59 protein-coding genes, 1 pseudogene and 1 riboswitch (2 of these 61 cut by a window edge) are annotated in these 52704 nt (G+C 71.4%); of the genes and pseudogenes, 30 read left to right on the top strand and 30 right to left on the bottom strand.

The features are described from left to right. Positions 1-196, top strand: partial view of a MarR family winged helix-turn-helix transcriptional regulator gene (locus tag ACZ3I4_RS43620; RefSeq protein WP_465388031.1) — the 3' portion only. It extends 359 nt beyond the left edge of the window; 196 of the gene's 555 nt are visible here — the last part of the coding sequence; its start codon lies off the left edge, out of view; the stop codon is at positions 194-196. A 2-nt stretch (positions 197-198) separates the two neighbouring features. Here ACZ3I4_RS43620 and ACZ3I4_RS43615 read toward each other — a convergent pair whose 3' ends face one another. The 3 genes from ACZ3I4_RS43615 to ACZ3I4_RS43605 are packed head-to-tail and all read right to left on the bottom strand — an operon-like array spanning position 199 to position 2764. After that, complete coding sequence (locus tag ACZ3I4_RS43615; protein ID WP_465388030.1) at positions 199-516, bottom strand: hypothetical protein; 318 nt, start codon at positions 514-516, stop codon at positions 199-201. Between the two features lie 47 nt (positions 517-563). Beyond that, positions 564-1367 carry an IclR family transcriptional regulator domain-containing protein gene (locus ACZ3I4_RS43610; protein ID WP_465388029.1) on the bottom strand — a complete coding sequence of 268 codons (804 nt, stop codon included), beginning with the start codon at positions 1365-1367 and terminating at the stop codon, positions 564-566. Positions 1368-1378: 11 nt separating this feature from the next. Further along, complete coding sequence (locus ACZ3I4_RS43605) at positions 1379-2764, bottom strand: amidohydrolase family protein (protein ID WP_465388028.1); 1386 nt, start codon at positions 2762-2764, stop codon at positions 1379-1381. 186 nt (positions 2765-2950) lie between these two features. On the opposite strand from ACZ3I4_RS43605, the gene ACZ3I4_RS43600 reads away from it, so the two are divergent. Genes ACZ3I4_RS43600 through ACZ3I4_RS43580 form a run of 5 tightly spaced genes read left to right on the top strand, consistent with a single transcriptional unit; the run spans position 2951 to position 7041 of the window. Further along, positions 2951-4081: a CaiB/BaiF CoA transferase family protein gene (locus ACZ3I4_RS43600; protein ID WP_465388049.1), complete on the top strand. Its 1131-nt coding sequence runs from the start codon at positions 2951-2953 to the stop codon at positions 4079-4081. Beyond that, on the top strand, positions 4066-4845 hold the full coding sequence (locus tag ACZ3I4_RS43595) for a citryl-CoA lyase (protein ID WP_465388027.1): 780 nt from the start codon (positions 4066-4068) through the stop codon (positions 4843-4845). Before ACZ3I4_RS43600 ends, ACZ3I4_RS43595 begins: the two co-directional genes overlap by 16 nt. A 2-nt stretch (positions 4846-4847) precedes the next feature. Continuing rightward, positions 4848-5726, top strand: coding sequence for a DODA-type extradiol aromatic ring-opening family dioxygenase (locus tag ACZ3I4_RS43590; protein WP_465388026.1), 879 nt, complete (start codon positions 4848-4850; stop codon positions 5724-5726). Next, a complete protein-coding gene (locus ACZ3I4_RS43585; RefSeq protein WP_465388025.1) occupies positions 5723-6085 on the top strand; it encodes a hypothetical protein in 363 nt (120 codons plus the stop codon). Before ACZ3I4_RS43590 ends, ACZ3I4_RS43585 begins: the two co-directional genes overlap by 4 nt. Next, the gene (locus ACZ3I4_RS43580; RefSeq protein WP_465388024.1) at positions 6082-7041 is read left to right on the top strand and encodes a quinone oxidoreductase family protein; all 960 of its coding nucleotides are present in this window, start codon (positions 6082-6084) and stop codon (positions 7039-7041) included. Before ACZ3I4_RS43585 ends, ACZ3I4_RS43580 begins: the two co-directional genes overlap by 4 nt. Before the next feature lie 23 nt (positions 7042-7064). Here the strand turns inward: ACZ3I4_RS43580 and ACZ3I4_RS43575 are convergent, their stop codons facing one another. After that, positions 7065-7526, bottom strand: a complete 462-nt coding sequence (locus tag ACZ3I4_RS43575) for a phage tail protein (protein WP_465388023.1) — start codon at positions 7524-7526, stop codon at positions 7065-7067. Between the two features lie 110 nt (positions 7527-7636). Further along, positions 7637-8461: a sigma-70 family RNA polymerase sigma factor gene (locus tag ACZ3I4_RS43570; RefSeq protein ID WP_465388022.1), complete on the bottom strand. Its 825-nt coding sequence runs from the start codon at positions 8459-8461 to the stop codon at positions 7637-7639. A 232-nt stretch (positions 8462-8693) separates the two neighbouring features. Between ACZ3I4_RS43570 and ACZ3I4_RS43565 the strand changes: the two genes are divergently transcribed. The 3 genes from ACZ3I4_RS43565 to ACZ3I4_RS43555 are packed head-to-tail and all read left to right on the top strand — an operon-like array spanning position 8694 to position 10616. Continuing rightward, positions 8694-9152, top strand: a complete 459-nt coding sequence (locus ACZ3I4_RS43565; protein ID WP_465388021.1) for a carboxymuconolactone decarboxylase family protein — start codon at positions 8694-8696, stop codon at positions 9150-9152. A gap of 33 nt (positions 9153-9185) precedes the next feature. Beyond that, positions 9186-9842 carry a hypothetical protein gene (locus ACZ3I4_RS43560; RefSeq protein WP_465388020.1) on the top strand — a complete coding sequence of 219 codons (657 nt, stop codon included), beginning with the start codon at positions 9186-9188 and terminating at the stop codon, positions 9840-9842. A 51-nt stretch (positions 9843-9893) separates the two neighbouring features. Next, positions 9894-10616: a 16S rRNA (uracil(1498)-N(3))-methyltransferase gene (locus tag ACZ3I4_RS43555; RefSeq protein WP_465388019.1), complete on the top strand. Its 723-nt coding sequence runs from the start codon at positions 9894-9896 to the stop codon at positions 10614-10616. Here ACZ3I4_RS43555 and ACZ3I4_RS43550 read toward each other — a convergent pair whose 3' ends face one another. Further along, positions 10617-11465, bottom strand: a complete 849-nt coding sequence (locus ACZ3I4_RS43550) for a hypothetical protein (protein ID WP_465388018.1) — start codon at positions 11463-11465, stop codon at positions 10617-10619. A gap of 3 nt (positions 11466-11468) precedes the next feature. Next, entirely contained in the window at positions 11469-11852 is a 384-nt protein-coding gene (locus tag ACZ3I4_RS43545) for an S-adenosylmethionine decarboxylase (RefSeq protein ID WP_465388017.1), read from the bottom strand. A gap of 165 nt (positions 11853-12017) precedes the next feature. Between ACZ3I4_RS43545 and ACZ3I4_RS43540 the strand changes: the two genes are divergently transcribed. Together ACZ3I4_RS43540 and ACZ3I4_RS43535 are read left to right on the top strand one after the other, a co-directional pair. Beyond that, positions 12018-13553, top strand: a complete 1536-nt coding sequence (locus tag ACZ3I4_RS43540; RefSeq protein ID WP_465388016.1) for an ABC transporter transmembrane domain-containing protein — start codon at positions 12018-12020, stop codon at positions 13551-13553. Further along, positions 13550-15280 (top strand): ABC transporter ATP-binding protein, encoded by a 1731-nt coding sequence (locus ACZ3I4_RS43535; RefSeq protein ID WP_465388015.1) that lies wholly within the window; start codon positions 13550-13552, stop codon positions 15278-15280. Before ACZ3I4_RS43540 ends, ACZ3I4_RS43535 begins: the two co-directional genes overlap by 4 nt. A 133-nt stretch (positions 15281-15413) precedes the next feature. On the opposite strand, the gene ACZ3I4_RS43530 is transcribed toward ACZ3I4_RS43535, so the two are convergent. After that, entirely contained in the window at positions 15414-17786 is a 2373-nt protein-coding gene (locus ACZ3I4_RS43530; RefSeq protein ID WP_465388014.1) for a beta-glucosidase H, read from the bottom strand. Between the two features lie 84 nt (positions 17787-17870). On the opposite strand from ACZ3I4_RS43530, the gene ACZ3I4_RS43525 reads away from it, so the two are divergent. From ACZ3I4_RS43525 to ACZ3I4_RS43495, 7 genes are all read left to right on the top strand, one after another. Then, positions 17871-19250: a serine hydrolase domain-containing protein gene (locus ACZ3I4_RS43525; protein ID WP_465388013.1), complete on the top strand. Its 1380-nt coding sequence runs from the start codon at positions 17871-17873 to the stop codon at positions 19248-19250. A 198-nt stretch (positions 19251-19448) separates the two neighbouring features. Next, the gene (locus tag ACZ3I4_RS43520; protein ID WP_465388012.1) at positions 19449-20525 is read left to right on the top strand and encodes a PhoH family protein; all 1077 of its coding nucleotides are present in this window, start codon (positions 19449-19451) and stop codon (positions 20523-20525) included. A 21-nt stretch (positions 20526-20546) separates the two neighbouring features. Continuing rightward, positions 20547-21014, top strand: coding sequence for an rRNA maturation RNase YbeY (gene ybeY / locus ACZ3I4_RS43515; protein ID WP_465388011.1), 468 nt, complete (start codon positions 20547-20549; stop codon positions 21012-21014). A gap of 2 nt (positions 21015-21016) precedes the next feature. Then, complete coding sequence (locus tag ACZ3I4_RS43510) at positions 21017-22396, top strand: hemolysin family protein (protein ID WP_465388010.1); 1380 nt, start codon at positions 21017-21019, stop codon at positions 22394-22396. Continuing rightward, positions 22389-22739, top strand: coding sequence for a cytidine deaminase (locus ACZ3I4_RS43505; RefSeq protein WP_465388009.1), 351 nt, complete (start codon positions 22389-22391; stop codon positions 22737-22739). The genes ACZ3I4_RS43510 and ACZ3I4_RS43505 overlap by 8 nt, the downstream gene beginning before the upstream one ends. A gap of 1110 nt (positions 22740-23849) precedes the next feature. Beyond that, positions 23850-24773, top strand: a complete 924-nt coding sequence (gene era, locus ACZ3I4_RS43500) for a GTPase Era (protein ID WP_465388008.1) — start codon at positions 23850-23852, stop codon at positions 24771-24773. Between the two features lie 107 nt (positions 24774-24880). Continuing rightward, a complete protein-coding gene (locus ACZ3I4_RS43495; RefSeq protein ID WP_465388007.1) occupies positions 24881-26122 on the top strand; it encodes an acyltransferase family protein in 1242 nt (413 codons plus the stop codon). Here the strand turns inward: ACZ3I4_RS43495 and ACZ3I4_RS43490 are convergent. Both ACZ3I4_RS43490 and ACZ3I4_RS43485 read right to left on the bottom strand, forming a co-directional pair. Further along, positions 26095-26850 (bottom strand): thioesterase family protein, encoded by a 756-nt coding sequence (locus tag ACZ3I4_RS43490; RefSeq protein WP_465388006.1) that lies wholly within the window; start codon positions 26848-26850, stop codon positions 26095-26097. The two genes, ACZ3I4_RS43495 and ACZ3I4_RS43490, sit on opposite strands and share 28 nt — an antisense overlap. A gap of 7 nt (positions 26851-26857) precedes the next feature. Further along, positions 26858-27643 carry a DUF4097 family beta strand repeat-containing protein gene (locus tag ACZ3I4_RS43485; RefSeq protein WP_465388005.1) on the bottom strand — a complete coding sequence of 262 codons (786 nt, stop codon included), beginning with the start codon at positions 27641-27643 and terminating at the stop codon, positions 26858-26860. 128 nt (positions 27644-27771) lie between these two features. Here ACZ3I4_RS43485 and recO point away from each other — a divergent pair, with 128 nt between their 5' ends. Genes recO through ACZ3I4_RS43470 form a run of 3 tightly spaced genes read left to right on the top strand, consistent with a single transcriptional unit; the run spans position 27772 to position 29836 of the window. After that, entirely contained in the window at positions 27772-28548 is a 777-nt protein-coding gene (gene recO / locus ACZ3I4_RS43480; protein WP_465388004.1) for a DNA repair protein RecO, read from the top strand. Next, positions 28545-29327, top strand: a complete 783-nt coding sequence (locus tag ACZ3I4_RS43475; protein ID WP_465388003.1) for an isoprenyl transferase — start codon at positions 28545-28547, stop codon at positions 29325-29327. Before recO ends, ACZ3I4_RS43475 begins: the two co-directional genes overlap by 4 nt. After that, complete coding sequence (locus tag ACZ3I4_RS43470; RefSeq protein WP_465388002.1) at positions 29324-29836, top strand: phosphoglycerate mutase family protein; 513 nt, start codon at positions 29324-29326, stop codon at positions 29834-29836. The genes ACZ3I4_RS43475 and ACZ3I4_RS43470 overlap by 4 nt, the downstream gene beginning before the upstream one ends. 313 nt (positions 29837-30149) lie before the next feature. On the opposite strand, the gene ACZ3I4_RS43465 is transcribed toward ACZ3I4_RS43470, so the two are convergent. The 3 genes from ACZ3I4_RS43465 to ACZ3I4_RS43455 form a co-directional block, all read right to left on the bottom strand. Continuing rightward, entirely contained in the window at positions 30150-30827 is a 678-nt protein-coding gene (locus tag ACZ3I4_RS43465) for an HAD family hydrolase (protein WP_465388001.1), read from the bottom strand. After that, positions 30824-31123: an MTH1187 family thiamine-binding protein gene (locus ACZ3I4_RS43460; protein WP_465388000.1), complete on the bottom strand. Its 300-nt coding sequence runs from the start codon at positions 31121-31123 to the stop codon at positions 30824-30826. Before ACZ3I4_RS43460 ends, ACZ3I4_RS43465 begins: the two co-directional genes overlap by 4 nt. Before the next feature lie 129 nt (positions 31124-31252). Next, positions 31253-31921: an NADPH-dependent F420 reductase gene (locus ACZ3I4_RS43455; protein ID WP_465387999.1), complete on the bottom strand. Its 669-nt coding sequence runs from the start codon at positions 31919-31921 to the stop codon at positions 31253-31255. Between the two features lie 125 nt (positions 31922-32046). Between ACZ3I4_RS43455 and ACZ3I4_RS43450 the strand changes: the two genes are divergently transcribed. After that, positions 32047-32922: an aldo/keto reductase gene (locus ACZ3I4_RS43450; RefSeq protein ID WP_465387998.1), complete on the top strand. Its 876-nt coding sequence runs from the start codon at positions 32047-32049 to the stop codon at positions 32920-32922. Position 32923: 1 nt separating this feature from the next. On the opposite strand, the gene ACZ3I4_RS43445 is transcribed toward ACZ3I4_RS43450, so the two are convergent. From ACZ3I4_RS43445 to ACZ3I4_RS43435, 3 genes are read right to left on the bottom strand one after another with little or no spacing between them, the layout of a single operon-like run. Then, entirely contained in the window at positions 32924-33859 is a 936-nt protein-coding gene (locus ACZ3I4_RS43445; RefSeq protein WP_465387997.1) for a 5,10-methylenetetrahydrofolate reductase, read from the bottom strand. 21 nt (positions 33860-33880) lie between these two features. Further along, positions 33881-34384 (bottom strand): hypothetical protein, encoded by a 504-nt coding sequence (locus ACZ3I4_RS43440; protein ID WP_465387996.1) that lies wholly within the window; start codon positions 34382-34384, stop codon positions 33881-33883. Further along, a complete protein-coding gene (locus ACZ3I4_RS43435; RefSeq protein WP_465387995.1) occupies positions 34381-36135 on the bottom strand; it encodes a CehA/McbA family metallohydrolase domain-containing protein in 1755 nt (584 codons plus the stop codon). The genes ACZ3I4_RS43440 and ACZ3I4_RS43435 overlap by 4 nt, the downstream gene beginning before the upstream one ends. A 118-nt stretch (positions 36136-36253) precedes the next feature. Here ACZ3I4_RS43435 and ACZ3I4_RS43430 point away from each other — a divergent pair. Both ACZ3I4_RS43430 and ACZ3I4_RS43425 read left to right on the top strand, forming a co-directional pair. Then, positions 36254-36895 (top strand): annotated as a pseudogene (locus ACZ3I4_RS43430) (ABC transporter ATP-binding protein); the annotation flags it as partial. Positions 36896-36951: 56 nt separating this feature from the next. Further along, positions 36952-37695 (top strand): ABC transporter permease, encoded by a 744-nt coding sequence (locus ACZ3I4_RS43425; RefSeq protein ID WP_465387994.1) that lies wholly within the window; start codon positions 36952-36954, stop codon positions 37693-37695. Here ACZ3I4_RS43425 and ACZ3I4_RS43420 read toward each other — a convergent pair. From ACZ3I4_RS43420 to ACZ3I4_RS43410, 3 genes are all read right to left on the bottom strand, one after another. Beyond that, complete coding sequence (locus tag ACZ3I4_RS43420) at positions 37692-38342, bottom strand: response regulator (RefSeq protein WP_465387993.1); 651 nt, start codon at positions 38340-38342, stop codon at positions 37692-37694. The two genes, ACZ3I4_RS43425 and ACZ3I4_RS43420, sit on opposite strands and share 4 nt — an antisense overlap. Then, positions 38339-39754 carry a sensor histidine kinase gene (locus tag ACZ3I4_RS43415; protein ID WP_465387992.1) on the bottom strand — a complete coding sequence of 472 codons (1416 nt, stop codon included), beginning with the start codon at positions 39752-39754 and terminating at the stop codon, positions 38339-38341. Before ACZ3I4_RS43415 ends, ACZ3I4_RS43420 begins: the two co-directional genes overlap by 4 nt. Before the next feature lie 191 nt (positions 39755-39945). Beyond that, a complete protein-coding gene (locus tag ACZ3I4_RS43410; protein ID WP_465387991.1) occupies positions 39946-40566 on the bottom strand; it encodes an SDR family NAD(P)-dependent oxidoreductase in 621 nt (206 codons plus the stop codon). Between ACZ3I4_RS43410 and ACZ3I4_RS43405 the strand changes: the two genes are divergently transcribed. Next, positions 40490-41185, top strand: coding sequence for a helix-turn-helix domain-containing protein (locus tag ACZ3I4_RS43405; protein WP_465387990.1), 696 nt, complete (start codon positions 40490-40492; stop codon positions 41183-41185). The two genes, ACZ3I4_RS43410 and ACZ3I4_RS43405, sit on opposite strands and share 77 nt — an antisense overlap. Before the next feature lie 15 nt (positions 41186-41200). On the opposite strand, the gene ACZ3I4_RS43400 is transcribed toward ACZ3I4_RS43405, so the two are convergent. The 3 genes from ACZ3I4_RS43400 to ACZ3I4_RS43390 are packed head-to-tail and all read right to left on the bottom strand — an operon-like array spanning position 41201 to position 44037. Beyond that, positions 41201-42001 (bottom strand): energy-coupling factor transporter transmembrane component T family protein, encoded by an 801-nt coding sequence (locus ACZ3I4_RS43400; RefSeq protein ID WP_465387989.1) that lies wholly within the window; start codon positions 41999-42001, stop codon positions 41201-41203. Then, positions 41998-43446, bottom strand: a complete 1449-nt coding sequence (locus ACZ3I4_RS43395) for an ABC transporter ATP-binding protein (protein ID WP_465387988.1) — start codon at positions 43444-43446, stop codon at positions 41998-42000. Before ACZ3I4_RS43395 ends, ACZ3I4_RS43400 begins: the two co-directional genes overlap by 4 nt. Positions 43447-43464: 18 nt before the next feature. After that, the gene (locus tag ACZ3I4_RS43390; protein ID WP_465387987.1) at positions 43465-44037 is read right to left on the bottom strand and encodes an ECF transporter S component; all 573 of its coding nucleotides are present in this window, start codon (positions 44035-44037) and stop codon (positions 43465-43467) included. 69 nt (positions 44038-44106) lie between these two features. Beyond that, a riboswitch (TPP riboswitch) is annotated at positions 44107-44209 on the bottom strand. A gap of 116 nt (positions 44210-44325) precedes the next feature. Between ACZ3I4_RS43390 and ACZ3I4_RS43385 the strand changes: the two genes are divergently transcribed. Further along, the gene (locus ACZ3I4_RS43385) at positions 44326-45147 is read left to right on the top strand and encodes an alpha/beta fold hydrolase (RefSeq protein ID WP_465387986.1); all 822 of its coding nucleotides are present in this window, start codon (positions 44326-44328) and stop codon (positions 45145-45147) included. Positions 45148-45178: 31 nt separating this feature from the next. Continuing rightward, a complete protein-coding gene (locus tag ACZ3I4_RS43380; protein WP_465387985.1) occupies positions 45179-45715 on the top strand; it encodes a DUF6328 family protein in 537 nt (178 codons plus the stop codon). Here the strand turns inward: ACZ3I4_RS43380 and ACZ3I4_RS43375 are convergent. From ACZ3I4_RS43375 to ACZ3I4_RS43345, 7 genes are read right to left on the bottom strand one after another with little or no spacing between them, the layout of a single operon-like run. After that, positions 45681-46289, bottom strand: a complete 609-nt coding sequence (locus tag ACZ3I4_RS43375) for a hypothetical protein (RefSeq protein ID WP_465387984.1) — start codon at positions 46287-46289, stop codon at positions 45681-45683. The two genes, ACZ3I4_RS43380 and ACZ3I4_RS43375, sit on opposite strands and share 35 nt — an antisense overlap. A gap of 28 nt (positions 46290-46317) precedes the next feature. Next, positions 46318-46728 (bottom strand): Fur family transcriptional regulator, encoded by a 411-nt coding sequence (locus ACZ3I4_RS43370; protein WP_465387983.1) that lies wholly within the window; start codon positions 46726-46728, stop codon positions 46318-46320. Beyond that, positions 46725-47027 carry an ArsR/SmtB family transcription factor gene (locus ACZ3I4_RS43365; protein WP_133872604.1) on the bottom strand — a complete coding sequence of 101 codons (303 nt, stop codon included), beginning with the start codon at positions 47025-47027 and terminating at the stop codon, positions 46725-46727. Before ACZ3I4_RS43365 ends, ACZ3I4_RS43370 begins: the two co-directional genes overlap by 4 nt. Further along, positions 47024-47902 (bottom strand): metal ABC transporter permease, encoded by an 879-nt coding sequence (locus ACZ3I4_RS43360; protein WP_465387982.1) that lies wholly within the window; start codon positions 47900-47902, stop codon positions 47024-47026. Before ACZ3I4_RS43360 ends, ACZ3I4_RS43365 begins: the two co-directional genes overlap by 4 nt. A gap of 2 nt (positions 47903-47904) precedes the next feature. Continuing rightward, positions 47905-48684, bottom strand: coding sequence for a metal ABC transporter ATP-binding protein (locus ACZ3I4_RS43355; RefSeq protein ID WP_465387981.1), 780 nt, complete (start codon positions 48682-48684; stop codon positions 47905-47907). Next, positions 48681-49607, bottom strand: a complete 927-nt coding sequence (locus tag ACZ3I4_RS43350; RefSeq protein WP_465387980.1) for a metal ABC transporter substrate-binding protein — start codon at positions 49605-49607, stop codon at positions 48681-48683. Before ACZ3I4_RS43350 ends, ACZ3I4_RS43355 begins: the two co-directional genes overlap by 4 nt. A 60-nt stretch (positions 49608-49667) precedes the next feature. Beyond that, complete coding sequence (locus tag ACZ3I4_RS43345) at positions 49668-49922, bottom strand: DUF6703 family protein (protein ID WP_465387979.1); 255 nt, start codon at positions 49920-49922, stop codon at positions 49668-49670. Positions 49923-49956: 34 nt separating this feature from the next. On the opposite strand from ACZ3I4_RS43345, the gene ACZ3I4_RS43340 reads away from it, so the two are divergent. The 3 genes from ACZ3I4_RS43340 (at position 49957) to ACZ3I4_RS43330 (ending at position 52269) form a co-directional block, all read left to right on the top strand. Beyond that, complete coding sequence (locus tag ACZ3I4_RS43340; RefSeq protein ID WP_465387978.1) at positions 49957-50298, top strand: antibiotic biosynthesis monooxygenase family protein; 342 nt, start codon at positions 49957-49959, stop codon at positions 50296-50298. A 17-nt stretch (positions 50299-50315) separates the two neighbouring features. Then, positions 50316-50810: a hypothetical protein gene (locus ACZ3I4_RS43335; protein WP_465387977.1), complete on the top strand. Its 495-nt coding sequence runs from the start codon at positions 50316-50318 to the stop codon at positions 50808-50810. 79 nt (positions 50811-50889) lie between these two features. Continuing rightward, positions 50890-52269, top strand: coding sequence for a glycine--tRNA ligase (locus ACZ3I4_RS43330; RefSeq protein WP_465387976.1), 1380 nt, complete (start codon positions 50890-50892; stop codon positions 52267-52269). A gap of 4 nt (positions 52270-52273) precedes the next feature. Here ACZ3I4_RS43330 and ACZ3I4_RS43325 read toward each other — a convergent pair whose 3' ends face one another. Continuing rightward, a protein-coding gene (locus tag ACZ3I4_RS43325) for an XdhC family protein (RefSeq protein WP_465387975.1) crosses the window boundary here: on the bottom strand, positions 52274-52704 show its 3' portion. 52 nt of this gene lie beyond the right edge of the window; only the last 431 of its 483 coding nucleotides appear in the window; its start codon lies off the right edge, out of view — the gene reads right to left on this strand; it ends in the stop codon at positions 52274-52276.

The following is a 52704-nucleotide window of genomic DNA, read 5'->3' as shown; positions in this document are numbered from 1 at the left end:
CGCGCTGGTGGCGGCCGCGCCGGGACACGTACGGGAAGCTCGTCGTCTGGTTTTCGACAATCTCACCCCGGCCCAGGTGCGTCAGCTCCAGCGGATCGCCCATGAGATCACCGCGGTGTCGTCACCCGGCACGATCAAGCACATCGACTCCGAGATCGACGCGGCCGACCGGGCCGAGCAGATCCCGGGTTGCTGAGCTCAGCCGTCGAGTTTGCCGCGCGCCCGGTCGACCAGGGTGGGCAGCAGTTCGGTGCGCCACATCTCCATGTGGACGCTGCCGCTGGACATGCCGCCGTGCGCGAACTCCTCGCGGAACACCCAGGGCGCGGCCTCGGTGGCCAGGTCGACGCCGACCACCCGGTCGAAGGTGGCCTTGAGCAGCCTCTCCACCTCGCCGGCGGACGGCGGCAGGGTCAGCCCGGTCAGCTGCTCGCACATGGCGCGCCAGACCCAAGGGTCGCCGCGCAGACCCCACCGTACGGGTTCGGGGTCGAAGAGATCGGTCACGAGCCTCACCGGATCAGCGTGGCACGACCGTACGGTAACCGCAGGGCGAGCGGTTCTCAGACCGTGACGGCGGGAACCGCTGCGGTCAGTGACCAGTCGTGACCGATGTCGGCCGCCGTACGCAGCAGTTTCGGCAGGTGGTCCTCGATCAGCGTCTCGAGCGACGTCTCGGCCGCGTGCACGGTCACGTTGATCGCGGCCACCACCCGGCCGTCCCCGCCCCGGACCCCGGTGGCGATCGACCTTATGCCGGGCGCGAGATCCTGATCGGCCAGCGCCCACCCCTTGGCCCGCACCTCGCGCAGCGACGCGTCCAGCTCCTCGGCCGAGGGCTGCCAGCGCGCCGTGATGCCCGAGCGGGACGGCTCGGCCAGCACGGCCTGCAGCTCGCCGGCGGGCAGCGCGGCCAGCAGCACCTTGCCCATCGAGGTGGCCGGGGCCGGGAACCGGGTGCCGATCGTGACCGCCAGCGTGACGATCTTGGGCACCGCCACCCGGGCCACGTAGACGATGTCGCTCCCGTCGAGCTGAGCCATCGAGGTGGACTCGTTGGTCAGGCCGACCAGCTTCTCCATGTGCGGCCGGGCCACGTCCCACATGTTCAGGGCGTTGACGTACGCCATCCCGAGCTCGAGCACCCGCGGCGTCAGCGTGTGCCCGCGGCCGTCGGACCGCACGTACCCGAGCGCCTCGAGCGTGATCAGGATGCGGCGCACGGTCGGCCGCGCGAGCCCGGTCCGACCGGCGATCTCGCTGAGCGTCATGGCCGGCGTGCCCGGACGGAAGGAGCGCAGGACGTCGAGGCCGCGTGCCAGCGCCTCGATGAAATCGGGCCCGGCGCCCCTCCCGGTGTCGGTCATGGAACGGGACCCTACTTGGTGTACTGATACGGGTTGTGCAGGATCCGGGCCTCGGGGATGTCCGGGTTCATGCCCTGCTTCCAGGCCTCTTCGCCCAGCGTCTCGCGCAGGTGGTCGATCGTCGCGGTCACCTTGGCCCGCGCGGTGGCCAGGTCGGCGTCCACCAGCTTGCCGTCGCGCTTGACTGTCCGGCCGCCCACCACGACGGTGTGCACGTCGCCCCGCGCCGCCTGGAAGGCCACATGCCCGTACGGGTTGAGCAGCGGGAACATCACCGGGGAAGCATCGTTTTTGATCAGCACGACGTCGGCCTGACGCCCCGGGGTGAGCGCGCCGATCGCCGAGTCCATGCCCAGCGCCTTCGCCCCGCCGCGGGTGGCCCAGTCGACGACCTGCTCGGCCCGCAGGTGGTGGTGGGTGACCGTCTCCTGCTTGCCGTGCGCCTCGAGGTGCTCGCGGGCCCGGTCGGCGCTCAGCGTGGTGCGCATCGCCGAGAACAGGTCGCCGCTCCACCACACGCTGGTGTCCATCGACAAGGACACCGGGATCCCGTGCCGGCGCAGCTGCCAGGTGGGCGGGTAGCCCTGTCCGGCGCTCTGCTCGCTCTCGGTCGACACCGACACCGAGCCGCCGCTGGCCGCGATCCGGTGGTACGAGTCGCTGGAGAGCGTGGCCGCGTGGACGTAGACGTTGCCCGGGGTCATGAAGCCGCTGTCGTGCATGAGCCGGATGCCGTCGTCGTTGGTCGCGCCCCACACCCCGGCGTGCGTGGTGACGGTGGCGCCCAGCTCGCGGGCGACCTCGAAGGCGGCCTTCTCGGGGAACGCGGGGTCACCGGTGACGTCGAACGCCATCTGGAAGCCGGCCAGCTTGCCGCCGTCGATGCGCCGGCGGTAGAAGTCCTGGAACTCCGGCGACGTCGACCACTCCCACGGACCCTGCTGGATGTTGCCGTACGCGAGGACGAACCGCCCCGGCACGGCCTCGAGCGCGTCGACCGCGGCGTCGGCGTGGTCGGCGCTCTGCAGGCCGTGCGACCAGTCGACGGTCGTGGTCACGCCGGAGTCGATCGCCTCGAGCGCGCCGAGCAGGTTGCCGGCGTAGATGTCCTCGGGCCGGAAGTGCTTGCCCGACTCGAGGTAGTACCAGACGAAATACTGGGTCAGGGTCCAGTCGGCGCCGTAACCGCGCATCGCGGTCTGCCACATGTGCCGGTGGGTGTCGATCATTCCGGGCATCAGGATGCCGCCGGAGGCGTCGATCTCCTCGTGGCCGTCGGGCGCGGTCAGATGGGGCCCGATTTCGGCGATCTTGTCGTCGACGATCAGGACGTCGGCGTTTTCGAGCACGGTGTGCGAGTCGTCCATGGTGACAACCAGACCATTACGGAAGATCATCGCCCGTCCTTTCTGCGTTTTCCGGACCGTTGTCCGTCCAGCGGTCAGCCCGAGTGGCGTCAGTGTGCTCCCGGCCACTTGCCGGGTCAATAGTGTGTTTCGGCGTCGTTAAGAGGCCGTTGACAGCGCCCCTGAGCGGAGGCAAGCTGATCGAGCGGACGAGTGTCCGCAGAACGGGCGGTGCGAATGACTGGGAACGGCCCACTGGCCGGCCTGCTGGTTGCGGACTTCTCCCGCATCCTCGCCGGGCCGTACGCGACGATGCTGCTGGCCGACCTCGGCGCCACGGTGATCAAGGTGGAGGGTCCGGCCGGCGACGACACCCGCACCTGGATGCCGCCGGTGCGCGACGGCATCTCGACGTACTACCTGGGCATCAACCGCAACAAGCGATCGATCGCGCTGGACCTCAAGGACGAGGCCGACCTGGCCGACGCCCGCGAGCTGGCCCACCGCGCCGACATCATGATCGAGAACTTCCGGCCGGGCGGGCTGCGGCGGTTCGGGCTCGACTACGACACCGTCGCCGCGGCCAACGAGAAGATCGTCTACGCCAGCATCAGCGGCTTCGGCACCGGCGAGGGCGCGGGCCTTCCCGGGTACGACCTGATGGTGCAAGCCATCTCCGGTCTGATGAGCCTGACCGGTGACCCGGACGGATCGCCGTACCGGGCCGGCATCTCGGTCTTCGACGTCATGGCGGGCATGCACGCCAACATCGGCATCCTCGCCGCCCTGCATCACCGCGCGGCCACCGGGCGCGGTCAGCACGTCGAGGTCAACCTGCTCAGCTCGGCACTGTCCGGGCTGGTCAACCACTCCAGCGGGTTCGTCGCCGGGGGCACCGTCCCGTTCCGCATGGGCAACGCGCACCCCAGCCTCTTCCCGTACGAGCCGTTGCCCACCGCCGACGGCGAGCTGATCGTGATCGCGGGCAACGACGGGCAGTTCCGCAAGCTGTGCCAGGTGCTCGACCTGCCGGACCTGCCCGCGGACCCGCGCTTCGGGCGCAACCAGGACCGTACGGCCAATCGCGAGGCCCTGCGCCCGATTCTGGTCGAGCGGCTGGCCACGCGTACGAAGGACGAATGGTTCCGTGACCTGATGGCGGCCGGCGTCCCCTGCGCCCCGATCAACACGATCGACGGCGGTGTCGCCTTCGCCCAGGAGGTCGGGCTCGACCCCGTGGTCACCACCGGTGGCGTGCCCGGCATCCGCAACCCCATCACCTTCAGCGAGACCGGGCCGCGGTACGAGCTGCCGCCCCCCGGGCTGGATGAGCACGGCGAGGAGATCCGCAAGTGGCTGAGGAGCTGAGCTTCCCGACCGGCCTCGGCACGTCGACCCCCGAGACCATCTCGCTGCTGGGTCAGGACCTGGCGGCCGACCTGATGGGAAAGGTGGGCTTCGGCGAGCTGGCGTTCTGGCTGGTCGCCGGGCGACGTCCCACCGCCGGGGAGGTACGCGTCTTCGAGGCGGTACTGGTGGCGCTGGCCGACCACGGGTTCACGCCCACGGCGATCGCGGCCCGCCTGACCTACCTGTCGGCGCCCGACTCCCTGCAGGGCGCGCTGGCCGCGGGCCTGCTCGGTGGCGGATCGCGCTTCCTCGGCGTGACCGAGGACTGCGGGCAGTTCCTGTCCGCGACCCTGGTGGCGGCGGGCGTCGAGCGCGACTACGACGTGATCGCGCTGGAGGCGGTCCGCAAGGCGAAGGCCGAGAAGCGCTTCATCCCCGGGCTCGGCCATCCCGTGCACAAGGACGAGGACCCCCGTACGCCCGTGCTGATCCGGATCGCCGAGGAAGAGGGTCTGCGCGGCCCGCACCTGCGGTTGTTCGAGGCGATCGGCCGCGTGCACCCGTCCGTGCTGGGGCGGCGGCTGCCGCTCAACGGCGCCGGGGTGTGCGGCGCGGCACTGGCCGACCTGGGCCTGCCGACCGAGCTGCTGCGCGGCTTCGCGCTGCTGGCCCGCGCGGCCGGGCTGCTCGGCCAGCTCGCCGAGGAGCGCCGCAACCCGATCGGCATGGAGATCTACAAAACCGTCGACCGTAACGCCGTCTACGAGCCCCGGAAGGATTGAGCATGGCCAGCATCGTCGCGGTCATCGCGTCCACCCACCACCCGTTCTACTACCGGGCCAGCACGGCCACCGGCGAGGACCGCCCGCCGTTCGCCGACGAGTGGACCCGCAAGATCCTGGCCTTCCGCGAGACCCTGACCCGGGCCAACCCGGACGTGCTGGTGATGGTCGGCTCGGACCACTTCCACCAGCTGTGGCTCGACAACATGCCGCAGTTCCTGGTCGGCAAGGCGCCCTTCTACGACGCCAACTGGTACAACGAGGAGCGCGAGTTCGGCCTGCCGCGCATGCTGCTCAAGGGCCAGGAGGATCTGTCGTCGCACATCCTGCGGGCCGGGCTGGACGAGGGCTTCGACCTGGCGTTCAGCAACGAGCTGCGGATCGACCACAGCATCACCTGCCCGATCATCACGCTGCGCCCCGAGGCCGACCTGCCGATCGTGCCGATCTACACCAACATCTTCGCGCCGCCGCTGCCGCAGCCGTCCCGCTTCGTCAAGCTCGGCGAGACCATCCGCAAGATCGTCGAGTCGTGGCCGTCGCATCTGCGGGTCGCGATCATCGGCACCGGGCACCTGTCGCTCGAGCTGGGCGGGCCCCGGCAGTTCGGGCCGCACGGCCCCGACCCCGAGTTCGACCGGCGCGCGGTCGAGTGGATCGCCACCGGTGACCTCGACAACTGCCTGCGCGAGGTGACCCTGGACAGCCTGCACTCGCCGGGCAACGCCACCCACGGCTTCATGGACTTCATGCTCATGATGGGGGTGGCGGGAGCCGGCGCGAAGGCGGATCATGTCGACACGCTCGACCTGTTCCACACGATGGAGGCGTACTTCACCTGGTACCCGAACGGAGCCCCCGTGCTCGGAGGTGCGTTGTGAGCAAGTATCTGCTGAACAAGTTCCTCTACACGGTGGACCGCGACCCCGACCTGGTCGAGCGTTACCGTGACCAGCCCGGCGAGCTGGTCTCCTGGTGGGAGGCGGAACGCGCCAACACGGTCCTGAACTGCATCACCGGCGAGGCCAGCACGTGGCTGCGTTTCACCGACGACGAGCGGGCCGCCCTGATCGGCCACGACCACGTACGCCTCTTCGAGCTGGGCGCCCACCCGTTCCTCACGCTGACCCTGTTCATCGCCATGTTCGAGCGCGACAACACCGAGCCGCTGGAGTACCAGAAGGCGTTCGGGGCCCGGCTCGCGCACTTCGACATGCCCTACCCGGACATCGCCACATGATTCCGGCGGCCGTGCTGCGGGTGTGCGGCCGGCCGCCGTCCATCGAGGAGCGGCGGCCGCCGGCGCCCCACGCGGGCGAGGTGCCCATCCGTGTCGAGGCGGCCCCGATCACCCCGCTCGATCTGCTCTGCGCGTCCGGCACCAGCTACTTCGGGCAACCCGCGACCCCGTACGTCCCCGGCGTGCAGGGCGTGGGCCGGCGCGACGACGGCACCCCGGTCTGGTTCGCGACCTCCGCCGGCATGCGTCCGGGCGACGGCAGCATGGCCGCCGAGGTCGCCATCCCGTTCGTCGACGTGGTGCCCCTGCCACCCGAGGCGCCCCTGACCTTGATCGCCGCGCTCGGGCTCTCGGCCGTGGCCGCGCACGCCGCCCTGACCCGAACCGGCGGGCTCGCGGAGGGCGAGGTGGTGGTCGTGCTGGGCGCGGGCGGCGTGGTCGGGCAGGCCGCCATCCAGCTCGCGCTGCTCGGCGGCGCCTCCCGGGTGATCGCCGTGTCCCGTTCCGTGGCCGCCCTCGACCGTGCCCGCGAGCTGGGCGCCGAAGAAGTGGTGCAACTGCTTCCCGGCGACGACCCGGCCGCGCTGGCCACCCGGCTGCGCGCCGTGGCCGGGCTGGTCGACCTGGTGCTCGACCCGGTCTTCGGCGTGCCCGCCGCGGCCGCCCTCCGGGTCCTGCGCCCGCGCGGCCGCCTGGTCAACCTGGGCAGCTCGGCCGGCCCCACCGCACCCCTCGACTCGGCCACGCTGCGCAGCGGCTCGCTCAAGATCCTCGGCTACACGAACAACGCGCTGTCGGTGGGCGAGCGGGCCGACTCGCTCGGCGTCGTGGCCGCCCACGCCACGGCCGGCCGGCTCACCGTCTCGCACGAGGTGATGCCGCTGGCCGAGGTGGCCGAGGCGTGGTCGCGCCAGGAATCCGGCTCGGCCGACGGGCGGATCGTGCTGGCCTTCTGAGCGGCTCCTTCTTTCTGGGCGGCTCAGTGCTCCTTCTTGATGACGAAGTAGGACCCGCGGATGGTGCCGGCCAGCTTCGACTTCTGCCGGGCGAACTTGAACGAATCCAGCTCCTCGGGAACGTCCATGCCGTCGGAGAGCTTGAAACCGACCGCCCGCTTCCCGCCGTCCTCGACGGCGTACATCACGTTGATCGACAGGCCGTTCTCGTAGAACACGTAAGCCATCCGGGTGTTCGCCACCTCGAACGCGGTGGCCTCGAGCGGTCGGGAAGCGATGACCAGGCCCCGTTCCTCCTCGAGGATCCGGCTCACCCAGCCGATCACCGATCCGGCCGCATCGGCGGGCTCGACCGTGAAGACATGGTCGAACTTGTTCTTGAAGTAGCGGGCCTCGTTCGCCCGCAGACCGGCGAGCGCGGGTGCGACCGGCGACGACTCCAGGCCGGCGGTCGACACGGTGTTGAAGTCCACGACGTGAGCCATAGCGGATTCCCTCGCGTGTATGCCGTTCCCCGGTGGGAACGTGTCCTGCTTCTCTGACGGATTCTGCTCGCCGGGTGTGACCGCGGTCCCGAATTCCGCGGCCGTCCGTTTCAGAGCGGCAGGATCTCGATCTCGCGCAGGCGGTCCTGGTTGGTGGTCGCTTCCATCGTGGTGATGCGGCCGCCGGACACGGTGAGGGTGACGACCAGCAGCGTGCCTCCGTCCGCGACGACCCGGAAGCCCAGCGTCCCGTCGATGAGGGCCGGGAACGCTCCCTGCGCGCGGCCCAGATAGAACCGCGCGACGTCGCGGGCGCCGTGGATCTCGGTGGGCAGGTCGTGGAACTGCTCGTCCATGCGCAGGTGGACGTCGGGGTCGAGCAGGCTCAGCAGGGCCGGGAAGTCGCCGTCGCGGGAGGCGGCCAGGAAAGCGTCGACCACGTCGCGGCCGGCCGGGCGCTCGGCCGGCCCGGGCCGTCCGCGGACGCGGCGGCGGGCCCGGCTGGCCAGCTGGCGGGCCGCGTCGGGTGAGCGGCCGACGATGGCGGCCACCTCGTCGAACGGGACGGCGAACAGGTCGTGCAGGACGAAGGCCAGCCGTTCGGCCGGGGTCAGCGTCTCGAGCACGACCAGCAGCGCCAGCCCGACCGAGTCGGCCAGCACCGCCTCGTCCTCGGGGCCGGGACCGGCCACCGGCTGATCCCGCGGGGTCACCTCGCGGCGCGATCCGCGGGAACGCAGCATGTCGAGGCACACCCGGCCGACGACCGTGGTGAGCCATGCGTCCAGGTTGTCGATGTGGTCGGCGCCGGCCCGGTCGAGGCGCAGCCAGGCCTCCTGCACCGCGTCCTCGGCTTCGGCGGCCGAGCCGAGCATCCGGTACGCCACCGCGCGCAGACGGGAACGGTTGGCCTCGAAACGCTCGTGCTCATTCATGATCGCCTCCTGGTTTGTGGCCTGTGTCACATCGGTCACATCCGGCCCGGTCGGTTCGTCGCACCACCGACGGACGAAAGCGCGCCGATGTGACGAAAGCGCGCCGATGTGACGCGCCGCGGCCCCGAAAGTCGCGCGGTTCCCAAAGTCGCGCGGCCCCCAAAGTCGCGCGGCCTCGAATCGCGCGTTGTCGCGGATCGCGCGTTGTCGCGAAAATCTGGAGGAGAGAATCATGCAGGCTCGGATGTCCAACCCCGCCTCGTTTCTGCCCGACTCAATCACGGCGATCAACCTGCTCTACAAGGCGGCCCACTCGGCCGGCGTCGACCCGGCCGTTCTCGAGCTCGTGCACCTGCGGGGCAGTCAGATCAACGGCTGTGCCCCCTGCGTCGAGTCGGGCGCGCGCAACGCCCGCAAGAACGGCGAGACCGACGAACGGCTGATGACCGTGGCCGTGTGGCGCGAGACGCCGTGGTTCAGCGACGCCGAGCGGGCCGCGCTGGCCCTCTCGGAGCACGCCACCCGCCTGGCCGACCACCCCGACGCGGTGCCGGACGAGATCTGGGACGAGGCGGCCCGGCACTTCGACGAGCCCCAGCTGGCCGCGATCGTGCTGTGGATCGCCGTGACCAATCTCTTCAACCGCATCAACGTGACGACGCGTCAGCAGGCCCCGCAGAACTGGGGCTGAAATCGGCGGCCGGCGGGGTCTACCATCCGGGGCATGACGGGGAGTGAAGTGCCCCGCAACGTGCGGGTGGCGACCCTGCTGGCCTGGTCGATGGGGCCGGCCGGCGCCCTGCTGATCACGGCCGGAGTGGTCGATCTCGTCTGGTGGGCCTCGCCCGCGGCCGAGCGGCTCCGGGCCGTCATGGGCAGCATCGAGTCCGAATACGGGATCATTCCGCCCGCCCTGATCCGGGACGGGCGGGCCGCGGTCACCCTGATCATTCTGGGCACGGCCGGTCTCGCGTACGGGGGACTCGCGCCCTTGATCTCGAAGGGTGTGCGGTGGGCCCGCAGCTGGGCCCTGGGCGGCGCGTTCGCGATCTTCCTGATCGGACTGGTCACCATCGGGGCCGACGCGAGCCAGCCGAAATATTTGAAGGACTACTTCGCGACCATGACCGCGGCGACGATCGGCGACCGGATCGCGCAGGTCGACGCCGCGCTCTACCCCGCCTTCTACCCGTGGCTGGAGGACGTTGCCCAGGGGGTCGGCACGGCGGTCGCCCTCGGCGTCATCCTCACGCTGATCCGGGCGATGATCTCGGACGCCGACTATTTCGTGGCCCGTTCCCGCAAGCCCGACGAGCCCGACGAGTGGGACGCGGCGATCGCCCGCATGCGCACCAACCGAAAGCCGGGCGACCAGGCCTGACGGGCGCGGGCTGGTGGCACCCGGTGCACCCCGGTTCGATAGCGTGCGGGGGTGTCCGCCCCGATGTTCCTGGTCGACGCCCTGCCCGCCGGCGACTCGTTCGTGCTCGACGGGCCCGAGGGGCACCACGCCGCCACCGTGCAGCGGCTGCGCGCCGGGGAAACCCTGCTGCTCAGCGACGGGCGTGGCCTGCTCGCGACCGGTGAGGTGATCTCGGTCGGCAAGGGCACGGTGACGGTCTCGGTCGTGTCGCGGTCCGCGGTTCCGGCCCCCGACCCGCGGCTGGTGGTCGTGCAGGGCATCGCCAAGGGTGACCGGGGCGAGCTGGCCGTGCAGGCCATGACCGAGATCGGGGTCGACGAGATCCTGCCGTGGGCGGCGTCGCGGTCGGTCGCCCAGTGGCGCGGCGACCGGGGTCACAAGGCGCGCGACAAGTGGGCCGCGACCGCGCGCGAGGCCGCCAAGCAGGCCCGCCGCTCCTGGCTGCCGGTCGTCGGCGGCGACCCGGACTGCTCGACCCGGCAGGTGGCGGCGCGGCCGGCCGCCGCGACCTTCGTGCTGCACGAGGAGGCCACCGAGCGGCTGACCACGGTGGCGCTGCCCTCGTCGGGCGAGATCGTGCTGGTGGTCGGCCCGGAAGGTGGCATCAGCGACGCCGAGCTGGCCGCCTTCGGGCAGGCCACCCCGGTCCGGCTGGGCCGCGAGGTCCTGCGCACCTCGACGGCGGGCGTGGCCGCTCTGTCGGTGCTGTCGGCCCGGCTCGGTCGCTGGTGATCAGCGCTTGGTCTTGAGGCTGCGGAAACGGCGGCGCTCGAGGCCGGGCAGCACGATCTGCTCGTTGAGGCCGGCGCCGGTGGCCACCTGGCCGGAGACGCGGGCGGCGGCCCGGCGGATCAGCAGGCGGCGCAGGCCCCGGGCCCGGATCTCACCGGCGAACGGGCCCACCGGGCGGCGCAGGCGGCGGCTCTGTTCCCCGATCCCCGGCTCCAGCGCGGCGAACGGCACATACAGGGCCCGCGTTTCCTCCGAGCCGAGGTAGGCGAACGGCTCCGAGCCGGCCATCGCCGTGAACGGGACGCCCAGCAGCAGCATGTTCCGGTAGGCGCGGCGGTCGAGAAGGGTCACCACGTGCCGTACGCCGGCACGGTTCCCGGCCTGCAGAAACGTGCGGTACAGCAGCGAACTGACGGCCAGGCCGGACTGGCCACCGCGGTATCCGGGCAGCACGCCCACCGTGGCGAAGTCCCAGATCTTGCCGCCGTCGTGCAGGCCGTGCGCGTCGACGATCGCCGACAGGTCGCGGCCGATGTGGTCGGGCGCGTCGTCGAGCGTCTTGCCGCCGCCCTCGATCACCCGGCCCGCGCCGGCGGGCAGTCCGGTCTCGCGGTCGAGCACGAGGAAGAACAGGCTCTGACTTTCGTAGCCGCCGTACTCGCGGGCCATGGTGTCGGCGTCGTTGCCGAACGAGGCCTCGAAGACCTGGCGTTCGACCGTACGGGTCACGTCGGCCATCGGGTCAGCCGGGGCGACGGCGAGCGCGGCGAACCGGCCCGGGCCGGGGTGGGCGGCCAGCGCGGCGGCGCAGCGGCGGCGGAGAACAACCGGATCGAGGTCGTAGGTCACGGCTCAGAACTCCTTGGCGACGATCTCGGTCGTACGGAAGTAGCTCTCGGTGAACGCGACGACGTCGGCCGGGTCGAACGCCTTGCAGGTGTAGATGTCGACGCTGAAGAACGAGACCGGGCGCTCCCACGAATAGAAGTGGGCGCCGGAGGTCTCCCAGTGGATCCAGCCGGCCCAGCCGTACAGGTCGCTGACGTGGGTCACCGGCTCGATCAACGTGATCATGTCGGTCACCACCGAGAGCCGGCTCAGGTAGTCCTTGATGTGCTCGTCGGTGATCACGAAGGTCGGGTAGCCCTCCACCACCAGTCGCTGCCGGTGAATGGTCGGAGCCAGGTCGCGGTAGTCGTTACCGGCCGTGGTGGCGTTCGGGAGCGTCAGTGACATGTGCGGGAGTCCTAGCAGGCGAAACGGGGAAATCGGATGGATCCCACTCTAGTATGAAAATTACTGTCAGTGAAAATGGCAAACATCACAGACGGTCACGGGCCTTGATCTGACGGGCACCCCGGGCCAAGGTCGGTAGTCGATGAGTGTCGATGCAGTCACCCTGTGGGCACGGGCGTGAACCTTCTCGGGCGGGCGCTGCTCCGCAACCGTGGCCGGGTCACGTCCGGCAGCCTGCTCAGCGGCGTGCACCAGGGCTGCGAGGCGCTCGTCCCGATCCTGATCGGCGTGATCGTCGACCGCGCGGTCGCGACCCAGGACCTGGGCATGCTGATCTGCTGGGTCACCACCCTCGGCGCCCTGTTCCTGCTGCTCACGATCGCCTACCGCGCGGGCGCCCGGCTGCTCATGCGCGCGATCGCCGACGAGGCCCACCGGCTGCGGCTCGAGGTGGCGGCCAAGGTGCTCGACCCGCGCACGGAGGTGCGGACCGGCGACGTGCTCACCATCTCGGCCACCGACGCCGACACCACCTCCTACCTGCTCGACTACCTGCCGCGGTTGTTCGGCGCCCTGGTTGCCACCGCGATCAGCGCGATCGGGTTGTTCCTCATCTCCGTCCCGCTCGGCCTGGTGGTGCTGGTCGGCATCCCGCTCGTCCTGATCTGCCTGCAGCGCGCCGCCCCCCGCATCACCCGCCGGGTCATCGCCCGGCAGGAGGTCGCCGGCCGGGCCGCCTCCCTGGCCACCGACCTGGTCACCGGGCTGCGTCCGTTGCGGGGCCTCGGCGCCCAGGACGCCGCGGCGCGCCGGTACCGCGAGGTCAGCCGCGAATCGCTCGCCGCCACGCTGCGGGCGGCCAAGACACTCGGCTGGTTCCAGGCCGCCTCCGACACCGTCAGCACGCTGGTGGCCTGCGGCATCGCCATCCTGGCGGGCTGGTTCGCGCTGACCGGCCGCATCTCCGCCGGCCAGCTGGTCACCGTGATCGGCCTGGCCGCGTTCCTGGGCGAGCCCTTCGCCACCCTCTCGGCCGCGCCCGGATGGCTCGCGTCGTCCCGCGCCTCGGCCGAACGGATCCGGGCGTTGCTCGACCTGGTGCCCGCCGAGCCGCCCGCGGGCGACAATCCCCTGCCTCCCGTACGGGGGGAATGTGTGGGGGTGGTGGCCGAGCCCGACGCCGGAGCCCTGGTCGCCCTGCTCGACGACGGGTCGCCCGACGTGCTGGTCGCCCCCCACCTGCCCGAACTGTTCACCGGCACGATCCGCGACAACCTCATCGACGCCGCCCGCGAGGAACTGCCCGAGGTGCTGCGCGCGTCGGCCGCCGACGACGTGGTGGCCGCCCACCCCGACGGACTCGACCACGCGATCGCCGACCGCGGCTCGGCGCTGTCCGGCGGCCAGCGGCAGCGGCTCGCGCTGGCCCGCGCCCTGCTCGCCCGGCCCCGGCTGCTCGTGCTGCACGAGCCGACCACGGCGGTCGACGCGGTCACCGAACACGCCATCGCGCGCGGCATCCGCGACCTGCGGCACGGCCCCGGCTCGACGCTGGGCACGCTGCTGATCACGACGTCGCCGGCGCTGCTGGCGATCACCGACCGGGTGGTCGTGCTGCGCGACGGCGAGGTGGTGGCCACCGGCACGCACGCCTGGTTGGCCGCGACCGACGAGGCCTACCGGACGGCGGTGCTGCGGTGAGCTACGCCTTGCCGGTCGCGACCCCGAAACAGACGTGGAGCTGGCTGTGCCGCCGGCTGCGGACCCGCCGGACCGAGGTCGCCTTCACGATCGCCACCGGGCTCGCCGCCGCAGGCGCGTCGGTCGTGCCCGTCACCGCGCTGGGCCTGCTCGTCGACCTCGTCCGCGACGGCGCCGCCTCGACCACGCTGATCCCGCTCGGCGTGCTCGTCACCGTGCTCGCCCTCCTCGGCGGGGTCGCCGCCGGCGCGACCACCACACTGGTCAGCCGCCTGGGCGAACGCATCCTGGCCGGCCTGCGCGAGGAAACCGTCGGGGTGGCGCTGCGGCTCCCCGTCCACACCCTCGACCGGGCCGGCCGCGGCGACCTGCTGGCCCGCGTCGGCGCCGACGTGGCCGCGGTCGGCGCGGCCGCGGCCGAGGTGATGCCGACCGTCATCTCGGCGCTGTTCCTGGCCGTGCTCAGCGTGACCGCCATGTTCGGCCTGGACTGGAGGCTCGGCCTGGCCGGGCTCGCGGCCATGCCCACCTACCTGCTCGCGCTGCGCTGGTACCTGCCCCGGTCCGCCCCCATCTACGCCGCCGAGCGGGCCGCGGTCGGCGCCCGCTCCCAGCTGCTGATGGAAAGCCTGCAAGGCGTACGCACAGTGCACGCGTACCGCCTGGAAAGCCGGCACCTGGACGCCATCAACGACGCCTCGGCCCGCGCCCGCGACCTGTCCGTCGGCGTGTTCGCGCTGTTCACCCGGTTCGTCGGCCGGATCAGCCGGGCCGAACTGCTCGGCCTGGCCACGATCCTGGTCGCCGGGTTCTGGTACGTGCGGGCCGGCTGGGGCGTCACGGTCGGCGAGACAGCCGCGGCCGCGGTGCTGTTCCACCGCCTGTTCAACCCGGTCTCCATGATCCTGTTCACCTTCGACGAGATCCAGGCGGCCGGGGCCGGACTGGCCCGCCTGGTCGGGGTGGGCACACTCACGGTCACGTCCACCGGCACCAGCACGCCCGCCGGCGCCGACCTCGCCCTGAGCGACGTGACCTTCGGCTACGACGACCAGGTGTCCGTGCTGCGCGGCATCAGCCTGCGGGTCGAACCGGGGGAGCGGGTCGCGCTGGTCGGCTCGACCGGGGCCGGCAAGACCACGGTCGCCTCGATCGCGGCCGGAATCCTGCGCCCCGGCACGGGCACGGCCACCGTGGGCGGGGTGCCGGTCGACGAACTCGCGCCCGGCATCGTGGCCATCATCAGCCAGGAGACACACGTATTCGCCGGCCCGCTCCTCGAAGACCTGCGCCTGGCCGACCCGTCGGCGACCATCGAGGCGGCCGAGGCCGCGCTGGCCCGGGTCGGCGCGCTCGACTGGGCTCGCCACCTGCCCGCCGGGCTGGCCACAGTGGTGGGCGAGGGCGGCCACCCGCTGACCGCGGCCCAGGCGCAGCAGCTCGCCCTGGCCCGGCTGGTGCTGCTCGATCCGGCGGTCGCCATCTTGGACGAGGCGACGGCCGAAGCCGGCAGCGCGGGGGCCCGGGAGCTGGAGGAAGCGGCGCTGGCGGCCACCAAGGGGCGGACGACGCTGCTGGTCGCGCATCGGCTGACGCAGGCGGCGGGGGCCGATCGGATTGTGGTGCTCGAGCATGGGGTGGTGCTGGAGGAGGGGACGCACGATGATCTGGTGGCGGCGGGGGGCCGCTACGCCACGTTGTGGTCGGCCTGGCGGTCGCGCTCCTAGATCACCCCAGAAAAAGGTGCCCACCCTACCGGGGGACCTCCGCCCACAGCCATTATCGCCGCTTCCGGCGATCTTGGGTGGGCGGGAGCCGCCGACCTGTGGACAACCGCGGACTGTGGATAACGTCCGCCGTCTATATCTCCAGCGTGGCCGTCAGGCGCGGGTCGTCCAGCGCATGCGCGGCAATCACGCGGTACTCGCCCGTACGGCGAACCCAGCCCCCGTCCTCCCAGATCTCGAACGTTCGCGGGGGCAGCGGAATCCGTACGGTCACCGTCTCTTCCGGCAGCGCCTCGACGTTCTCGAAACCGGCCAGCCAGCGCTCCGGACGCTCCGGGTCCACCGGTGACGGTCCGACGTAAACCTGCACCACTTCGCGACCGGCCCGCGCTCCCGTGTTGGTCAGCGTCACCACGGCCTCGGTCTCGTTGACCGCGATCTCGTCGTACTGCCACGTCGTGTAGCCGAGGCCGTGCCCGAAGGCGTAGAGCGGCGCGACCCCCGAGCGCAGCCAGCCCCGATAACCCACAAAGACGCCTTCCTCGTACGCCACCACGCCGTCGCGCGGCTCGATGGCGAGCACCGGGCAGTCCTCCTCCCGGCGCGGCCACGTGGTGGGCAGGCGTCCGCCCGGTTCGGTCACGCCGAACAGGACGTCGGCCAGCGCGGCGCCTACTTCCTGGCCGCCGAACCAGGTCAGCAGCGTCGCCGCGACCTCGTCGGCCCAGGGGATGAGCACGGGGGAGCCGGCGTTGACGACCACGACCGTACGGGGATTGGCCGCGGCGACCCGGGAGACCAGCTCGTCCTGGCGGCCGGGCAGGGCCAGCGACGTGCGGTCGAAGCCCTCGGACTCGGTCTGCTCGGTGGTGCCGACCACGATCACGGCCACGTCGGAGCCGGCCGCCAGCTTCACGGCCTCGGCGATCAGGCCGTCGGCGTCGGCGGCGGGCGGGCGGTGGCCGAGCGTGGTCGAGACGGTGTGGGCCATGCCTCGGGCGATCGTCTGCCGCAGCACCACCGGCACCGCCACGCCGGCCTCGAGCGTCACCGTGACCCGCTGCTCGCGCGGGGACAGCAGCAGGTCGGCCCGGGTGGCGCCGGGCGGGTGCAGCGTGCCTTCGTACCGGGCCTGGCCGTCGATCTCGAGCGTGAAGGTGCCGAATCCGGAGACCGAGAACGTGTGCTCGCCCGCCTCGACCGGCGTGTACGTGGTCTCGAGGCGGATCTCGTCGACGTCGGCCGGGTCGAGGCCGCCGGGCAGCGAGCCGATCCAGCGCACCGCGGCCGGGTGGACCGGGAACGAGTGGTGGCCGACGGTGGCCGTGGTGGGCGCCCAGCCCGGGCCGTGGGCGGCGGGCAGGAACGGGCGGGGGTCGGCGCCGATCGCGTACTCGACGTCCACGCCGGACAGCTTCTGGGTGATGCCTTCGAGGGGCGAGACGACGTGCGGCGGGGAGACCTGGGCGCTGCCGCCGCCGAGCACCCGGGCGTCGGTGGCCAGCGCGCCGATCACCGCGACCTTGGTCAGCGCGGCCGGTTCCAGGGGGAGCGTGTAGTTCTCGTTGCGCACCAGCACGAAGGAGCGCGCGGCGACCTCGTGCGCGATCGCGTCGCCGTCCAGGTCGTCCGGGGGTGTGACGGCCGGTCCGCCGTCGAGCACGCCGACCCGCAGGGCGAGCAGCAGCACCCGGCGGACCTTGTCGTCGATCACCTCTTCGGGGACCTCACCGGCCCGTACGGCGGCCACCAGCTTGTCGCCCCACGGGTTCTCCAGGGCCGGCATCGCGATGTCCAGCCCGCCGAGCGCGGCGCCGGTCGTCGAGCGCGCGGCCCGCCAGTCCGACACCACGATGCCGTCGAAGCCCCACTCGCGCTTGAGGATTTCGTCCTGGATCGGGCCGTTCTGGGCCATCGAATGCCCGTTCACCCCGTTGTACGCGCTCATCACGCCCCAGCCGCCCGACTCGACGACCCGCTCGAACGGCGCCAGATAGATCTCGCGCAGCGCCCGGTCCCCGATCCGGACGTCGACCTCCATCCGGTCGGTCTCGAAGTCGTTGCCGACCAGATGCTTGACCGTCGTGCCCACTCCATGCTGCTGCACTCCACGGACGAAGCCCACCGCGATCTCGCCGCTGAGCAGCGGATCCTCGGAGTAGCACTCGAAGTGCCGGCCACCCAGCGGGGTGCGTTGCAGGTTCACCGTCGGCCCGAGCAGCAGGTGCACGCCCTTGCGCCGCGACTCCTGCCCGAGCAGCCGCCCGGCCCGCTCGGCCAGCTCGACGTCCCAGGCCGCGGCCAGGGCGGTCGGGCTGGGCAGGGCGATCGACGGGTCGTCGGGCGCCCACCCGACCCCGCGTACGCCGATCGGCCCGTCCGACATCACCAGCGAGCGCAGCCCGATCCGCTCGATCGCCGGCAGTGACCAGAAGTCCTGCCCGGCGAGCAGCGACACCTTCTCATCGAGGCTCAGCTGCGCGAGCAGGTGTTCGACATCCGTCATGGAAGCGCTCCCATCCTCAAGACCTGTCGGTGCCCACCTTAAGATCGCCAGGATGGAGAACCACTGCCTGACCCCGGCGGCCCGGTGACCGCCTCCGCCCGCTACGAGCGGGTTGTCCGCAAAGCCCAGGCCGACGGCCGCGTTCCCGCCCTCTCGGTCGCGCTGCACCGGGCCGACCGCGAGCCCTGGGTGCTCACTGTCGGTGACTCCGGCCGGCCCGATCACCCCCTCGGCCCGGACACCCGGTTCCGGATCGGTTCGATCACCAAGACCTTCACCGCGGTCCTCGTGATGCAGTGCCGCGACGACGGGCTGCTCGACCTGGACGACCCGATCGCCAAGCACCTCTCGGTGCCGGCTCACGGCGACGCGACGATCCGGCGGCTGCTGTCGCACACGGCCGGGTTCCAACGGGAGCCGTACGGGGACATCTGGGACACGCTGCAGGCGCCGGACGCCACCGAGGTGCTGGCCCAGCTCGACCGGGCCGAACGCGTGCTGCCCAACGGCCGCCGCTACCACTACTCCAACCTCGGCTTCGCCGTGCTCGGCCAGCTCGTCGCCCAGCTCCGCGGCGGCGCCTGGGACGAGCTCGTCGCCGACCGGGTGCTCGGCCCGCTCGGACTGACCGCCACCACCCTGAACCCGCCGGCCCAGGCCGCGGTCGGCTACCTGGTCGACGACTACTCCGACGCGGCCCGCCCCGAGCCGCAGACCGACCTGGGCGGGGTCGCCCCGGCCGCGCAGTTGTGGAGCACGGCCGGCGACATGGCCACCTGGGCCGCGTTCCTGGCCCACCCGGCCACCGCCGACCCCGCGGGCCGGGTGCTGGCCGCCTCGACCGTCGACGAGATGCGCTTCCCGGCCACGGTGACCAACGAGTCGGTCTGGCAGACCGGCTTCGGGCTGGGCCTGATCATCGAGCCGCAGAGCCGCTGGGCCACCCACGTCGGGCACGACGGCGCGATGCCCGGGTTCCTGGCCTCGGCGTACGGGCGGCGCGGGGGCGAGGGCGTTCCCGACGGGCTGAGCGCCGCGGTCCTCGGATCGTCCGGCAACTCCCGGGTGATCGGCGAGGTCGTGCACGAGCTGCTCAAACTCGCCGTCGAGCTGGAGCCGGCCGACCTCCGGCCGTGGAAGATCGCCGCGCCCGCCCCGCGCGAGTACCGGTCGGTCCTCGGGCCCTGGTACAGCGAGGGCACCCCGTTCGTCTTCTCATGGCACGACGGCGCCCTGCAGGCCCGGCTGACCGAGCTGCCCCCGGACTCCCCGCCGGCCGTCTTCGAGCCGCTGCCCGGGCAGCCCGACGTGCTGCGTACGGTCCGCGGACGCGAGACCGGCGAGCTGCTGAGGCTGACCCGCGACGCCTCCGGCGCGGTCGTCCGGATGCACTGGGCGACCTATCGCGTGACCCGTTTGCAGGAGGGCTTCGACGGGGGCGCCGCCTCCGACGGCCCGGAGTGAATCGCGCGGTTCCGGGAATGTGGATCACCTGGTTCCGGAGCCGTGACTCACGCGTGAGTGAGGCCGCCCCATTTCCGGCGATAATGGCATCGGCAGCGGGGCGGCCGAGCGGATACGATGGCACGATCCTTCAGTACGCCGTCCTCGCGGGCGACGAAGAGTACGAGAGCAGGTGGCGGAGGCCCCCAGGGCCGCCCTATGACCGGTACGCCGAACCCTTCCAGCGCGGGCTCCAGCGGCGCGGCGCGGGTGCAGACCAAGATCTCGGTTTCCGACCCGAAGATCATGGTGAACCTGCTGGGTGCCAAGGACGAGATCCTGCGGCTCATCGAGCGAACTCTCGCCAGCGACGTTCACGTCCGTGGCAACGAGATCACTATTACCGGGGCCCCGGCCGAGAACGCCACCGCCGAACGCCTTTTCTCCGAGCTGATCGAGCTCATCGAGCGGGGTGAGACGCTCAGCGTCGACTCGGTGCGGCGCACCGCCGCCATGCTCGAGGACGAGACGTCCGAGCGGCCCGCCGAGGTCCTCACCCTCAACATCCTGTCCCGGCGCGGCAAGACGATCCGGCCCAAGACGCTGGGTCAGAAGCGCTACGTCGACGCCATCGACGAAAACACGATCGTCTTCGGCATCGGCCCCGCCGGCACGGGCAAGACGTACCTGGCGATGGCCAAGGCCGTGCAGGCGCTGACGGCCAAGCAGGTCAGCCGGATCATCCTCACCCGCCCCGCGGTCGAGGCCGGCGAGCGCCTGGGCTTCCTGCCCGGCACGCTCAACGAAAAGATCGACCCTTACCTGCGGCCGCTCTACGACGCCCTGCACGACATGCTCGACCCGGAGTCGATCCCGCGCCTGATGGCCGCGGGCACGATCGAGGTAGCCCCCTTAGCCTACATGCGGGGTAGGACATTGAACGACGCGTTCATCATTCTCGACGAGGCGCAGAACACGACTCCCGAGCAGATGAAGATGTTCCTGACGCGTCTCGGGTTCGGTGCCAAGATCGTGGTGACCGGCGACGTCACCCAGGTCGACCTGCCGGGCGGCACGACCAGCGGTCTCAAGATCGTTCGCGAGATCCTGCAGAATGTCGAGGACGTGCACTTCGCCGAGCTGTCCAGCTCCGACGTCGTACGCCACCGGTTGGTCGCCGAGATCGTCGACGCGTACGCGCGCTACGACGACGAGCAGGAGCGCGCGGCCACACAATCCGTCCACGCCGTCCCCGGTCGCGCTGCCAGTGGTGGCCGCACCGGACGCCGGCGCTAGTCAAGGGGTAAACGCACCACTATGTCCATCGAGATCGCCAACGAGTCGGGAGTCGAGGTCGACACCGACGCGATCCTCGCGGTGGCCCGGCACGCCCTCGACGAGATGGGGGTCAACCCGCTCGCCGAGCTGTCGATTCTGCTTGTCGACATCGACTACATGGCCGAGCTCAACCATCGCTGGATGGGTGGTGACGGCCCCACCGACGTGCTCGCGTTCCCGATGGACGAGGGCAGCGTCGACCACGGTCCCGGTGAGGCGGGCACGGGGGAGCCGGCGCTGCTCGGCGACATCGTGCTCGCCCCCGAGGTGGCCTCCAAGCAGGCCGCGGCGGCCGGGCACTCGGCCGCCGACGAGCTGCACCTGCTGACCGTGCACGGCGCCCTGCACCTGCTCGGTTACGACCATGCCGAACCCGAGGAGGAGCGCGAGATGTTCGCCCTGCAGAACAGGCTCCTCCAGAGCTGGCGGGCCGGGCGGGCCGGCTAGCCGTGGAGCCCGCCAATCTACTTGCGGCCGGTTCCGCCTCGGCGGGCCTGCCCGACGCGCAACTCATCATCGTCGCCGTCGTGCTGGTGTTCCTGGCCGGCCTGGCTTCGATGGCCGACGCCGCCCTGGGCTCGGTCTCGACGGCCCGCGCGGCCGAAATGGCCCGCGAAGGCGAACGTGGCGCCTCGGCCCTGGCCGCGGTCGCCTCCGATGTGGTGCGCCACCTCAACCTGCTCCTGCTGCTGCGCCTGCTGGCCGAGCTCACCGCTACCACGCTGATCGCGCTGGTGGCCGTGGACAGCTGGGGCATCGGCTGGACGGCGGCACTGGTCACCGCGGGCACGATGACGGTGGTCAGCTTCGTCGTGGTCGGTGTCGCGCCGCGCACGGTGGGGCGCCAGCACGCGTACGCCGTGGGTCGCGCGGCCGCCCCGCTGGTGCGCTGGCTCGGCAAGGTGCTCAACCCGCTCGCGTCGCTGCTGATCCTGATCGGCAACGCGGTGACGCCCGGCAAGGGCTTCCCCGAGGGGCCGTTCGGCAGCCAGGTCGAACTGCGGGAACTGGTCGACCTGGCCGAGCAGCGCGGCGTCGTCGAACACGGCGAGCGCGAGATGATCCACTCGGTATTCGCGCTGGGTGACACGATCGCCCGCGAGGTCATGGTGCCGCGCACCGAGATGGTGTGGATAGAGGCGCCCAAGACGCTGCAGCAGGCGCTCTACCTGTTCCTGCGGTCCGGTTTCTCGCGCATCCCGGTGATCGGCGAGAGCGTCGACGACGTGCTCGGTGTGCTCTACCTCAAGGACGTCATCCGCCGCACCCAGAACGGCGACCCGGCCTCGACGGCCCAGGCGGTGGCCGACCTGATGCGCCCGGCCACCTTCGTGCCCGAATCGAAACCCGTCGACGACCTGCTCTCCGAGATGCAGGCGGCCCGCAGCCACGTGGTGATCGTCGTCGACGAGTACGGTGGAACGGCCGGGCTGGTCACCATCGAGGACATCCTCGAGGAAATCGTCGGCGAGATCACCGATGAATACGACGTCGAGCGCCCGCCCGTCGAGCACCTCGACGACGGCGCCGTCCGGGTCACGGCCCGCCTGCCGATCGAGGATCTCGGCGAGATCTTCGGAGTCGAACTGCCGGCCGACGAGGTCGAGACGGTCGGCGGCCTGCTCGCGCAGACGCTGGGCCGCGTGCCGATCCCCGGCGCGCAGGTCGACGTGGGCGGCCTGCATCTGGTGGCCGAAGGCACGACCGGCCGCCGCAACCGGATCGACTCGGTGCTCGTTCGCCGGATCGAGCCGTCGCCGCCCGCCGACGAGACCGGCGACACCGACACCGATACCGAGACCGAGGAAAGACAGCACGCCGATGCCTGAGACCGACACCGCCTTGAGCGCCGAGGACACCAAACTGGTCACCCTCGCGCGGAGCGCACGCGCCCGGGTCGGCGCGGCCGAGGGAGCGGCGGTACGCGACCAGGACGGCCGCACCTACGCCGCGGCCACGGTGGCGCTGCCCAACCTGTCCCTCACCGCGCTGCAACTCGCCGTGGCCTCGGCCGCGTCGTCCGGCGCGACCCTGATCGAGGCGGCCGCGGTGGTCACCGACGCGGCCGAACTGGAAACCTCCGGTCACACCGCCGTACGCGACCTGGCCCCCACTTCCCCGATCCACGTGGCCGACCCGACCGGCACCCTCCGCGGCACGGTCACCGCATGACGCGCGGCACCCGGCCCTCCCTGTCCCGCCGCGCCGCGACTCCCGAGATCGGCGTGGCATGACCGACGACCGCACTCCCCGTTCCAACCCCGGCATCCGGCCTTCCTCGTCCCGCCGCGCCGCGACTTCTGAGATCGGCGTGGCATGACCGACGACCGCAAACCTCGTTCCAATTCCGGCACCTCTCGCTCGGCGGCGGCCCGGGCCTCCCGTCAGTCAGCCGACCGGGCGTCCTCGTCCGGCGGGTCTTCCTCCGGGACCTCCTCCCGCGCCTCCTCCGGTAGCTCGTCGCGCAATCCCGCTGGCACCGCCTCTCGTGCCTCCTCGGCCGGGACGTCCTCGCGCGCTTCTGCCGCCGGTTCCTCGGCCTCTTCCGCCTCCTCTGCGGGCGGCACCGAGCGGCGGTTGACTGCGGGGGAGCGCAACGAGCTGCGTCGCCAAGAGCGCCGGGCTGCTCGGCGGGCCGAAGCCTCGTCCGATGGGCGGCGCGGAAGTGCGGCCGGGCAGCGCGGAAGCGCCGGCGGCGGGCAGGGGCGCGGCCGAGCCGCGGGTCCCGATCGCGCCGGGTCCGATCGCGCCGGCTCCGATCGCGCCGGCTCCGATCGCGCCGGCTCCGATCGCGCTGGCTCCGGCCGCGCCAGTTCCGATCGCGTCGCGGGTTCGGGGCGCGCTGCCGGTTCGAGTCGCGCTGCCGGTTCCGATCGCCCGGGTTCGGCCCGCGCCGCTGGTTCTGAGCGCGCCGGTTCCGAGCGTGCCGGTTCCGAGCGCGCCGGTTCTGAGCGCGCCGGTTCTGAGCGCGCCGGTTCGAGTCGTGGTGCTGGTTCCGAGCGCGCCGGTTCGAGTCGTGGTGCTGGTTCCGAGCGCGCCGGTTCGGGTCGCAGTGCCGGTTCCGAGCGCGCTGGTTCCGGGCGCGCCGGTTCGGGTCGGGACGGCGGGCCGGACAGTGCCGGTGCCTTCCCGGGCGGAAGCGAGCCGGGTCGCACGCAGCGGGCCGGGGGCGAGCGGGGGCGCGATGAGCGCGCCAAGAGCACGCAACGGCCGGGGTCCGGTGGGGCGGACACGTCGCGTACGGGCAAAAAGCGCGACGGAAACGCTCAGAGTGACCGGCGGATGCGCACTCACCGTCACCGTGAGGCCTTGGTGGTTACGCAGGATGATGTTTATCGGGCGGGATTCGCGTGTTTTGTCGGGCGGCCGAACGCCGGCAAGAGCACGCTGACGAATGCGATCATCGGGCAGAAGATCGCGATCACCTCGAGCAAGCCGCAGACGACCCGGCACGTGATCCGGGGCATTGTGCATCGTGAGAACGCCCAGCTCGTGCTGGTTGACACGCCCGGTCTGCACCGGCCGCGCACGCTGCTCGGCGAGCGGCTGAACGATCTTGTGCGGGAGGCGTGGAGCGAGACCGACGTGATCGGGGTCTGCTTCCCGGCCGACGAGCCGGTCGGGCGGGGCGACCGGTTCATCTCGTCGGAGCTGGCCGAGCTCAAGGCGACGGTGATCGCGGTGGTCACGAAGGTCGACCTGGTCGATTCGGCCACGCTGGCCAAGCATCTGCTGACCGTCAGCGAACTCTACGACTTCGCCGAGATCGTGCCGGTGAGCGCGGTGTCGGGGCACCAGGTCCAGACGCTGGTCGATGTGCTGGTGCGGCATCTGCCGGAGTCGCCGCAGCTCTACCCGGATGACGTGCTGACCGACGAGCCCGAGCAGGTGCTGATCGCCGAGCTGATCCGCGAGGCGGCGCTCGAGGGCGTACGCGACGAGCTTCCGCACTCGATCGCGGTGCTGGTCGAGGAAATGATGGTCGAGGGCAAGCTCACCAAGATCTATGCGGATCTCTATGTGGAACGCGACAGCCAGAAATCGATTGTGATCGGTTCGCGCGGAGCCCGGCTGAAAGAGGTCGGCAGTCGCGCCCGGGCCGAGATCGAAGAATTGATCGGCACCCGCGTCTATCTCGATCTTCATGTGCGGGTGGCCAAAGAATGGCAACGTGATCCCCGTCAGCTCCGCAAGCTGGGTTTTTGATCATCACCATTGCGGTGGGCGATCAATTCAAACCTGGTAATGCGTCGATTATGGGATAATTCACGCTGGTTTGCGGGCTAAGTCCCGACTGGGTAACAACGAGTCCTATGCGTAATCGGTACCTGGATCTGCTGCGAGCAGTCGCAACCATCCGGGTCGTGGTCTATCACTCGACCGGCTGGGCGGCGCTCACCATCGTCTTCCCGGCCATGTCGGTGATGTTCGCCCTGGCCGGTTCGATGATGGCGGCGTCGCTCGACCGTTACGGCCCGTTCGCGGTCGAGCGCCGGCTTCACCGCCTGTTGCCGTCGTTGTGGGTGCTCGCCGCGATCGCCGTCCCCGCCATGCTCGCGGTCGGCATGGCCTGGGACTGGCAGGTGCTGCTCTGGGCGTTCCCGATCGTGGACCCACCCGCCGAAGGCTTCTGGCTCCAGGGCCTGGCCGCGATGTGGTACTTGCGGGATTTCCTATGGTTCGTCCTGCTGTCCCCGCTGCTGCTACCCGTGTTCCGCCGCTTCCCGCTGACCACCATGGCTTTCCCGTACGTGGCCCTGGCCGTGATCACCTTCGCCGGCTGGACCCCACCCGTGATCGTCCGCGATCTGGCCCTCTACGGCGCCGCCTGGCTGCTCGGCTTCGCCCACCACGACGGCCTGCTCGCCCGCTCGCGAACCGCTCTCGCCGCCCCCCGAACCGGCCACCGCCCCACCGCCGCCCGCCCGCGCTGGAACCCTGCGGCCACTCCTTCGACCGGGCCCGCGGCAGCTTCCTCGGCCAGGCCCGCGGCCGCCTTCCCGAACCCGCACGCCGCCGCATCCTCGAAACCGCCAACCGTGGTTCCGGTTCGCGGCGCGGCGCTCGCCCGCTACCGCTGGTGGATCGTCGGCGTCTTCGGCCTGTCCGGCGCGATCTGGGCCCTGACCCATCCCGGCCCGCGCGGACTCGACCTCAACGACATCCCCTTGGCCAACGCCCTCTGGTCGGCCGCGTTCATCCTGGTCGTGCTGGGCTTCGCCCCGAAGGTGGCCCCGCGCCGCACCCTCACCGTCCTGAACGCCCGCGCCCTCACGATCTATCTGTGGCACGTCCCGCTGATCATCGCCGTGGTGCGCCTGGCCGAGGCGACGGGCCTGCCCGTGCACGGCTGGGTCGGCATCTCGTGGCGCCTCGCCGTCGTTTCCCTGCTGCTGGCCGTCGTCGTGCTGGCTGTCGGCTGGGTCGAGGACATCTCAGCCGGCCGCCGCCCGTCGCTGATCCCCGGCCGCACCCGACGTGTCGCCCCGGTCTCTCCGGCCCCGGCCGGCGCAAGCGGCCGGCAACCTCAGCGGGCCCGCACGACCAGCGGCTGAGCGACCTGGCCGAGGGCGCCGTCGAAGTCGTACAGCTCGCCGGAGGTCAGGCCCAGCCCGTCGTTGCTGAGGGCGGTGCAGCAGGCCAGGTGCACCCACTCGCCGGTGGCCGGGCGCAGCAGGGTGGTGGTCATGGTCGGCGGGATCGAGAGCCACTTGTCCATCGGCAGCACGGCCGACAAGCCGTTCGCCGAGTCGGCCACGATCAGTGCCCGGTCCTGGCCGTCGATCTCCTGGCCCTCGATCAGCGGCATCCGCACCCGGGTCCACACGTGTGTCTCGCCGTCGGACCGGCCCAGCTCGCCCTTGGTGACCCGCCATTCGGTGGCCTGGCCGTAGCCCCACTCCTCCATGCCGGGGAACACGTTTGCGGTCTCGGGCAGCGGGTCGGCGTGGTTGGCCGGGGTGGTCACCGGCGGAGTCGGGCCGGGGGCGAGATGCCAGGCCCTCGCGGTCACCGCGACCCGGCCGTCGACGACCATGCGGGCCTCGTTCAGCATGGTCAGCCGGCCCGGCTTGATCGGTGCGACCTCGACCCGGAAGTCGCGGCGCGGGATCGGGCCCAGGAAGTCGACCGAGATGCGCGCCAGCCGCAGACCCTCGACCGAGAGCACCCGCCCCAGGAGAGCCGCGGGCGGGCCGCCGTGCTGCATCTCGGTGTCCCACGGGCTCTCGGTCGAGCGGGTCGGCCGGAACTGGTCGTCGCCGAGCGGGAGATAGAAGCTCATACCCCGATCATGCCGCGCTGACGATCGCGTCTCCGCTGCCGGTGCGCAGGTTGAGCACATTCTTGGAGGTGGAGTCGCTGACGAGACCGACGACGGTGCTGTCGCCCGAGCCGGTGACGGATTCGATGCGGTAGTTGCCCTGGGGCACCCGGACCTCGACGTCGCCGCTGGTGGTCTGGGCCGTCACCGAGGTGGCCGTGTTCAGCACCGCCCTGATGTCACCCGACGTGAGCTTGAGCGTGAGCGGGCCGGACGCGTCGATCGCTTCGATGTCACCCGAGGTCGACTGGATGTCGACGGCGTTCTTCGCGTTCACCACCCGCATGTCGCCCGAGGTGCCCCGCAGTCTCACCTTGCCCGCCGGGTCGACCACGGTGACGTCGCCCGAGGTCAGCCTGAGGTCGGTGTCGCCCACCGAGTCGAGCGTGACGTCGCCCGACCGGAGCTCGCCGCCCACCTTCACCCCGGCCGGAGCCACGATCTCGTACGACACCGAGCAGTTGTTTCCGCACGAGGTGTCGAGGAGCAGCGTGCTGCCGTCGAGCCGGTAGGACTCGCCGGGGTCGGTGCTGCGCCGGATGATCCGCTTGATGCTCGTCTCGGCGACGGCGGCCGTGCGGATCGAGACGTCGCCGCTGCCCCCGTCGAGCTTGATGTCGGTGATCTTGGTCTTTTCGGTGTCGTCGAACGTCATCGTGGCCCCGTACACCCCGGCGCACCCCGTCAGGGTGGTGGCCGCCGTCGCGGCAATCAGGGCGAGAACTCCGGCGCGCCGGGCGAGTGTCGTGGTCATGGTGACGACGCTATGACCCGGGCCGCCATGGGCACCATCGGTCCTGTCACTGACCGTCCCCCGAGATGACCCTGAGATGGCGTCAGGGTCGCTCCGGTCCTGTCGCACCCAGGAGGCAGAATGGCGGGGTGCCCGCAGCCGGATACCGACGCCAGCTCTACCGCGACGACGCGGTGGTGCTGCGTGTGCAAAAGCTGGGGGAGAGCGACCGCATCATCACCCTGCTCACCCGCCGCCACGGCCGGCTGCGCGCGGTCGCCCGGGGTGTGCGGCGCACCTCGTCGCGTTTCGGGGCCCGGCTCGAGCCGTTCGGCCACATCGACCTGCAGCTCGCCGGCTCGCCCGAGGGGCTGGGCAGCTCGCTGCATTCGGTGAGCCAGGTCGAAGCGGTCGCGCTCTACGGCAAGCAGTTCCTCACCGACTATCCGCGTTACACGGCGGCCAGCGCGATCGCCGAGACCGCCGAGCGGCTCACCCCGGTCGAGCGCGAGCCCTCGCTGCGGCTGTTCCAGCTGACCCTGGGCGCGCTCAAGGCGCTGTCCCTCGGCGAGCATTCGAGCAGCCTGGTGCTCGACGCCTATCTGCTGCGCGGCATGGCCACGGCCGGCTGGGCGCCCGCGATCGCCGAGTGCGCGGTCTGCGGCACCCCGGGGCAGCACGCCGCCTTCTCGGTGCCGGCCGGGGGCGCGGTCTGTCCCGACTGCCGGCCGCCGGGCGCCGCCCACCCCGCCCCGGCCACGCTCGGTCTGATGAACGCGCTGACCGTGGGCGACTGGGTGCTGGCCGACGCGAGCGAGCCGCCGGTGCGCCGCGAGTGCAGCGGCCTGGTCGCCGCCCACCTGCAATGGCACATGGAGCGGGCGTTGCGCTCGCTTCCGCTGGTCGATCGACGGGAGAACCCATGACGCCGCGCCCACCCACGCCGCACCTGTCCGGCGTGACCCCGCCCGAGCTGCCCAGGGCGGCGCTGCCCAAGCACGTGGCGCTGGTCATGGACGGCAACGGTCGTTGGGCCAAGGAACGCGGCCTGTCCCGCACCAAGGGGCACGAGCAGGGCGAGTATTCGCTGTTCGACACCATCGAGGGCGCGATCGAGCTGGGCATCCCCTATCTTTCGGCGTACGCGTTCTCCACCGAGAACTGGAAGCGCTCGCCCGAGGAGGTGCGCTTCCTCATGGGCTTCAACCGTGACGTGATCCGCCGCCGCCGCGACCAGCTCGTCGAGCTCGGGGTGCGGGTGGTGTGGTCGGGACGCCGCGGCCGGCTGTGGAAGAGCGTGATCTCCGAGCTGGAGACGGCGCAGGAGATGTCGAAGGACAACAAGACGCTGACCCTGCAGTTCTGCGTCAACTACGGCGGCCAGGCCGAGATCGCCGACGCCACGGCCGCGATCGCGCGCGACGTCGCCGCGGGCAAGCTCAAGGCCGACCGGATCAACGAGAAGACGATCGAGAAATACCTCTATCACCCCGAGGTTCCGCCGGTCGACCTGTTCCTGCGGCCGTCGGGCGAGCAGCGCACGTCGAATTTCCTGCTCTGGCAGTCGGCGTACGCGGAAATGGTCTTCCTCGACACCCTGTGGCCCGACTTCGACCGGCGCCATCTGTGGTACGCGTGCGAGCTGTACGCCAGCCGTGACCGCCGCTTCGGAGGGGCGATCCCCAACCCGGTGAGCCCGACATGAGCCGGCTCTGGCTGGCCCGGCACGCCGAGGCCACGATCGACGAGTCGGGGCTGACCGCGGCCGGCCGGCGTCAGGCCGCGCTGCTGGGGGAGCGGCTGGCCGGCGCCGGCATCACCCGCATCAGCCACAGTCCGCTGGCGCGCGCGGTCGAGACGGCTTCGATCGTCTCGGCGGCCCTGCCCGGCGTGCCGGTCGAGGTTGCTGCCGAGCTCGACGACTCCGATCCGTCCGACGATCCCGCCGCGGCCGAGGCGATGGTGGCGCGGTTCGCCGACCCGGCCTCCGACGAACTGTGCATCACGCACAACTTCCAGGTCGGGTGGTTCCTGCGGGCCGTGCTCGAGTCCCCGCCGGCCCGCTGGGTCGGCCTCAACTCGTGCAACACCGGCGTCACCGTGCTGCGCTGGAGCCCGGGCCGACCGGCGAGCCCGCTGGTCTTCAACGACCTGACCCACCTGCCGCCCGAGCTGCGCTGGACGGGCTTCCCACCGGAGCTCAGCGTGCCGTAACGGCGGCCGCCCGTTCAGCCCGCGCCGCGTCGGGCCGCGCCGCGGTCGGCGTGTAGCGTGTTCAGCTTGCGCCGCGTCGGGCCGCGCCGCGGTCGGCCTGCAGCGTGTTCAGCTTGCGCCGCGTTGGGCCGCGCCGCGTCCGGCCTGCGGGCGTTCGGCTTGCGCCGCGTTGGGCCGCGCCGCGTCCGGCCTGCGGGCGTTCGGCTTGCGCCGCGTCCGGCCTGCGGGCGTCCGGCCTGCGGGCGTCCGGCCTGCGGGCGTCCGGCCTGCGGGCGTCCGGCCGGGGCGTTCGGGGGTCGCGCCGATTGGAGGGTCAGGCCGCGGTCAGGATCCGTACCGTGGCCTCCACGTCGGACAGATCGGGCAGCACGGCATGCGCGCCGGCCAGCGCCAGCTCGGCCATCTTGGTCGAGCCGGTCGCCACGGCCACGGCGAAAGCACCGTTGGCCAGCGCCGCCGTCACGTCGTGGACGGTGTCGCCGATGACGACCGGCTCGAAGCGTTCGCCGTATTTCGCCTCGGCCCGCTCCAGGCTGCGTTTCACCAGCGTCGCCCGCACGTGGTCGTCGGTGCCGTAGCCGCCGACCTCCGCGTCGAACACCGCGGCCAGGTCGAACGCTGCCACCTTGGCCGCCGCGACCTCGGGCACGTTGCCGGTCACGAGGGTCTGCACCACGTCCGTACGCCCGCCGAGCTGGGACACCACGTCGCGGACGCCCGGCATCAGGTGGCCCTGCTCGGCGAACAGGTGCTGGAGGCTCCGCACCTCGGCCACGTAACGCAGGAAGAACCGCTCGGGCGTGCAGTCGGTCACCCCGTGCGTCGCGAAGACCTCGGCGCAGATGTCCATGTCGGTGCGCCCGGCGAAGCTCGGCGTCGCCCGCCAGGGCACCCCGGTGAGGGCGGCGAAGGCCGCCTTCCAGGCCGTCGTCGTCACCCCGCCGCCGCGCAGCAGCGTCTGGTCGATGTCCCACATCACCAGGCGTCTCACTCGCGGAGCACCCGGTCGATGTGTTCCACCTTGGCGGTGAGCGCCCCGGTCACCCCGGGGCGCACATCGGCCTTGAGGGAGACGCTGACCCGCGGCGCCTGGGCGGCCACGGCGTCGACGGCCTGTTTGACGACGGCCATCACCTCGTCCCACTCGCCCTCGATCGTGGTGAACATGGCGTCGGTGCGATGAGGCAGCCCGGAGGCGCGCACCACGCGCACCGCCTCGGCCACCAGATCGCCGACGGAATCACCGACGCCGAGGGGCGTCACAGAGAAAGCAACCAGCACCCGCACATCGTCGCAGGCTTCACCCGTACATAGGCAAGCCTGGGAACAATCCGCGTGAGAGCGCTCTCGCACGGTGTTTTCCCAGGTGGGAGCGAAGGCCGCTACTCAATGTGAGCACCAAACCGGATCGCGCTCTCAGCGTGTGGCCGCGTTCAGGGCCTCCCGGATCGCGCCGGCGCCGGCCGGGGTGCCGGGCAGTTCGCCGAACGAGCCATAGGGCGGGCCGTACACCGGGGTGCCCGGCTCCTGCCGCCAGCTGTCCGCGAGGGTGCCCGCGTCCACCGCGTCATATCCGATCGTGTCGAGGAACTCGGTGGCCGTCTGCTTGGCCGCCGCGTCGTCCCCGGCGATCGGCAGGGCCGTCCGGTCGGTGGCGCCGGCGGGCCGGGCGAGGGCGCCGAGGTGGCCGAACCAGATGTTGTTGAACACCTTGACGACCCGCGCCGAGCCGAGCGTCTGCTGCTCGAGCTGGGCGCTGGTCTGCTCGCCCTTGTCGAGCGCCTCGAACTGCCCGTCCCGCTGCGGGTAGTAGTTGTTCGTGTCGAGCACGACCTTGCCGGCCAGCTCGGCCACCGGCAGCTGCGCGAACGCCTTGAACGGCACGCTCACCACCACGATGTCGCCGGCCTCGGCCGCTTCGGCGGCGGTGGCCGCGCGCGCCTTGGGCCCCAGCTCGTCGGCGAATTCCTTGAGGGTCTCGGGCCCGCGGGAGTTGCTGATCACCACGTCGTAGCCGGCCGCGACCGCGAGCCGCGCCACCGTGCCGCCGATGTTCCCGCTACCGATGAAACCGATTGTCGTCATGACCGCGACAACCCGGCCGGTGCTAAGGGAATTCCGTGATTAACAACCTAGCAATGACCCGTATAAATCGGTATCGGTCGGGCGGCCGAGTGCCCGCCGGGGCCGCCGCCGTTACCGTTCCGGCCGTGATCACCGCAGACGCCGCCGGCACCTGGATCCTCGGCGACCAGGTCGTCAACCGCATGGGCTTCGGCTCGATGCGCCTCACCCCCCACCCCGACCGGAGCGCCGCCGTCCGCGTCCTGCGCCGGGCCGTCGAGCTGGGGGTCAACCACATCGACACCGCCGCCTTCTACGTTTCTCCGGGCGGCATTCTCGACGTCGGAACCGGCGAGGCCAGGTTCGCCACCGAGCTCATTCGAGAAGCCCTTTCCCCGTACGATCCCAGCCTGTTCATCGCCACGAAGGTGGGCCCGGGAATCCTGCCGTCGGGCGAGTTCGAAACGGCCGATTCACCGGCCCGCCTGCGTGCCCAGGTCGAGGAGAACCTGCGTCGCCTCGGCGTCGACCGGCTCGATCTGGTCAACCTGCGCCTGACCCGGCGAGGCGGCTCGGTCGCTTCCCGTTTCGAAGCCCTGGCCGCCCTGCGCGACGAGGGCCTGATCCGCCACCTGGGCCTCTCCAACGCGACCCTGGAGCAGGTCGACGAGGCGAGCGCCATCGCCCCGGTCGTCTGCGTCCAGAACAGCTACGCCCTCGACCTGCGCCGCGACGCACAGATGCCGCACGCTCTGGCCGTACGGGAAATCGCCTTTGTGCCTTTCTTCGCCATCGCCGGCCCCGGCCGCGAGGACGGCGCCCAAGCGGTCACCGACGACGCCGTACGCGACGTGGCCGCGGCCCACGGAGTCACCACGCACCAGGTCCGGCTGGCCTGGACCTTGCACCAGGCCCCCAACGTGCTGGCCATTCCCGGCACCGGCGACGAGTCCCACCTGGAGCAGAACATCGCCGCCGGCGCCTTGCGACTGACCGCGGAGGATCTCGCCCGGCTCGGCTGAGCTACGAGCGGAGCAGGGTGGTGATCTCGCGGGCCAGGGCGGTGGAGGCCTCGATCTCGGCCTTGCGGATGGAGACGCTTTCGACGTTGAAGCCGTACGGCATGCCCAGGCGCTCGCAGTAGGCCTTGAGGTCGCGGGCGATGGCCAGGCACTCGCGGCGGGAGTCGGCCAGCGGGTCGGGGGACTCGCGCAGCTCGGTGGCCAGCCACGGGGGGACCTGGACGCCCAGCCACTCCAGGAACTCGAGGGTCTTGGGGGAGCCGCACAGCGAGAGCGTGAAGATGATCGGGCGCGGGCGGATCTCCGCGGCGCGGCAGGCGAAGAAGTAGTCGGAGACCAGGTTCTTCGTCTCGTTCAGGTCGTAGACCACCTGGGAGATGAAGAACGTGCAGCCGCGTTCCTGCTTGGTCAGCATGCGCAGGTGCTCGTCGCCGTGGCGGGCGTGGCGTTCGCCGATCACCACCGCGCCCAGGGGCAGGGCGGGACTGACCTGGTGGTGCAGTTGCTGGGCCCGGCGCAGCGAGGTCCGTACGGGCTTGGTGCCCGACGAGGAGCCCACAAAGACGGTCAGCAGCTGGTTCGGCGACGACTCGGCCGTGGACAGCCAGCCGCGCAGGTCGTCCTCGGGGTACTTGCCGACGCAGCGGTAGATGACCGTGGGCTTGTCCCAGTCACCGAGGTGGTCGGCGTGGAACGCGGCCGGGTCGAGCGTCGGCAGGTAGGGGAACGGGCGCTCGTCGGGATTGCGGTCCGACTCGTCGTCGATGTCGTACAGGATCAGTCCGTCGAGGTCGAGATCGGCCAGGCGGCGCACCGTGACCTCGGCTATCTCCTTGACCCGCTCGGGGGCGGTGGCGCGGCGAGGCGGGGTGATGCTGAAGAGCATCACCCCGCTCTGTGCTTCGGCGAGTTTCGACTGCAGCGAGTTACGTGACACGGGCCCAGCGTAGAGAAGGACTCACCCGTGGTCGGCGCAGCAGGGGGTGGGGTTCCGCGTTTCGAACGGCACGAGCACCCCGCCGGCGGCCGGCATGGTCACCAGCACGAGATCGCCGTCGCGGTACTGCGGGCGTACGAAATCGCGGGTGTCCACGACGGCCTCGTCGTCGGCCGGGCCCGAGCCCAGCACCTCGACCCGGTCGATCGCCGTGCGTTCGAGCAGCTCGGCCACCGTGAGCCGCCCGGTCAGATCCGGCGAGCCCGGGAAGATCACCGCTCGCCCGAATTTCCCGGCCGCCGCGGCGTCGGCCCCGGCCCGCAACTCGTCCGGCGTGTCGAAGGACGACGACGTGCGCAGGCTGATGGCGACGTGCGGGAACGGCGTCTGCACCAGGTGCGTACAGGCGAAGGAAGGCGGTGGATCCAGCGAGAGGATCCAGTGATCGGCCTCGGCGAGCTCGCGGTGACCGAGGCTGACCCCGGCCGCCGCGAGGCTGCGAGACACCGAGCGGTACAAGGTCACTTGGGGAGGACCCAGATCGGGTTGGTGTAGAACCACAGGTCGCCCCACGGGTCGGCGTCGCCCAGCACGTCCAGCTTCGGGCCTACCGGGTCGACCGCGGCGCCCATCAGACCGGCCTGCGTACGGTTGGCGTCGGTGCCCCGCACCCGCACGTAGAACGGCTTGTCGAGGCGGCCGAACGAGTAGGTCAGCGAGAGCTTGCCGCTCTTCTGCGAGACCTCGAACGACTTGACCACCTTGGTGTTCGGGGCGGTGAAGGCGTCCTTGTCGGCGACCGGGCCGGTCACCGTGCCCACGATGACGTCGACGCGCTTGAGCACCGGGACGAACTGCGCCCAGTTCGGCACGTCCTGCAGGTCGATGTCGAGCGTGATCTCGGTCGAGGTGCCGCGCTTGACGTGCAGCACACCGCCGAGCGGGGTGCCGGTCGACCAGCGGCGGTCACCGGCGACGCGGACGCGGGCGTCCAGGCCCTTGATCAGGCGGCCGTGGTCGACCCAGACGCGGCCGGCCCGCAGACCGTCCATGACCTGCTTGTAGCCCCACGACGACGCGCCCACGTTGGTGCGGCCGTAGAAGCCGGGCCAGAAGTCACCCGCCGTGGTCAGCGTCTTGCCGGTGTAGACCGGGTCGTTGTATTTGCCGTTGGCCTCGAAGTCGCTGCCCGGGCCCCGGTCCGACTGGTCCAGATAGTTGACGTGCGAATCCGAGTTGACCGTGATCCACCAGGCCTTGCCCTCGGACAGCAGGCTGTCCCACAGGCCGCCCACGGTGGAGGTCATCCAGTCGAAGCCGCCCCAGGTGCGGTAGCTCTCCGGCGGGTAGCCGGGGAACGACGCGGCCGACGGGTTGTTGTCGTAGTAGCCGCGCGCGCCGCCGCGGCCGTTCGGGGCGGGGATGCCGGCGGCCTGGTGGCCGGGCGCGCCCTCGAAGCCGACGGCGACCGACGGGTCGGCGTCCCGCCAGTTGCGGATCTCGTGCGGCGAGTCGATGCCGCGGCGGGCCGGGTGGTTGGCCAGGAACAGGGCGGCCTCGACCTTGCGCGCGCGGACCTGAGAGCCGAGGAACTTGATGCCGGCGATCGCGGCCGCCTCGTTCTGCTCGGGGGTGTTGGTGGCCGGCAGCAGGTTGCCGTCGTAGTTGGTCTCGAACTGCTTGAGAACCTCGACCTCGTGCTTGCTCGGGGCCACGAAGACGGTCGCGTGCTCGGCGGCCGGGATGTTCCACTCCAGACCCTGGAAGGTCAGCAGGTCCCGCAGCTCTTCGCGGGTGGCCCGGATGTCCGGGTTCACCTTCTCGACGCCGATCTTGGCGTGCGTGACGCTGCCGTGGTCGGTGATGACGACCCAGTCGAGGCCGAACGCGTGTCCGTGCCGGGCCTGGTCGATCACCCGGTACTGGGCGTCCGAGCTGTACTGCGTGTGGATGTGGTGGTCGCCGGCGAGCCAGGTGAACCCGCCCTTGGCGGCGCCGCCACCGGCCGGTCCGTGGCTGTGCGGCAGGCCCGCGGCCTGCGCGGCGGACGGTGTGGCCAGCACGGACGCGGCCGCGCCGGCGCCGAGCAGTCCCGCGCCCCGGAGGAACCCGCGACGCGAGACGTCGGACGGCGACAGCTCGCTGTCCGGGATGCTCAGGTCGAGAGCCGGGGAGACGTCGCCGCCGGTGCCCTCGTGCGCGTGGTCGTGATGGTGGTCGTGACCGTGACCCATATCGGTGATCTCCCACAGATGGATGCCTGCGTACTCGCGCACACATTCGTCGCGGTAGATCAACAGGGCATGTACCGGGCCTTACTTTCGTCAGTACGGGCGACTGCCGTTCGGGTCGGGCGCCGGGCCGGCCTGCGCCTTTAACGTCCGGGTCGTGCAGATAACTCTGGAGAAACTGACGAAAAGGTTCGGCGGCACGGTCGCCGTCGACGGGCTCGATCTGGAGATCCGGCCGGGCCGGGTCACCGGCTTTCTGGGGCCCAACGGCGCCGGCAAGTCGACGACCATGCGGATGATCCTCGGGCTGGACCGGCCTACCACGGGACGCGCCCTGCTCGACGGGCGGCCGTACGAGTCGTACCGGTGGCCCCTGCGCAAGGTCGGCGCCCTGCTGGAGGCCGCGGTGCACCCGGGCCGGACGGGCCGCAACCATCTGCTGGCCATGGCCCGGAGCAACGCGATTCCCGTACGCCGGGTCGACGAGGTTCTCGATCTGGTCGGGCTGCGCCAGGCCGCGCGTAAACGGGCCGGCACCTACTCGATGGGCATGGGTCAGCGGCTCGGGATCGCGGGCGCGTTGCTCGGCGACCCGCCCGTCGTCGTCCTCGACGAGCCGGTCAACGGCCTTGACCCGGACGGGGTGCGGTGGATCCGCGGGCTGATGCGGGATCTGGCCGCCGAGGGCCGCACCGTGTTCGTCTCGAGCCACCTGCTCAGCGAGATGCAGGTGACCGCCGACCACCTGATCGTGATCGGCCGCGGCCGGTTGATCGCCGACGCGCCGCTCGACGAGATCGTCGCCGGGCACGCCTCGCTCGAGGACGCCTATTACCAGCTCACCGAGGGGACCCTGCTGTCATGACCGAGCTCCGGGCGGCGATCGGCGCCGAATGGACCAAGCTGTGGACCACCCGTACGGTCTGGTGGGCTCTCGTCTCGGCGCTGGTCCTCATGGCCGCGGGCGCCGGGCAGTACGCGTTGTACGCGCAGAACGGTGATCTCGACTCCGAGGGGCCGGTGACCGCGGGGACGGTCGCCGTGCTGGCCCTCGGCTTCGCCCAACTGGCCTTCCTGGCGCTGGCCATGCTGGCGATGACCAGCGAGTTCTCCACCGGCACGATCCGGGCGACGCTCACCTGGATCCCCTCGCGCGGGCGGCTGCTGCTGGCCAAATGCGCGGTCGTCGCCGCGGTGACGTTCGTGGCCGGCTTCGCCGCCGGGCTGACCGGGGTGTCCGTGGCCGCGTCGCTGCTCGACGATCCGGGACCGGTCGGCGGCATGCTCACCGACAGCGCGCAGATCGGGCTCTACCTGGCCGTGCTCGGCGTCCTGGCCGTGGGCGCGGGTGCGGCGCTGCGCGGCCCGGTGATCACGCTGGTGGTCCTGCTCATGCTGATCGTCGTCGTGCCACCGCTGCTGCAGGTGCCGGACATCGCCGTCCTCAACGGGATCGCCGACGCCCTGCCCGGGGTGGCCGGCGACCACTTCCTGCGGGGCGGCTCCGACCCGTACGGGCCGATCGTGGGTCTGCTCATCGTGACGGCCTGGGCCGTGGTGGCCGTGATCGCCGGACGCGCGATTTTGTCCCGGCGCGATGCTTAGACCAGGCCGGCCTCGTAGGCGACGATGGCCGCCTGCACGCGGTTGCGCACGCCGAGACGGCTGAGGACGCTGCTCACGTACGCCTTGACGGTGCCCTCGACCAGCAACAAGCGGCGCCCGATCTCCGCATTGGACAGTCCCGCACCGATCAGGGCGAGCACCTCGCGTTCCCGGTCGGTGAGGGCGTCCAGCCTGGACCGGGCGGCCGCCCCCGAACCCAGACGTGGACCGGCCAGCTCGGTGATGACCCGGTGCGCGACCCGCGGCGACAGATAGGCCGCCCCCGCCGCGACCGCCCGGATCCCCGCGGTCAACTCGCGCGGGTCGCTCGACTTGAGCAGGAAACCCGCCGCGCCGGCCGCGATCGCCTTCACGATGTACTCGTCCTCACCGAACGTGGTCAGCACGAGCACCCCGCAGTCCGGCACCAGCCGGCGGATCTCGGCCGCCGCCGACAACCCGTCCTGCCGCGGCATGCGGATGTCGAGCAGCACGACCGCGGGCCGGTGCCGGCGCACGAGATCGACCGCCTCCACCCCGTCCGCGGCCTCGCCGATCACCTCGATGCCGTCGTCGTTGTCGAGAATCGCCCGGATCCCCGCGCGAATCATCGCCTCGTCGTCGGCGATCACCACACGGACGCTCATCTCAGCCTTTCCTTGCTGCTCAGACGGTCCTCGGTGAAACACAACCGGTAGGCGGCGTCGGCCATCGGGAAGTTCCCGTCGCTGTAGAGCTCGCATCCGGCCGGCCGGTCACCGGGCGCTTCCCGCGGCGGCAGCGCCCCGGCCAGTTCCGCCCGCGGCGTGCCGAGGCGCATCCGATCAAAAGCGGACTCCTCGAGCACCGACCCGGCCACCGCGAACGGGTAGTAACCGAGCGCGGTCACCAGCGCCAGCACGGCCGGAGTCAGCACCGCGGCCGCGAGGCTACGACGGGCCCGCCGACGCATTTCGGTCTCCCCGGTCTCGTCCGGCGCCGGCTCACCCGACCGCGGGATCTCGGCCACTGTGCGAAAACCGCCGTCCGGCGCCGGCTCAGCGACCAGACTTCCCCCCTTCAGCCGTACGCGTTCCCGCAGCCCCACCAGCCCGAGGCGCCCCGTGGCCCCGGCCGCCCCCGCCCTCTCCGGTGCGTCGTTGACCACCGCAATCGTCGACACATCGCCGTCGTCGCGCAGGGTGACCCGTACGGTGGCGCCGGGCGCGTGCCGGCTCGCGTTGGTCAGGCACTCCCGCACCACCTGATAGGCCGTCCGCTCGACGCTCCGGGGCAGCTCACCGACGGTCTCCACGATGATCGACATCCCGGCGTCACGCGACTTCGCGACCAGCGCGCCGATGTCCTCCTGCGTCGTCGGCGCGGCCTCACCCTCCTCGCGCAGCACGCCGATGATCTCGCGCAGCTGGTCGGTGGCGGTGGCGGCCGACTCCCGGATCCGCCCCGCCGCCGCGCGTTCCCGGCCGGCCAGCCCCGGTGTCGTCTCGAGCGCCCCGGCCGACAACGCGATCAGGCTCAGCTCGTGCCCGAGCGAATCGTGCATCTCCTGAGCGATCCGCGCACGTTCGCGCAACCGGACCATGCGCCTTTCCGACTCGAGCCGCGCGGCCCGCTCCCACCCCGCCGAAACGAGCCGCTTCTGCTGCGCTCGGTAGCGGCCGGCCAGCCACGGGAAAACGCCCAGCAGGAGCAGCGTCATCGTCAGGGAGAACCACTCGGCCCGGCTCGTGCCCAGCACGGCGAAGTTGAGCGTCGTGCCGCCGGCCGCAACGATCACGAAAGCCGCCGCGACGGCCCGGATCCGCTCGGTGCGCAGCCCCGCGAAGTAGCTCAGGACCGGAAGCGCGAACACGAAGTTCCCGTCCACGAGCGTCCCCAGCACGACAACCATCAGGCCCGCGAGCGGCCAGCGCCGCAGGGTCCCGGCAATGACAGCCCCCGCGGCCAGCGCCCCGAGAACGCCAGGCACGTCGGCGCTCATCCCGTGATTGGCCAGAACCGGAGCCACCAGAACGGCCGCGATGACCCCGTCCCCAGCCCACTGCCGGCGCGTGCCCATCCGGCCAGGCTATCGACGTGGTCCCGGCCCCCACTACTGCCGAAAGTAAGCCCGCCTCGGGCCGTCCGGCGGGGCGCCGACCGGCCGTTACGAAGCACGTCCCCGCGCCGATAACGGGGGCCGATGCTGGTATACGGCGTCGATCGCGTGCAGGGTGCGGGATGCGCGGGCGCAGGACAAACTGGGGCCGGTTACCAAGGGATGGTTACGTCGTCCCACAGGGTGAAGGTGCCGGTCGGGCCGTCCGGGCCGAGGCGGGCGACGCGGACGATCTCGCGGGCGGCGTCCGGCACCGGCTCGGTGCCCTCGAAATTGACCAGGGCGGTGTTCGCGAAGCCCGGCGAGACGAGGTTCACCCTGATGCTGGTGGCTTCCAGCTCGATCATCATGGCCAGGGTCACGGCGTTGAGCGCGGTCTTCGAGGCGGCGTAGATGGGCTCGTAGGCCGCATGCAGCGCGGACGCCGGGTCGGCCACCGCGGTGAGCGAGCCCAGTGCGCTCGTGACGTTCACGATGCGCGCGCCGGACGACTCGCGCAGGAGCGGCAGCATGGCCTGACAGACCGCCAGGACGCCGAAGACGTTCACCTCCCACACGGCGCGCACCTCGTCGAGGTCCGCGACGCTCGGCCTCGACATCGCGCGGAGCTCGGCCATGTCACCCTGGCCGGCGCGGGTGGTGGAGATGGCGGCGTTGTTGACGAGCAGGTCGAGCCGGCCGGCCTCGCACGGGCGGGTGTCGCGGCGGCGGGTGCCGGGGCTGCGCCGGCAGGAGCTGGCCGAGGCGGCCGGCATCTCGGTCGAATACTGCACGCGCCTCGAACAGGGGCGAGTGCCCCGGCCGTCGCGGGAGGTCCTGTCCGCGCTGGCCCGGGCCCTGCTTCTGACCGCCACCGAGCGCGATCACCTGTTCCGGCTGGCCGGGGAGCTGCCCGTGGAACCGCTCGCCCCGGACAGCGAGGTCCGCCCGGGGCTGGTCCGGCTGTTGCGCGGGCTCGATGACACCGTTCCGGTCACCGTGCACGACGGGCGCCTCGACGTGCTGGCCCGTAATGCCGCCGCGGCGGAGCTTCTCGGGCCGGTCACCGGTGCGAGCCGGTTCCGGCGCAACATCGTCCACCAGGGCTTCACGGCGGCGGCCCGGCACGTGCTCGGGGACGAGGGCGCCGACCGGTATGCCCGATGGGCCACGGCCGAGCTGCGGTCGGCGATCGGGCGATATCCGGAGGACGAATATCTGCGGTCCCTGCAAGCGCAGCTCTGGGCGACCAGCGCCGGGTTCCGGAGTCACTGGGCCCGGGGCGAGGTGGCGGCCGGCCGGTCGGGTGTGAAACGCGTGCGGCACCCGGCCCGCGGCTGGCAGGCCTTTCAGGCCGAGATCCTGCAGGACACCGAACGGGACCACTGGATCGTGATCTACGGCCCGGGCTGAGGCACGAAACGCGGCTCAGATGATCGGGCGGAACAGGCCCAGGGCGATCGTCACGCCCAGCGCGAGCGCCGACAGCGCGAGCGCGCCCACGATCAGGGTCGTGTCGGCGGCGCGGAAAATCTGCCGGCGGGCGTGCGTGCGCGGGATTCCGGAGTCGAAGCCGCGCGCGTCCATCGCCACCGCCAGCCTGCCGCCCCGGCGGAGGGCGCCGACCAGCAGGGCGAACACGGTCGAGACGAAGAGGCGTACGGCGGCCACGGGGTTGCGGCCGGCGTCGATGCCCCGGGCCCGCCGGGCCAGGGTGAGCATCTGCCACTCGGCGCCCAGCAGCGGGAGCAGGCGAAAGGCGGCCAGCGCGCCGATGGCGAAACGGGCCGGGGCCTTGGCGTTCTGCACCAGCGCGTCGGCCAGGTCGGTCGGGTCGGTGGTGGCGAAGACCAGCACGCCGGGCACGGCCACCGCGAACAACCGCAGGATCAGGCCGAGGGCCGAGGTCAGGACACCGGTGGTGACGTCGAACGGGCCCAGCTCGAGCAGCAGGGTGCCGGTGCGGTTGGCCGAGAACAGCACCATCGTGACCAGCAGGCCCAGCGACGCGACCAGCACCGGCCACGCGCGCCGGGCCAGCGTCGAATAGCGCAGGCCGAACAGCGGGACCACGGCCAGTTCGATGGCCAGCGCGATGGCGGGGGTCAAGGGGTCCAGAGTGGCCAGCAGCGGCAGCGAGAAGAGCAGCGCGGCGGCCAGCTTGGCGACCGGGTTGCGCCGGGCGAGCGGCGCCGACGGGTTGGCGATCGGCGCGAAGGTGAGGGTCATGAGCGTGGCCGGCGTTGGGGGAGCGGGTCGGGCCGGCGGACGGTGCCCAGCCGGAAGGTGCGGTCGGCCAGGGCCCGGACGAAGTCGTCGTCGTGGGTGACGGCCAGGATGCCGTGGCCGTCGTCGCGCAGGGCGGCCAGCAGGGTCACCAGCTCGATCCACGTCTTGCGGTCCTGGCCGAACGTCGGCTCGTCCAGCACCAGCAGCCGCGGGGCGGTGGCCAGGGCGGTGGCCACGCTCAGCCGGCGGGCCTCGCCGCCGGAGAGGGTGTACGGGTTGGCCCCGGCCAGTTTGGTCAGGCGCAGCCGGTCGAGCAGGTCGGCGACGGTGGCCGCGACCGCCGCGGACGACCGGCCCAGCCGCCGCGGCCCGACCGCCAGCTCGTCGGCGACGCGGGACGTGACGAACTGGTGTTCCGGGTTCTGGAAGACCGACCCGATCCGCCCGGTCAGCGTGGCCGCGCGCCACTTGTGCGGCGGCCGGGAGTCGCCGAAACCGGTGATCCGCCCGCCCGTCGGCGCGAGCAGCCCGCCCAGCATCAGGGCCAGGGTGGACTTGCCGGCCCCGTTCGGCCCGGTCACGGCCAGCACCTCGCCCGCGCCCACCCCGAGGGTCACCGGCGCGAGCCGATGGGCCAGCGAGACGTTCTCCGCCCGTACGAGATCAGGGGTGGCCGCCGTGGCCGACTTGAGCGGCGGAACCGTGAAGCCCGGCACCCACACGCCCTCGTCGGCCAGCTGGTCGCCGTAGGACGCGAACACCACGTCGGGCGCGCCGTCGGCCCGCACCCCGCCGCCCGGCTCGAGCACGACCACCCGGTCGACCAGCGGCAACGCCTCGGCCACCCGATGCTCGACCAGGATCGTCGTCGTGCCGGACAGACGGCCGAGCGACTCCCGCACGAGCGCGGCCCCGGCCGGGTCGAGGTTCGCGGTCGGCTCGTCGAGCAGCAGCAGACCGGGCCGCAGGGCCAGCACCCCGGCCAGGGCCAGCCGCTGCGCCTCGCCGCCGGACAGCGCGGCCGTCGAGCGGGTGATCGGATAGGGGAAGCCGACCCGGTCCAGGGCGTCGCTGACCCACGGCCAGATCTGCGCGGCCGGCACCCCCCGATTTTCCAGGCCGAACGCCACGTCGTCGCCGCTGCGGGCCATCACCAGCTGGGTCTGCGGGTCCTGAAAGACGATGCCCACCCCGTGCCCGGCGTCGGTGGCGGCGCGGGCCTTGCGCGGGTCGAGGCCGTCGATCTCGATCGTGCCCTCGGCCTCACCCGAGTCCTCGGGCAGCAGCCCGGACAGCGCCGCGAGCAGGGTGCTCTTGCCGGCCCCGGACGGACCGAGCAGGAGCACCCGTTCGCCGTTCGCGATGTGCAGGTCGACCCCGCGAACGGCCCACGCCCGGCGGCCCGCATGGCGCCAGCCGAAATCGCGGAGGACGACCTCACTCATGACGGGAATCGCACCAGATCAGACGAGCGCGCGCGAGCGGCCCGCCGGGAAACGGTCCAGAACACCGGTCTGGGCCAGCGCCCGGGTCAGCAGCACACTGCCCAGCCCGGCGATGACCAGCGACGAGGCGGCGGTGAGGAGGACGTACGGGATGCGGAAGGAACCCCACGCGGTCTCCGGATACCAGACGAAGACGTCGTAGACGGCGGCGACGATGCCGGCCGTCATCCCGGCCAGCAGGGCGACCGGCAGGCGGTACACCCGGTAGGCGAAGATCGCGAAGATCAGCTCGGCGCCGAGGGCCTCGAGCGGGCCCTGGACGGCGATCGTCCAGCCCCAGCTCGTGCCGATCGCCACCGAGACGAGCGCGGCCAGCGACAGCGTGTACAAGGCGGCGCCGGGCTTGCGCACGATCAGCGCGCCGAGCACGGCCGGGACCAGCCAGACGCCGTAGAGCAGGGCCCGCCCGGGCAGCGGGATGGCGTCGGCCGGGCCGTTGTAGAGCAGGCCCCAGGCCCAGAAGATGACGCCGAAGGCCACGGCGATGATCGAGGCTATGACGATGTCGATCGTCCGCCAACGGTTGTTCATACGAACCTCCCAGTGAGTACCGGGAGGAGACGCACGCCGTCGCCGGGCCGGAACCCGGACACGACGCGGCTGGAGAAAAGACCGAACTTCCTGCGCTGGCATTACCCAGATCAGGTGCGAGGGTCTGCGGTCGCCCGCACTCTCAGCGCTGTGCGCTCCCCTGTCGGAACGAGATCTGTCCGCGAACGGCGGCGAGCCACGGCCCACATCCGTCATGAACGAATCTCGCTGTGTGTTTCGATGACGCTAACACTGGTCACGGTCAAGGGACAGCGAGGGAGTGATCACATGGAGATCAAAGCGCGGGGCCTGACCTTCGACGTGTACGAGGGCGGCCCGTCCGACGGCCGTCCGGTGCTGCTGCTGCACGGCTTTCCGCAGGACCACCGCGAGTTCGACCTGCTCGCGCCGCGGCTGCATGAGAGGGGCCTGCGCACGTACGCCCTGGATCAGCGCGGCACCTCACCCGGCGCCCGCCCGGCCGACGTCGGCGCCTACCGCCTGTCCGAGCCGGCCGCCGACGCCGTGGCCGTGCTCGACGCGCTCGGTGTCGAGTCCGCGCACGTGGTCGGTCACGACTGGGGCGCGGCCGTGGGCTGGTGGCTGGCCGGGGCCCATCCCGAGCGGGTCCGCACGCTGACCGCCGTCTCGGTGCCGCACCCCAAGGCTCTGGGCCTGGCCCTGCGCGTCCGGGCGACGCAGCGGGCCCGGATGGCGTACTTCAAGGTCTTCCAGTCGCCGGTGGCCGAGCGCCTCCTGCTCGCCCGCAACGGCGCCGTGCTGCGGTCGATGTTCAAGCCGATCGGTTCGAAGGGCGACAAATACGTCGAGTCCATGCGAACCGAGCCGGGCCGGCTGACCGCCGGCCTGAACTGGTATCGCGCGACCACCGGCAACTCGCCCGACGGGCCCGGCATCATCCGCGTGCCGACCACGTACGTCTGGAGCAACCGCGACGGTGTGGTCTCGCTGACCGCCGCCCTGCGCACCCGGGACTGGGTCGAGGCCGACTATCAGATGGTCGCGATGCGGGGCGTCAGCCACTGGGTGCCGGAGCAGGCCCCGGCGGCGCTGGCCGACGCGGTCATCGCACGTATCGGCGTAGTTTGATTGCTGTTGAATCAGGGGAAACCGCAGCGTCATGGTGGCTGAGAAGGCGCGCATCAAGCACGAGACCGAGAAACAACGCTGGGACCGCAACTTCGCCGATCTTCTGCAGGAGTTGCGGGTCGCACAGACCGGCATCCAGATCCTGTTCGCGTTCCTGCTGACCCTGCCGTTCAGCAACGGCTTCCCCGACGTCACCCAGTTCCAGAAGGACACGTACGTGGTGGCGCTGCTGGCCGCCGCGGCCGCCACCGCCATGATCATCGCGCCCGTCGCGTTCCACCGGGCGCTGTTCCGTCAGGGCCGCAAGCCCGAGCTCGTGCGCTATGCCCACCGCATGGCCACCGGCGGCCTGGCGTTCCTGCTGATCTCGATGCTCTCGTGCGTCCTGCTGGTCACCGATTTCATCCTGGTCCGCTGGCTGGCGTTCCTCTTCACCGGCATCGCGGCCGCCTTCTTCCTCACCTTCTGGGCCGCGATCCCGTGGTTCCGGCACAACTGGATCGACGACGACGCCGAGGAGGAGAACGAAGAGGTCAGCGACGAGCGGCCCGCAGACCGAGCCGCTTGAGCTCGAGCTCGGCCAGCGCGTCGACCGCCGCCGCGTCGCCGTTGCGCCAGCTCTGCGCGACGTCCGGGCCCAGCTTGGCCAGGCGGTTCAGCGGCTGGGAGGCCAGGGCGCGCAGGGCCAGCAGGTCGCGTCCGGCGGGCTGATCGCGTACGGCCGAAGCAACCGCGGCCCGGCGCATCCATCGAAGCCGCAGCGGGAGCCACAGGAAGATCACGAGAGCGAAGGGAACGGCCACCGCCACGAGAGCCACCACGATGGCCATCGTGTCGACGACTTCCTGCTGCTGACGGCCCGCGTCGGCCAGGGACCGGGCGGCCTCGGCGGCGCCGTTGAACGGCTTGACCAGCTGGTCACCGACCAGCGGGACGTCACCGACCTTGTTGCCGGCGTCGGTCAGGTTGTCGGCGATGCCGCCGCCCGCGGTCTCCAGCTTGGCCCCGGGCACGCCCAGTTTCTCGACCATGTCGTTGACCCAGAGGCCGGCGCGCACCCAGAGATAGATCCACAGAACTATGACGATGTCGGTGAGAATCTGACGTACGGCGGCGGGCAGCCGGTCGGCATAGAGCTTCACGCGCACAGCGTCCCACGTGGACCGCGCGTCAGCGGGACTTGGCGGCGCACTCCGGGCAGGTGCCGAAGATCTCCATCGTGTGCGAGACGTCGACGTAGCCGTGCCGGCTGGCCACCTTGTCGGCCCACGACTCGACCGCCGGGCCCTCGACCTCGACCGCGCGGCCGCACTCCCGGCACACCAGATGGTGGTGGTGGCCCTGGCTGCAGCGGCGGTAGAGGTGCTCGCCGCCGGGCGGGCGCATCACGTCGATCTCGCCCGCGTCGGCCAGGCCCTGCAGCGTGCGATAGACCGTCGTCAGGCCCACCCGCTCACCGCGCTCCCGCAGCCGGGCGTGCAGCTCCTGGGCGCTGTAGAACCCCTCGGCCTCGGCCAGCACGGCGCTCACCGCCGTGCGCTGCTTGGTGTTGCGCTGGGCGACGTTCTGTTCGGCACTCACGACCGGACCTCCCTGGCATGGCTGACCGCGTCCGCGACGATGTGCGCCACGTGATCGTCCACCAGCGAGTATGCGATCTCGCGTCCACGTCGTGCGCCCCGGACCACCCCGGCGCCGCGGAGCACCCGCAGATGCTGGGACACCAGCGGTTGCGGCGCGCCGAGCTTCTCCACCAGCTCGTGCACGCAGCGCTCACCCACGCCCAGCTCGGCCACGATCGCCACCCGGATCGGCGCGGACAGGGCCCGCAGCAGCTCACCGGCGGACTCGTACGCCTCGTAACCGCTCGTCGTCGTCATCGGACCCCGGCCTCCTGCAGAACGACGTCGGGCGGCTCCACCTCGCGGGGCGGATGGGACCGCCGGCGCACCATCCGCAGGCCGGCGGCGCCGATGGTGATCGCGACGAAGACGGCCAGGGCCAGGATCACCGTGGTGGCGCCGGGCGGGGTGTCGGCCTCGGCCGAGACGACCACTCCGGCTCCGGCGGCGACCAGGCCGATCGCCATCGCCGCGGCCATCGTGGTGCGGAAGCCGCGGGTCACCTGCTGCGCCGCGGCCACCGGGATCACCATCAGGGCCGAGACGAGCAGAAGCCCGACCGTACGCATGGCGATCGTCACCGTCACCGCGGTCGTCACCGCCATCAGCAGATTGAGCGCGCGCACCGGCAGGCCGCTGACCCGGGCGAACTCCTCGTCGTTGCAGACCGCGAACAGGGCCGGCCGGAACACCAGCATCGCGATCAGCACGGCCGCCCCGAGCACCGCGATCACGGCGATGTCCTGCGGCGACGTGGTGATCAGCGAGCCGAACAGGTATTGCACCAGGCTGTTGCTGTTCGCGTCGTCGGAGAGCGCGACCAGCACCACGCCGCCCGCGATGCCGCCGTAGAACAGCAGCGCCAGGGCCAGATCGCCGGAGGTGCGGCCGCGCTCGCGGATCAGCTCGACACCGACCGCGCCGATCGCCGCGACGATGACGGCGCTGATCACCGGGGACTGGTTGAGCAGCAGGCCCACGCCGACGCCGGTCAGCGCCACGTGCCCGATGCCGTCGCCGATCAGCGAGAGCCGCCGCTGCACCAGATAGATGCCGAGCGCGGGCGCGGCCAGGCCGATGATCAGCGCGCCCAGCAGCGCCCGGATCATGAAGTCGTACTGGAAAAGGTCCATGGCTAGTTGGCCGTGATCCGGTCGGCGGGCGCGACGCAGATGCCCGCGGCGGGCGGGACGGCGTGCGGGTGCACGTGGTCGTGGTCGGGTTCGGCGTGGTGACCGGCCGGCTCGGGTGGCGCGCCCTCGTGCGCGATGCGGCCCTCGTGCACCACCACCGCCCGGTCGATGAGCGGCCGCAGCGGGCCCAGCTCGTGCGCGACCAGCAGGATCGTCCCGCCGGCGGTCTCGAACCGGCCCAGCGCGGCGGCGAACGCCTCCTGGCTGGCCGCGTCCACCCCGGCCGTGGGCTCGTCGAGCACCAGCAGGTCGGGCCGGCCGGCCAGGGCGCGGGCGATCAGCGTGCGCTGCTGCTGGCCGCCGGAGAGCGTGGTCACCGGGTCGTCGATCCGGTCGAGCAGACCCACGTCGGTCAGCGCGTCGCGCACCGCCGCGCGGTCGGCCGACCCGGACGGGCGGAAGATGCCGCGCCGGGCCAGCCGCCCCGAGGCGACGACCTCGCCCACGGTGGCGGGCACACCGCTGCCCGCGCCGAGCCGCTGCGGCACGTAGCCGACGCGGGCCCAGTCCCGGAACTTGCGTTGCGGGGTGCCGAACAGGTCGATCTGGCCGTGGCTCAGCGCGACCAGCCCGAGGATCGTCCGGATGAGGGTGGATTTGCCGGAGCCGTTGGCGCCGAGGATCGCGACGACCTCGCCGGCGCCGACGGTCATCGACACGTCGTGCAGGATCTCGCGGCCGTCGTAGCCGACCGCGGCGTGGCGTACCGCAACGACGCTCATGCCCCGCACCCCAATCCGGTGGTCAGCGCGGTCAGGTTCTGCCGCATCACGGTGAAGTAGTCGCCCTTCTGGTCGACGAGGCCCTCGAGCGGATCGAGCACGGCGGTCTTGGCGCCGACCTCGCGGGCGATGGTGTCGGCCACCGCCGGGCTCACCAGGGTCTCGAAGTAGATGGTGGTGGTGCCGGTCTCGCGGGCCTCGGCGGCCACGGCGGCGAGCCGCTGCGGGGAGGGCTCGGCCTCGGGGGAGATGCCGGTGATGCCGACCTGGTGCAGGTCGTAGCGGGCGGCCAGATAGCCGAAGGCGGTGTGGCTGGTGACCAGCTCGCGGCGCAGGCAGTTCTCGAGCCCGTCGGCGAACTCGGCGTTCAGGGCGTTCAACTCGGTGCTCAGGGCCCGGCCGCGCTCGGTGTACCCGGCGGCGTGCCCCGGATCGGCCTGACCGAGGCGCTCGGCCAGCTTCTCGGCGATCGTGGCCAGGCGTACGGGATCGAGCCAGACGTGCGGGTCCTCGCCGCTCGCGTCCTCGTGCTCGTGCTCATGGCCGTGCTCGTCGTCGCCGCCCACCGGCAGCAGCGGCACCACCGAGGCGGCGTCGAAAGCCCTGTCCTTGGCCTCCTGGCCGACGGCCTCGTCGACGGCCGGCTGGAAGCCCTTGATGTAGACGGCGAGACCGGCCCCGGCGACGTCGCCGACCTGGCGCGGGGTGAGCTCGAGGTCGTGCGGCTCGGCGCCCGGCTTGGTGAGGTTGGTGACGCTGACCACGTCGCCTCCGATCCGCTCGCTCAGGAACTGCAGCGGATAGAACGCCGTGACGATCTCGAACTTCCCGTCCCGCGTCTGACCCGCCGGCCCGGCCTGGTCACCGCAGCCCGCGAGGGCGACAGCCGACACGAGCAGAGCAGGGAGAAGGCGGCGGCGCATACTACCCACTGTCTCCGACAATGATAATGATTGTCAAAAGCGCATGGGTCAGGACAGGCCCTAAAGCGCCTTGGCCACGACCACCGCGAGCAGGAGGGCCAGGACCAGCAGGCGCAGGGCGCGCGTCGAGCCGGTCTGCACCGGCCAGGTCGTGAACGTGAGCCCGGCCAGGCCCAGGGCCAGCACGAAGAGCAGGGCGGCGCCGACGATCCCGGGCAGGAAGAGGCCGCCCAGCATGACCACGAGGGCGAGGATGAACGCCGTGGTCGGATTGACCCGGGCCAGCCGCCGGAGCAGGTTGTCGGATGGTGTCACCAAGTCACTCCTCGTCGCTGCGTACTCTCGTCGCATGCTGGTGCTCAACCGCTTCCACGTGCAGCCGGACACGCACGACGCCTTCGCCTCCCGGGCGCATGCCGCGCTCGCCGCGCTCGCCGACCGGCCCGGCTATCTTTCCGGCCGGCTCACCCGCGCGCTCGACGACCCGGACTGGTGGACCCTGGTCACCGAGTGGGAGTCCGTCGGAGCCTACCGGCGCGCGCTGGGCGGCTTCGACGTCAAGGTCCACGCGACCCCGCTGCTGTCCGAGTCGATCGACGAGCCGTCCGCGTTCGAGACCCTGGCCAGCGCGGAACCGGGTGGCCAGGTGGTGGTGGCCGAGAGCGACCGGGCCGCCGAACCCTGGCGCTGACGACTACTGTTGAACCCATGACGACGGCGCCTCACGTTCCGGTTCCGCCGCAGGGCCCGGGGGTCCAGCCGCCGTTCCCGGCCCCGCCGGTCGAGGGCAAAGGCAAGCGCATCGGCTGGGGCCTCGGCATCGGCGCGGGCGTGCTGGTGCTCGTCTGCGGCGGCGGCCTGGCCGCGCTGATCGGCCTGGGCACCTCGATCACCGGGGCGCTCGACGAGCAGGCGCACGCCGCCGTCGACGACTATCTGAACGCCCTGCGCGGCGAGCGCTTCGATCAGGCGTACGGGCTGCTCTGTGAGGAATCGCAGCGGGACGAGACCGCCTCGGAGTTCCGGGCGCGGGTCGAGGCCGAGGAGCGGATCACCACCTGGAAGCTCGGCACCTTCAACACGGTCTACATGACCGTGCCGGTCGAGGCGACGTACGAGGGTGGGCAGACCGACCAGCTCGAGGCCTCGCTCGACCAGAACGCGTCGACGGGCCAGTTCGAGGTGTGCGGAGTCGGGGAGTAATCTCGCTGTTTGTCCCGATCGCGTTCCGTGATCACCAACTCCGAGGTCCCCGCCGACACCCAGCCGGCGTAGGAGGAACATGCCCGCCGACCGTATCGACTCCGTCGTCAGCCTGGCCAAGCGCCGTGGCTTCGTCTTTCCCTCCAGCGAGATCTACGGAGGGACCCGCTCGGCCTGGGACTACGGTCCGCTGGGAGTGGAGCTGAAGGAGAACGTCCGCCGCCAGTGGTGGCGTCAGATGGTCCAGCAGCGGGACGACATCGTCGGCCTCGACTCCGCCGTCATCCTGGCTCGCGACGTGTGGGCGGCCTCCGGTCACCTCGACGCCTTCGTCGACCCGCTGACCGAGTGCCAGTCCTGCCACAAGCGGTTCCGCGCCGACCACCTCGAGGAGGCGTACGAGGCCAAGCACGGCTCGCTGCCGTCCTCGCTGCAGGAGCTGAACTGCCCGAACTGCGGCAACAAGGGCACCTTCACCGAGCCCAAGATGTTCAACGGCCTGATGAAGACCTACCTCGGCCCGACCGAGAGCGCCGAGGGGCTGCACTACCTGCGGCCCGAGACCGCGCAGGGCATCTTCGTCAACTACAACAACGTGGCCACCGCGGCCCGCAAGAAGCCGCCGTTCGGCATCGCGCAGATCGGCAAGAGCTTCCGCAACGAGATCACCCCGGGCAACTTCATCTTCCGTACGCGTGAGTTCGAGCAGATGGAGATGGAGTTCTTCGTCGAGCCCGGCAAGGACGAGGAGTGGCACGAGTACTGGCTCCAGGAGCGCTGGAACTGGTATCTCGGGCTCGGCCTGTCCGAGAGCAACCTGCGCTTCTACGAGCACCCGCGCGAGAAGCTGTCGCACTACTCGAAGCGCACGGTCGACATCGAATACCGCTTCCAGTTCGGCGGCACCGAGTTCGCGGAGCTCGAGGGCATCGCCAACCGGACCGATTTCGACCTGTCCACGCACTCCAAGCACTCCGGCGTCGACCTCTCCTACTTCGACCAGGAGAAACAGGAACGCTGGGTGCCGTACGTGATCGAGCCCGCGGCCGGTCTCACCCGCGCGGTGCTGGCCTTCCTGCTCGAGGCGTACGACGAGGACGAGGCCCCGAACACCAAGGGCGGCGTCGACAAGCGCACGGTCATGCGTTTCGACCCGCGCCTGGCCCCGGTCAAGGTCGCGGTGCTGCCGCTCTCGCGCAACCCCGAGCTCTCGCCCAAGGCCAAGGGCCTGGCCGCCGACCTGCGCAAGCGCTGGATCGTCGAGTTCGACGACTCGCAGGCCATCGGCCGCCGTTACCGCCGCCAGGACGAGATCGGCACCCCGTTCTGCGTCACGGTCGACTTCGACACGCTGACCGACGACGCCGTGACGGTCCGCGACCGCGACACCATGAAGCAGGAGCGGGTCGGTCTGGCCCAGATCGAGGACTACCTGATCAAGCGCCTGCCCGGTTGCTGATCGGCTAGAAGTCGAACCCGCCCGGCCGGTCGTTCCGGTCGGCGATGAGCCCGGCCAGGGTCGCCACGGCGATCTCGGCCGGGGTGCGGGCCCGGATGTTGAGCCCGATCGGCCGGTGCACCCGGGCGATCTGCTCATCCGCGACACTCAGGGAGCGAAGGGCCGCCACGTGCGGCCCATCCTTCTTGGGGTTCCCCATGATCCCGAGATAGCGGGTCTTCGCCTCGAGCGCCTGCTTCAGCACATCCCCGACCTCGGCCCGATCATGGTCGGCGACCACGACGTCGGTGTTCTCATCAAGATTGGCCGCCGCCAGATCCCGCACGACCCGATCCCCGCGCGGCCGCGGCGTCCCGCCCAGCCGGCTGGCGTCCGGCTCCACGAGCACGGTCTGAAACCCGAGCTCGGCCGCGAGCCGCACCAACGCCTCGGCCG

This window comes from Actinoplanes sp. NPDC021490 (assembly GCF_055562135.1).
This window is presented reverse-complemented; position numbering and strand designations above follow the sequence as displayed.

What these genes read in the sequence shown, in the direction of transcription:
- ACZ3I4_RS43530 (WP_465388014.1), bottom strand. Translation starts at nt 17,786, where the DNA reads ATGACGGATGTCGAACACCTGCTCGCGCAGCTGAGCCTCGATGAGAAG.
- ACZ3I4_RS43385 (WP_465387986.1), top strand. Translation starts at nt 44,326, where the DNA reads ATGGAGATCAAAGCGCGGGGCCTGACCTTCGACGTGTACGAGGGCGGC.
- ACZ3I4_RS43400 (WP_465387989.1), bottom strand. Translation starts at nt 42,001, where the DNA reads ATGACCCTCACCTTCGCGCCGATCGCCAACCCGTCGGCGCCGCTCGCC.
- era (WP_465388008.1), top strand. Translation starts at nt 23,850, where the DNA reads ATGCGCACTCACCGTCACCGTGAGGCCTTGGTGGTTACGCAGGATGAT.
- ACZ3I4_RS43335 (WP_465387977.1), top strand. Translation starts at nt 50,316, where the DNA reads ATGACGACGGCGCCTCACGTTCCGGTTCCGCCGCAGGGCCCGGGGGTC.
- ACZ3I4_RS43490 (WP_465388006.1), bottom strand. Translation starts at nt 26,850, where the DNA reads ATGAGCTTCTATCTCCCGCTCGGCGACGACCAGTTCCGGCCGACCCGC.
- ACZ3I4_RS43455 (WP_465387999.1), bottom strand. Translation starts at nt 31,921, where the DNA reads ATGACGACAATCGGTTTCATCGGTAGCGGGAACATCGGCGGCACGGTG.
- ACZ3I4_RS43590 (WP_465388026.1), top strand. Translation starts at nt 4,848, where the DNA reads ATGGCCAGCATCGTCGCGGTCATCGCGTCCACCCACCACCCGTTCTAC.
- ACZ3I4_RS43610 (WP_465388029.1), bottom strand. Translation starts at nt 1,367, where the DNA reads ATGACCGACACCGGGAGGGGCGCCGGGCCCGATTTCATCGAGGCGCTG.
- ACZ3I4_RS43570 (WP_465388022.1), bottom strand. Translation starts at nt 8,461, where the DNA reads ATGAATGAGCACGAGCGTTTCGAGGCCAACCGTTCCCGTCTGCGCGCG.
- ACZ3I4_RS43330 (WP_465387976.1), top strand. Translation starts at nt 50,890, where the DNA reads ATGCCCGCCGACCGTATCGACTCCGTCGTCAGCCTGGCCAAGCGCCGT.
- ACZ3I4_RS43575 (WP_465388023.1), bottom strand. Translation starts at nt 7,526, where the DNA reads ATGGCTCACGTCGTGGACTTCAACACCGTGTCGACCGCCGGCCTGGAG.
- ACZ3I4_RS43420 (WP_465387993.1), bottom strand. Translation starts at nt 38,342, where the DNA reads ATGAGCGTCCGTGTGGTGATCGCCGACGACGAGGCGATGATTCGCGCG.
- ACZ3I4_RS43580 (WP_465388024.1), top strand. Translation starts at nt 6,082, where the DNA reads ATGATTCCGGCGGCCGTGCTGCGGGTGTGCGGCCGGCCGCCGTCCATC.
- ACZ3I4_RS43425 (WP_465387994.1), top strand. Translation starts at nt 36,952, where the DNA reads ATGACCGAGCTCCGGGCGGCGATCGGCGCCGAATGGACCAAGCTGTGG.
- ACZ3I4_RS43560 (WP_465388020.1), top strand. Translation starts at nt 9,186, where the DNA reads ATGACGGGGAGTGAAGTGCCCCGCAACGTGCGGGTGGCGACCCTGCTG.
- ACZ3I4_RS43475 (WP_465388003.1), top strand. Translation starts at nt 28,545, where the DNA reads ATGACGCCGCGCCCACCCACGCCGCACCTGTCCGGCGTGACCCCGCCC.
- ACZ3I4_RS43355 (WP_465387981.1), bottom strand. Translation starts at nt 48,684, where the DNA reads ATGAGCGTCGTTGCGGTACGCCACGCCGCGGTCGGCTACGACGGCCGC.
- ACZ3I4_RS43415 (WP_465387992.1), bottom strand. Translation starts at nt 39,754, where the DNA reads ATGGGCACGCGCCGGCAGTGGGCTGGGGACGGGGTCATCGCGGCCGTT.
- ACZ3I4_RS43470 (WP_465388002.1), top strand. Translation starts at nt 29,324, where the DNA reads ATGAGCCGGCTCTGGCTGGCCCGGCACGCCGAGGCCACGATCGACGAG.
- ACZ3I4_RS43340 (WP_465387978.1), top strand. Translation starts at nt 49,957, where the DNA reads ATGCTGGTGCTCAACCGCTTCCACGTGCAGCCGGACACGCACGACGCC.
- ACZ3I4_RS43600 (WP_465388049.1), top strand. Translation starts at nt 2,951, where the DNA reads ATGACTGGGAACGGCCCACTGGCCGGCCTGCTGGTTGCGGACTTCTCC.
- ACZ3I4_RS43565 (WP_465388021.1), top strand. Translation starts at nt 8,694, where the DNA reads ATGCAGGCTCGGATGTCCAACCCCGCCTCGTTTCTGCCCGACTCAATC.
- ACZ3I4_RS43495 (WP_465388007.1), top strand. Translation starts at nt 24,881, where the DNA reads ATGCGTAATCGGTACCTGGATCTGCTGCGAGCAGTCGCAACCATCCGG.
- ACZ3I4_RS43545 (WP_465388017.1), bottom strand. Translation starts at nt 11,852, where the DNA reads ATGTCACTGACGCTCCCGAACGCCACCACGGCCGGTAACGACTACCGC.
- ACZ3I4_RS43360 (WP_465387982.1), bottom strand. Translation starts at nt 47,902, where the DNA reads ATGGACCTTTTCCAGTACGACTTCATGATCCGGGCGCTGCTGGGCGCG.
- ACZ3I4_RS43395 (WP_465387988.1), bottom strand. Translation starts at nt 43,446, where the DNA reads ATGAGTGAGGTCGTCCTCCGCGATTTCGGCTGGCGCCATGCGGGCCGC.
- ACZ3I4_RS43390 (WP_465387987.1), bottom strand. Translation starts at nt 44,037, where the DNA reads ATGAACAACCGTTGGCGGACGATCGACATCGTCATAGCCTCGATCATC.
- ACZ3I4_RS43350 (WP_465387980.1), bottom strand. Translation starts at nt 49,607, where the DNA reads ATGCGCCGCCGCCTTCTCCCTGCTCTGCTCGTGTCGGCTGTCGCCCTC.
- ACZ3I4_RS43485 (WP_465388005.1), bottom strand. Translation starts at nt 27,643, where the DNA reads ATGACCACGACACTCGCCCGGCGCGCCGGAGTTCTCGCCCTGATTGCC.
- ybeY (WP_465388011.1), top strand. Translation starts at nt 20,547, where the DNA reads ATGTCCATCGAGATCGCCAACGAGTCGGGAGTCGAGGTCGACACCGAC.
- ACZ3I4_RS43380 (WP_465387985.1), top strand. Translation starts at nt 45,179, where the DNA reads ATGGTGGCTGAGAAGGCGCGCATCAAGCACGAGACCGAGAAACAACGC.
- ACZ3I4_RS43505 (WP_465388009.1), top strand. Translation starts at nt 22,389, where the DNA reads ATGCCTGAGACCGACACCGCCTTGAGCGCCGAGGACACCAAACTGGTC.
- ACZ3I4_RS43605 (WP_465388028.1), bottom strand. Translation starts at nt 2,764, where the DNA reads ATGATCTTCCGTAATGGTCTGGTTGTCACCATGGACGACTCGCACACC.
- ACZ3I4_RS43520 (WP_465388012.1), top strand. Translation starts at nt 19,449, where the DNA reads ATGACCGGTACGCCGAACCCTTCCAGCGCGGGCTCCAGCGGCGCGGCG.
- ACZ3I4_RS43365 (WP_133872604.1), bottom strand. Translation starts at nt 47,027, where the DNA reads ATGACGACGACGAGCGGTTACGAGGCGTACGAGTCCGCCGGTGAGCTG.